The organism is Streptomyces sp. NPDC041108 (genome assembly GCF_055592645.1).
Genome location: NZ_JBVIYK010000017.1, coordinates 1 through 54,890 on the forward strand (window position 1 = coordinate 1; position 54,890 = coordinate 54,890).

The window sequence follows — 54,890 nt, forward strand, 5'->3', positions numbered from 1 at the left end:
AGGCCGTCGACGGCGGAGAACTGGCCGGTGACGCCGATCGCGGCGCGGGCCGCCTGCGGGTCCACCGCGAGGTCGTGTCCGCCGACCTGGGCCTGACCGCCGTCGGCGCCGATGAGGGTGGAGAGGATCTTCACGACGGTGGTCTTGCCGGCACCGTTCGGCCCGAGCAGGGCGAACACGGACCCGGCCGGGACACGCAGGTCGACGCCGTCGAGGACGGTCCTGTCGCCGAAGGACTTGCGCAGACCGATGGCCGAGATGGCGGTCGGCGACGGGAAGCTGTGATCCATGTTGGATGTGGACATGACAGACGTAGGCATGGTGCCCTCCTGTGCGAAGGCTGAGGTGATCGGGGGAGTGGGCGGGGTGGGGCCGGAGCCGGCGGGTCAGGCCTTGGCGCGGCGGATGTCGATGTTGCCGTACTTGGTGCGGGCGCGTACCTCGACGGTGTCCCCGGTCTTGTCCGGGGTCTCGGACGGGGTCAGGGTGTTGCGCACCTGGCCGGAGTTCGAGCTGACGTCGAGCCAGGCGGCAGTCCCCTCGCGGACCCCGACCTCGATGGCGCCGTAGGAGGTCTCCAACTGGACCGTGCCGCGGGCCACTTCTCCCACCCGCAGGGTGCCGTGGGCGGTGACGGCGGTGACCGAGTCCTCGGCGCGCGCGATGTCGATGTCACCGTTGGCGCCACGCACCCGCAGTTCGCCGGTCGCGGCTCCGATGGTCGTGGTGCCGTGCGAGTTCTTCAGGACGGCGGGGCCGTCGACGAGACCGACGCGCATGCTGCCGGAGCTGGTGGTGATGTCGGCCCTGCCCTCGACCCGGTCCACGGTGATCGAGCCGTGCGACGCGGTCAGGTGCAGCGGGCCGGTCGTGTCGAAGCGTGCGTCGCCGGACGACGTCTTCACCCGGACCTCGCCGAGTCGCCCTTCGCCGAGCACCTGGACCCAGGAGCCGGTCACCTCGAGGCGCGAGCCCGTGGGCAGTTCGACCGTCACGTCGACCGTTCCGGTACGGCCGATGCCGAGGCCGAGCAGGCTGGGCTTGGGTGTCCTGACCGTCAGCACACCGCTCGCGTACGTGGCCTCGGTCTGGTCGGCGGTGCGTACGTCCAGGTCCTTCTTCGGGTCGCGGGGCCGTACCTCCACGACCGTGTCGAGGCGGTCGCCCGCGGTGAACTGGATGGAACCGGCCTCCACATGAGCCGTGGCCGAGATCGGTTCGGGAGTGTCGAAAGAAGGCATGGCTGTCCCGTCCTCGTGGGTTCTTGACTCGTCCCTGCTGGTGGGACGTGGTGTGGGTGAGTGTGAGGTGGAAGTGGTGAGGGCGTGGGGCGCGGTCAGCGCACCCAGCCCGTGAAGCTCTGGCCGACGGTCTGGGCCCTCTCCGTCGTGCGCGGCCGAGTGCCGCCGTCGACGGCCGCGGACACGGTGCGCACCAGCCACGCGTTGACCGACAGGCCCTCGCGGTTCGCGGCCTCTTCGGCGCGGGCCTTGAGCTGGGTCGGCAGCCGGAGGTTGACGCGCGCGGTGCCGCCCTCGTCACCGTCGGCCGTGTACGGGGCGGTGAGCGGTTCGGCGGGGGCGACGGGTTGCGCGGGCGTCGCGCCGTAGACGGGGGGCGGAGTCACGACGAAGTCGGGGTCGAGCCCGCGCAACCGCACGTCGACCGAGCCGGGGGCCAGTTCACGGGTGATCTCGTCCATCGCGGCGGAGAGCACGTTGAGCATGGTCAGGCGTGTCGCCGACTCCAGGGGAGCGGTGAGCCGCTCGGCCAGTTCGCGGGCTTCTTCGCCGCCGGCTTGGGCGGCCACCGCGAGTTCGCGGCGGAGGGTGTCGACATACGGCGTGAGGTCCATGACGCCATCATGGCGCCAAAGTGGCTCCACGTGCAAGCTCTCCCGGGGCTTCTCTTCGGCGGCCGATGCGATGACTTCTCTGACCTGCGAAAACAATCTGGCGTCGCAAGGGTGTGTCGGCGGTCCGTGCGCGTGAAGGCGCCCGCATGCTCCCTCGTGTGCCCTCGGTGGTGCGATGTGGCGCAGCGTGGCGCAGCGTGGCGCGGTGTGGCGCCAAGTGGTGCCATCTGGCGTCGCACTCGGCGCCATGCCTGTCCCTCCCTCCCGCCCGTCCATCGAGGTCCGCCCGCCGGGTCGGCAATTCGTTCGCGCGCGTGGTCGGTCCACGGAAAGAATGCGCGGGCCACCCCGTCCGTCCAAGGAGTTGTCCGATGACCGGTCCGCAGTACGCCCACGCCAGCCTGGACGGCCTTGTGATGGGCGATGCCTTCGGTGACAGCTGGTTCACGCGTTCCGACGAGAACGCCGAGGAGCTGTGGGCCGCGCGGGAATCACGTCCGCAGCCGTGGCCGTGGACGGACGACTCCGCCATGGCGTTCGTCCTCTTCGCCCACCTGGCGGCCCATGGCGAGGTCCGGCCGGATGCCCTGGCGGGCGAGTTCGCCGCCGAGTACGCCAGGGACCCCGGCCGCAAGTACGGGCCGTCGATGCACGGCGTGCTCCGGAGCATCCGCGAGGACGGGGACTGGCAGGCCGTCACCACGGCGCAGTTCGCCGGACAGGGCTCCTACGGAAACGGTGCCGCGATGCGGGTCGCCCCGCTCGGGGCATGGTTCCGGGACGATCTGCCGACCGCGGTCGAGCAGGCCCGGTTGTCCGCGCTGACCACGCATGCCCACCCCGAGGCCGTCGCCGGCGCCGTGGCCGTAGCGGTCGCCGCGGCACTGGCGGCCGCCGGCGAGGGCTCGGACGCCCCCTCGCGCGCGGAGTTCCTGCGGGAGGTCGCCCACCACGTACCGGAGAGCGACGTCCGCTCCCGCCTGCTGGTCGCCGCGAACTTCTCCGCCCGTACGTCGGTTCGCCACGCGGCGTCCGTACTGGGTTCGGGGACGCTGATCTCGGCCCCGGACACGGTTCCGTTCGCCCTGTGGTCCGCCGCCGGCCATCTCGACGACCTGGGCGAAGCGCTGTGGCAGACCGTCGCGGGATGGGGTGACCGCGACACCACCTGCGCGATCGCGGGAGGCGTCGTCGCGTCCCGCACCGGCACCGGTGGACTTCCCCCGGCATGGCACGAGGCCCGCGAGGACATTCCCGGCTGGAGCGGCTGGGAGGCGCCCGGCGTGATCCGATACGGCACTGTCCGGAGCGGGACGAACCCGTCGGAGGCCGTCCGCCGCTGACAGTGCCGCCGGCGACCGCACGGCTGTCGCACGGGATGTACCCGGTGTCCGATAGCCGTGCGGCGCCCCGGCGGTCGTCGCCGTGACCGTGGCTGCTGTCGTCGTGCCCCGCGAGCCAGCCGTACCGAGTCATGCACCGGCGACTCCTGAGCCACCGGTCACCGAACCGTCCACCGAGCCGCCCACCGCGGCGACCGCCCCTCCGGCGAGCGGGGTCAGCGCACAGCGTCCGTCTTCGTCGCCGGTACCGGATGCCGCAGCAGGTAGGCGCCCGCGACCGACACCAGAAGGGCCATGCACCCGATGAACACCAGCCCGGCGCCCTCCAGCCCGAGGGGTTCCGCCAGGAGACCCACGCCGATGACCGGCACCGAGATGCCCGTGTAGGCCACCACGAACAGCGCCGAGATCACGGCCGCCCGCCGGTCCGCCTCGGACGTCGCGGCCACGGCGGAGAGCGCTCCGCGAAACGCCAGCCCCTGACCCACCCCGCCGACGACGGCACTCAGCACCACCAGGGCCAGCAGTTCCCACCACAGAGCACCGGCCAGCAGCACCAGCCCGGCGAGGAGCCCGGCGCACCCCAGCGGCAGCGACCGGCGCACGCCGACCCGGCCGACGGCCAGCTGCCCGGCGGTCGATGCGAAGAACGCCAGTGCGACGACGAGGCCGCTCACGGCGTGGTCGTGGACGCCCAGGGACTGGGCGAGGAAGGCCGGGCTGACCGAGGTGAAGACCCCGAACAGCGCGAACCCGACGAAGGAGGCCGCGGCCGCGGGCCCGAACACCGCCCGCACCCGAGGGGGCAGGCTGGGCCGTTGCGGCCGTACGGTCCTCAGCGGCCGGCGCTCCCTTACGGTCTCCGGAAGCTTCAGCAGGACGAGCGCCGAGCAGGCGACCAGGGTGAGGTGGACGGCGAAGGGCAGGTACAGCGGCCGGTCGGCGTACTGCGCGAGCACCCCGGCGAGCAGCGGGCCGCAGCCCAGCCCGCCCATGTTCGCGGCGGTGGCCACGAACGTGGCCCGAGAGGCACCGCCGGGCGGCGCCAGCTCCATCACGTACGCCGTGGCGGCCCCGGTGAACAGCCCGGCGGACAGCCCGGACAGCAGCCGGCCCGCGTACAACCAGCCCAGCGCGGTCGCGCAGAGGAAGCAGACGGCGCTGGCGGCGGCGAAGCCCAGGCCCCACCACAGCACCGGACGCCTGCCCACCGAGTCCGAGGCGTTCCCCGCCAGCAGCAGCACCCCGATGACACCGAAGGCGTAGACGGCGTAGACCACGGTGACCGTCAACTCGGAGAAGCCGAACTTCTCCTGGTAGAGGCCGTAGAGCGGGGTCGGCAGGGTCGTACCGGCCATGCACACGGCGAACACCGCCCCGCCGAGCAGGCACCGGCGCCAGCGTCCAAGATCACCGTCCATACCGCCGAAGGTAACCGTGCCCGCCCCCGCACGCGTCCCGGCGCATCCGGCGCGTTCTCCCATGAGGTCGGCGCGGACCGGTCGACGCGGGCCGGTCGCCGCGGGTCTCCAGGCCCGCGACCGTGAGCCGGCGCTGTTTTCCCGGCTCTCTTCCTGGTCGGAGTGCCCGCACGCGGCCATCAGAAGATTTCTGGCGAACCGGGGGCAACCATCCGTCCCGCCCGAGGGTCACATCAAGTGTGAGCAAAGCGCTCCCAAGGACCCAAGGGGGAAATATGCGAAAGATCCGCAATGTCGCGACGATCGGCGCCTTAGCGGCACTGGCGGTGGGCGCCGGTACGGCGTTCAGCACGACCGCCTCCGCCGCACCCAACGTCACCCCGCAGGGCGTCTGCGGCAGCGCCTACAAGACGGTCAACTCCGCGCCCATCGGAACGCTGGGCACCGTCTACCTGACGTACAACTCCAAGAACGGCAAGAACTGCGTCGCGACGATCCGCACCAACCCGGGCACCTACAAGAACATGTCCACGTACATCTACGTCCCCGCCACGGACGAGTACGACGAGGACTTCGGTAGCTACACGTCGTTCGCCGGACCGGCCTACGTCTACGGCAAGGGCTACTGCGTGAGCTGGGGCGGCAACATCGACAACGTCTACGTGACGGTGGACAACTCCAACTGCGCGTCCCTGAAGGAGCACCGGACCACCGAGGTCCGCTGATCCACCTGATCGACCGTCCGAGAGTTCCCGCACCGCCCCTTCCCGTGGTCCGACGTCGCCCGGGAAGGTGTGCAGAGCCGCAGGCGGTGCGGGTTCTCCCGGAGGGGCCGGACCCACCGAGGATCGTGTGGATCCTTCCAGGCCCGCGTCACACCACGGCCGGCCTCCGGTCCGTGGCCGAATATCGGGTGCGCGGGCGTCGGCGTACGAGGGAAACTCCTTGGCATGGTCGACATGGGCATGTTCAGGGACGAGGTCGCGGGCCGGGCGGCCGGTGGCTCCGGTCGGCAGGCGGAGGAGCTGGCGGAACTCCTGGGTGTCCACACGGTGATCCTGCTGGAAGGGCTGAGCGACCTCGCCGCCGTCGACGCACTGGCCGCCCGACGGGAGCGCGACCTGGCGGGCGAGGGGGTGTGCGTGCTGTCGATGGGCGGGGCGATGAGCGTCGGGCGCTACGCGGGGATCCTCGGAGCACCGGGCCTCGGTCTGCGCCTGATCGGGCTGTGCGACGAGCGGGAGAAACCCTACTTCGACCGGGGCCTCGACCCGGCCTGGACACCCCGCCCGAGCGTCCATGTCTGCGCGGCGGACCTGGAGGACGAGCTGATCCGCGCGCTGGGCACGGCGCGCGTCGAGCAGATCGTCCAGGACGCGGGCGAACTGCGTGCCTGGCAGACCTTCGTACGACAGCCCGCCCAGCTCGGCCGTCCCCGGCACCGGCAGCTACGCCGCTTCCTCGGCACGAAGAAGGGCCGCAAGATCCGCTACGGCCGCCTCCTGGTCGAGGCCCTCACCCCCGAGCAGGTGCCCGCACCACTGGACGATCTCTTCGCCGACCTGTGACTTCTCCCACCCGCTCTTGCCGGGGCCGGGAACGTTTCCCTACGTTCGGTCGCATGTCCCACCACGGCCACGCCCTTCCCGGCGAACCGGACGAACCCGCCACGGCGAGCGATCCCGCCGCGGAACGTCCCGACGCCTCCCCGACGACCGAACTGGTCCTCGACCTGAGTGCCCACGAACTGCTCCGGCGCGCGCATGTCCTGGACGCCCTCGGCGCCGACTGGGACCCCGTGACCGCGCTGCGCGGCGAGGAGGCGGCGTACGAGCTGCTGTACTCCGGTCTCGACGCGGAGCAGCAGCGTGTGTACGACGACCTGGTGGCGGCCGGTGTGCTGCCGCGGGGAGGCGGTGGCCGTGCTGCCGCTTGATCCGCAGGCCGACATCGGGCGGCGCGCCTGGGTGGCCTGCCCGAACTGCGACGACCGGCGCGGATGCGACACCTGCGAGCAGGGCCGCACCTGCTCCGAGCACTGGCGCTATCTGCTCTCCAACGTCGGCAGCCTGCTCCATCTGCAGTGCCGGTCGTGCACCCACATCTGGACACACGAGACCCATTTCGGTGCCACCCGCTCCCCGTGGGAGCGCATCACCAGCGGCCTGCGCCGACACTGACCGTGTGCGGGCGGCCGCCGACCCGGTGAGCCGGGCCGGCGTGGGCGTGGGCGTGGGCGGGTGAGGCCGGACGGCCGATGGGTGCTCGCTTTCGGATGACCTCACCGTCTGTCGCCGGGGGCGGCGGGCCGTCGGGGCCGAGGATCTCGGTCGGCGGACATCCCTGCCTGCCTCGTCCGCCCGGAGGCAGCCGTGCACATCCTGCTCCTAGCCAGCGCGTTCAACAGTCTCACCCAGCGCACCCACGCCGAACTGCGCGACCGCGGCCACACCGTGGCCGTCGAACTCGCCCTGCCCGACAGCCCGTTGCCGGATCTCGTGCGACGGCACGCACCGGGGCTCGTCGTCGCGCCGATGCTGAGGACGGCGATCCCCGAGGAGGTGTGGAGGGCCCGCACCTGTCTGATCGTCCATCCCGGGCCCGTGGGCGACCGGGGACCGTCCTCCCTGGACTGGGCGATCCACGACGGCGCCGGCGAGTGGGGTGTCACCGTCCTGCAGGCCGAGGAGGAGATGGACGCCGGCGCCGTGTGGGCCTCCGTCGCGTGCCGGATGCCGCAGGTGTCCAAGAGCGAGCTGTACCGGGGCGAGATCGCCGACGCGGCGATCGAGGCCGTCCTGCTCGCGGTGGAGCGCTTCGCCGGGGGCGCCTACACACCGCACGAGCAGGACACGACAGATGAGACCGCCGCCCGCTCCGGCGGGCCCGACGCCCGCCCACGACCCCGCACGCGTCCGTACCTCGACCAGAGCGTCCGGCGGATCGACTGGGCCGACGACTCCACCGAGGACGTCCTGCGCAAGCTGCGCGCGGCCGACTCGCAGCCCGGTGTGCTGGACGAACTGCTCGGCGGTGAGTGGTACCTGCACGGCGGCCACCCCGAGGGCGTGCTGCGCGGACGGCCGGGCGAGCTGCTCGCGACCAGGGCCGGGGCGGTCTGCCGGGCCACCGGGGACGGCGCGGTGTGGATCCCCGAACTGAGGCCCCGGCGCGGTCCGGGGCAGCCGCCGACCTTCAAACTGCCCGCCGTACGGGCCCTCGGCGACCGGCTGCCCCCGCTGCCCGAACACGCCCCGCCCCGGCTCCCCTGGGCAGGGGACCGGACCTGGTCGGACATCCGCTACCGGGAGGACGGGCGCGTCGGGTTCCTCTCGTTCTCCTTCCCCGGCGGCGCCATGAGCACGGAACAGTGCCGCCGGCTGCTGGACGCCTACCGGGAGGCGTGCGCGCGGCCCACGTCGGTGCTGGTGCTGGGCGCCGAACGGGACTTCTTCTCCAACGGGATCCACCTCAACGTCATCGAGGCCGCCCCCGACCCCGCCGCCGAGTCCTGGGCGAACATCAACGCCATCGACGATCTGGTCGAGGCGGTCCTGACGACGACGGACCGCCTGGTCGTCGCGGCGGTCGCGGGCAACGCGGCGGCAGGGGGCGTGCCGCTCGCCCTGGCGGCCGACGAGGTCTGGTGCCGGTCGGGAACCGTACTGAACCCGCACTACCGGCTGATGGGCCTGTACGGCTCGGAGTACTGGACGTACACGCTGCCGCGCCGGGCCGGTGCCGCCACCGCCCAGCGGCTCATGCACGAGGCCCTGCCCGTCAGCGCGGCGAGCGCGCTGCGCCTCGGCCTGGTCGACCGGGTCCTCGACCGCGCTCCCGACGCGTTCGCGCGGGAGGTGACGGCGCTGGCGGGGCGCCTGGCGTCGCTCCCGGCGACGGAGACCCGGATCGCCGCGAAGAAGACGGAGCTTGACCGGCTGGAGAGCACGACGCCGCTGGCCGGGTACCGCGCCGAGGAGCTGGCTCGCATGCGCCGTGCCTTCGACGACCCGGACGCCCCGTACCACGCGCTGCGCCGTGCCTTCGTCCACAAGGAGCGGCCGGCGTGCACTCCGCCGCACCTCGGTCCCGCCCCGGTTGTGTGAACCGTTCCGGTGGGCGGGGGCGCCGGCGTCACCGGAACGGCCCCCGTCGGCGTCCCATCGCGGCCGTACGGCTGCTACGAAGAGGAGTGAAGGCCGAAAAAGAGGCTTTCATCCGATACCTCCCCGGGAGGCGGTCCCATGACTGAGGCGACGCCGGCAACGGCCGAAGCCACGAACGCGGGCGGTGCGCCCGCCGACGAGGCGCCCACGATCCACATTCTCTGGATCAACGCCGGCCTGAGCTGCGACGGTGACTCGGTCGCGCTGACGGCGGCCATGCAGCCCAGCATCGAGGAGATCGTGCTCGGTGCCCTGCCAGGGCTTCCGAAGATCGCGGTCCACTGGCCGCTCATCGACTTCGAGTGCGGGCCGGTCGGCGGCTCGGACACGTTCATCGAGTGGTTCTTCAAGGGGGAACGGGGCGAGATCGACCCGTTCGTCCTGGTCGTCGAAGGCTCCATCCCCAACGAGGCGATCAAGCCCGAGGGCTACTGGTGCGGCTTCGGCGACAATCCGGAGACCGGTCAGCCGATCACCACCAGCGAGTGGATCGACCGGTTGGCCCCGAAGGCGCTGGCGGTCGTCGCCATCGGCACCTGCGCCACCTACGGCGGCATCCACGCCATGGCCGGCAACCCGACCGGTGCGATGGGCGTGCCGGACTACCTCGGCTGGGACTGGAAGTCCCACGCCGGCATCCCCATCGTGTGCGTCCCCGGCTGCCCCATCCAGCCGGACAACTTCTCCGAGACGCTCACCTATCTGCTCTACCAGGCCGCCGGCTCCGCGCCGATGATCCCGCTGGACGACAAGCTGCGTCCCACCTGGCTGTTCGGTGCCACCGTGCACGAGGGCTGCGACCGCGCGGGCTACTACGAACAGGGCCAGTTCGCCCTGTCGTACGACTCGCCCACCTGCCTGGTCAAGCTCGGCTGCTGGGGTCCGGTCGTCAAGTGCAACGTGCCCAAGCGCGGCTGGATGAACGGCATCGGCGGCTGCCCCAACGTCGGCGGCATCTGCATCGCCTGCACGATGCCCGGGTTCCCCGACAAGTTCATGCCGTTCATGGACGAACCCCCCGGCGCCAAGGTGTCGAGCGGCGCCAGCGGGGCGTACGGAGCCGTCGTCCGCAAACTGCGGTCCATCACCGCCAAGACCGTGGACAAGGAGCCCAAGTGGCGCCGTACCGGAGACAAGATCACCACCGGCTACCGGCCTCCGTGGTGAGCCGCGGCGCCTAGCCCGCACCCGCTTCTCGCACCCCCACCCCAACCTCCCGCGCAGTGACGCAACGAAGGGCACGCACACTGATGGCACCGAAGACGACGACGGCCGGCGACGGCAGTGGCCTGGTGGAGATGGCCTGGGACCCGATCACCCGGATCGTGGGCTCCCTGGGCATCCACACGAAGATCGACTTCAAGCAGAAGCGGGTCGCGGAGTGCTACAGCACGTCGTCGGTCTTCCGCGGCTACAGCGTCTTCATGCGCGGCAAGGACCCCCGCGACGCCCACTTCATCACCAGCCGCATCTGCGGCATCTGCGGCGACAACCACGCCACCTGCTCGGTGTACGCGCAGAACATGGCGTACGGCGTGAAGCCCCCGCACCTCGGCGAGTGGATCATCAACCTCGGTGAGTCGGCGGAGTACATGTTCGACCACAACATCTTCCAGGAGAACCTGGTCGGGGTCGACTACTGCGAGAAGATGGTCAAGGAGACCAACCCCGGCGTCCTCGAACTCGCCGAACGCACCGAGGCCCCGCACGCCGCCGAGCACGGCTACCGCACCATCGCCGACATCATGCGCTCGCTCAACCCCCTGGAGGGTGAGTTCTACCGCGAGGCCCTCCAGGTCAGCCGCTACACGCGCGAGATGTTCTGCCTGATGGAGGGCCGCCATGTGCACCCCTCCACGCTCTACCCGGGCGGCGTCGGCACCATCGCCTCCGTCCAGCTCTTCACGGACTACATGAGCCGTCTGATGCGGTACGTCGAGTTCATGAAGCGCGTCGTGCCCCTGCACGACGACCTGTTCGACTTCTTCTACGAGGCCCTGCCCGGGTACGAGGAAGTGGGCCGCCGCCGCGTCATGCTCGGCTGCTGGGGCGCGCTCAACGACCCCGAGTACTGCGACTTCACCTACGCCAACATGACCGACTGGGGACGGAAGATGTTCGTCACCCCGGGCGTGGTCGTGGACGGCAAGCTCGTCACCAACGACCTGACCGAGATCAACCTCGGCATCCGCATCCTGCTCGGCAGCTCCTACTACGAGGACTGGCAGGGCCAGGAGCAGTTCGTCACCCACGACCCGCTCGGCAACCCGGTGGACCCGCGTCACCCGTGGAACCAGCACACCATCCCGGCTCCGCAGAAGCGGAACTTCGACGACAAGTACAGCTGGGTCATGTCCCCGCGCTGGTTCGACGGCAAGGACCACCTCGCCCTGGACACCGGCGGCGGCCCCATCGCCCGACTGTGGTCCACCGCCCTGTCCGGGCTCGTCGACATCGGCTACATCAAGGCCACCGGCCACAGCGTGGTCATCAACCTGCCGCGCACCATGACCAAGCCGGAGACCACCTTCGAGTGGAAGATCCCGAAGTGGTCCAACGCCCTGGAACGCAACCGCGCCCGCACCTACTTCCAGGCCTACGCCGCCGCCGTCGCCCTGCACTGCGCGGAGAAGGGCCTCGCGGAGGTCCGCGCCGGACGCACCCAGACCTGGGAGAAGTTCGAGGTCCCGGACGAGGGCATCGGCGTCGGCTTCACCGAGGCGGTCCGCGGCGTCCTCTCCCACCACATGGTGATCCGCGACGGCAAGATCGCCAACTACCACCCGTACCCGCCGACCCCGTGGAACGCCAGCACCCGGGACACCTTCGGCACACCCGGCCCGTACGAGGACGCCGTGCAGAACACCCCCATCTTCGAGGAGAACACCCCGGAGAACTTCAAGGGCATCGACATCATGCGCGCCGTCCGCAGCTTCGACCCCTGTCTGCCCTGCGGCGTCCACATGTACGTCGGCGGCGGCAAGACGGTGAAGTCGATGCACGTGCCCACCGGCCTGAGCGGACTGGGCGGATGAGCGCGCCGACGACGGCCCGGCCCGTCGACGCCCAACAGACCGGACGCCGCGTCGAGGAGGTGCTCGACCGGCTCACCGCGAGCGGCGTCCCCGCCGCCGCCGAGGCGGCCGAGGAACTCGTGCGCTCCCTCATGGACTTCTACGGCGCCGGCCTGGCCCGCATCCTCCACCTGCTGTCCTCCGCGCCCGGTGAGCCGTCGGCGGGACTGCTCGGGGACGAGGTCGTCGCGAGCCTGCTCGTCCTGCACGACCTGCATCCCGAGGACCGCGACACCCGCATCGCCCGCGCCCTCGACAGCGTCCGCGAACACACCCTGGACGTCGTGGACTTCGACGAGGACAGCGGCACGCTGCGGGTGCGTGCCCGGGCGGGCGGCGGCTGCGGCTGCGGCTCCGGCGCGGACGCCCGGCAGGCGGCCGAGGCGGCCCTCGCCTGCTTCGCCCCCGAGGTGCGGGCCGTCGACATCGAGACCGCACCCGCCGGGCCCACACTCCTGCAGATCAGCACGGCACCCACGGGGACCCGATGACCGCGACCACCACCGGTCTGAAGAGGTTCCTGACAGAACGTCCGCCCCGGCCCGAGCGGTGCGAACTGTGCGCGGTGGCGGTACCCGACGACCACCGCCACCTCGTCGACACCGACAAACGCGCCCTCGTGTGCGCCTGCGCCCCCTGCGCGCTGCTGATGGAACAGCCGGGCGCCGCCGCGGGCCGCTTCCGCACGGTCCCGGACCGCTACCTCACCGACCCCGGCCACCACCTCGACGACCGTGCGTGGGACGCGCTGCAGATCCCCGTCGGCGTCGCCTTCCTCTTCCGCAACGCCGCGCTCGACCGGCTGGTCGCCCTCTACCCCAGCCCGGCGGGCGCCACCGAGAGCGAACTCGAACCGGACACCTGGGCAGCCGTCCTCGGCGACAGCCGGCTCGCCGCACTCCTCGAACCCGATGTGGAGGCCCTGCTGCTGCGCCGCACCGACGGCCGCTGCGAGACCCACCTCGTCCCGATCGACATCTGCTACGAACTCGTCGGCCGCATGCGCCTGTTGTGGCAGGGCTTCGACGGCGGAGCCGAGGCCCGCACCGCCCTGGACGCGTTCTTCGCCGACGTCACCCGCCGCGCCCGGCCCGTGGACGACACACGGGACGCGGCCCACGAGCCGTCACGTCCGGCACGGACGGCGGTGCGGCCGTGACCGAGTTCTCCTTCGCCTGTACCGGCGTCCGCGCCGACCGGTACGCGGCCGGACCCACCCTCGTCTTCCGGCTGCGCGTCACCGCCGCCGGCAACGCGCCGGTGCACGCGGTCGCCCTGCGCTGCCAGATCCGCATCGAACCCGCCCGCCGCGGCTACGAACCCGCCGAGGCCGCCGGCCTGACCGACCTCTTCGGCGACCGCTCCCGCTGGGGCAGCACCCTCCAGCCGGTGCAGTTCGCCCAGGTGTCCGTCATGGTCCCGAGCTTCACCGGCGAGATCGAGACCGACGTCGTCGTGCCCTGCACCTACGACATGGAGATCGCCGCCACCCGCTACCTCACCGCCCTCACCGACGGCGAGGTCCCCCTGCTGATGCTGTTCTCCGGCACGGCGTTCACCGGAGCCGGCGGCTTCCGCGTGGAACCGGTCCCCTGGGACAAGGAGGCTGCCTTCCGGATGCCGGTCACCGTCTGGCGCGAGATGGTCGAGCAGCACTTCCCCGGGTGCGGATGGATCCGGCTGCCCCGCGACACCATGGACGCTCTCCTCGCCTACCGCTCGCGGCACGCGCTGCCCTCCTGGGAGGCGACCCTCAAGGCTCTGCTCGACGACGACGACGACGGCGACGACGGCGACGGCGCCGCCGCCGAGCCGCCCGCGCACGACCCGCTGCGCGCCCTGACCGCCACCACCGGAAGGACCGACCCGTGACCTTGACCGCGTTCGCCGCCGAGACCGAGGAGCGGTTCGCCCTCGCGCGGCAGGTGGCCGACGCCGTCCTCTTCGAGGGCTATGTCCTCTACCCCTACCGCGCCTCGTCGGCCAAGAACCGGCTGCGCTGGCAGTTCGGGGTGCTCGTACCGCCCGGCTGGGGCGCCGAGTGCGAGGAACACGACTTCCAGCACACCGAGTGCCTGATGGAACCCAAGGCGGGCGCGACCCTCTCCGTCGAGGTGCGCTTCCTGCACGCCCGTCGGCGCACGGTGCAGCGCGCGCGGCCGGACGGCGGCTTCGACACCGTCACCGAACTCGACCTGGACGACCGGGTCCTGGTGCCCTGGGACGAGGGGTTCGAGGAACGCGTCGAAGTGATCGCGCCGGTGGACGCCCTCCTCGGCGACGGCGTCACCCATCCCTTCCGGCTCCCGGCGAGGGAGGACACCGCACCCGTCCTCGACGCGGCGGGCCGTACCGTCGGCCGCCTGCTGCGGCGGAGCGAGGCGGTCAGCGGGACGGTGCGGCTGTCCGCCCGCGAACTCGACGGTCCCTACCGGACCCTGCGGCTGACCGCCGTCGTCGAGAACACCAGCGACTGGACCCCGCCCGAGGGCCGCGCCGCCGACCGGGACGCGGCCCTGCCGTACTCCCTGGTGGCCACCCATCTGCTCATGGCCCTCAGCGCCGGATCGTTCCTGTCGATGACCGATCCCCCCGAGTGGGCCAAGGCCGCGGTCGCCGCCTGCCGCAACCTGCACACCTGGCCCGTGCTCGCCGGCGAACCCGGCCGGGCCGACCTGGTGCTGTCCTCGCCGATCATCCTGGAGGACCATCCGGCCATCGCCCCGGAGAGCCCCGGCGCGCTCTACGACGCCACCGAGATCGACGAGATCCTCGCGCTGCGCACCGCCGCCCTCACCGACGAGGAGAAGCGCGAGGCCCGGGGCACCGACGAACGGGCGGCGGCCGTGATCGAGCTGGCGGATTCGATGCCGGCCGAGGTGCTGGAGCGGCTGCACGGGGCGGTGCGCAGCCTCCGGGAGGTGACCGGCCCCGGCCTCGCCGATCCCGGCGTCGGCTTCCCCGACGAGTTCGGGGTGCAGCGGCCCGACACCCCCTGGTGGGACCCGGCGAGCGACGCGGGCTTCGACCCGGCGCGGGACCACGTGGTCGTCGACGGCCGCTCGGTGGGCCGGGGCACCCGGGTCGAACTGCACCCGGGCCTGCGGCGCACCGACGCACAGGACATCTTCCTGCGCGGCAGCACCGCCACCGTCGAGGCGGTGCTGCACGACGTCGACGGCGGCGTGCACCTGGCGGTCACGGTGGAGGGCGACCCCGGCGCCGACATCCGCCGCGAGCAGGGCCGCTTCCTGTACTTCCAGCCCGACGAGGTCACACCGCTGGAGGACGGCGTATGAACCCCTCCGCGCAGCCGGGCCCCAGAACCCTGGTCGCCGGCATCGGCAACATCTTCCTCGGCGACGACGGCTTCGGCGTGGAGACCGTGCGCCGGCTCGCCGGGCTCGGACTGCCCGCCCACGTGGAGATCGCGGACATCGGGGTGCGGGGCGTCCACCTCGCCTACCAGCTCCTCGACGGCTACGACACCCTCGTCCTCGTGGACGCCACGGCACGGGGCGAGGCCCCCGGCACGCTGTACGTCATCGAACACGAGGCCGCGGGCCCGGGTCCGGAGCCGCCGGCCCCCGCCCTGGACGGTCACCGGATGACCCCCGACACCGTACTGGCGCTGCTGGCGACCCTGTGCGCCGGTACCGGCGGCGACCCACCACGCCGTGTCCTGGTCGTGGGATGCGAACCGGCCTCGGTGGAGGAGGGCATCGGCCTCAGCGCGCCGGTGTCCGACGCCGTACCGCAGGCGGTCCGGCTGATCGAAGAGCTGCTGCGGGACGGTGAGCCGTCCGCGGCGCAGGCCTCAACCGCTGAGGCCTCGACATGAGGAGAGACGGGATGAAGAAGATCGTCATCGGCGGAGCGGCCCTGGCCGCCGTGGTCGTCCTCGCCGCCGAGGTGCTGCCGGACGTCAGGCGCTATCTGCGGATCCGGCGCATGTGAGAGGCGTGGGGAGCGCGGGCTCCCGTGCGGTTGGGTCGAACGGTGTACCTGCCGACCGGTCACGGCGTGCCGGGCCGTTCGACCCGGCTCCGCCCCCTCTAATGAACCCCGGTGCGAGGCAGGCAGCCGGCGGAAGGACGAGAACCCATGCACGAGATGTCCGTCGCGCTGGCCGTCGTCGACCAGGTCGTCGAGGCCGCCGACCGGGCCGGGGACGTCACGGCGGTGCGAGCGGTACGGCTCCGGGTGGGCGAACTCGCCGGTGTCGTACCCGACGCACTCGCCTTCAGTTTCGAACTGGCCTGCGCCGGGACCCTGTTGGAGGGCGCCGAACTGGTCACCGAAGCGGTACCGGGGCTGGCCCGCTGCACCCCCTGCGCACACGAATGGGCCGTCGGCATGCCGCCCCGTCTGATCTGCCCCGCGTGCGGCGGAACGCGGACCGACCTGCTCGCGGGCCGGGAACTGCAGATCGTCGACGTGCGCTGGGAGAACGACGGCACCGCGCACCCGCCCACCCGCGAACCGATCTCCGAGGAGCGCTGAACCATGTGTCGTGTCGCCGACCTGCGCCAGGCCGTACTGGCGAAGAACGACGCGAGCGCCCGAGAACTGCGCTCGTGTCTCGCCGCCCGGGGCACGGCGGTCGTCAACCTGCTGTCCAGCCCGGGCAGCGGAAAGACCGCGCTGCTGGAGCAGGAACTGCTGCGGGCACGTGAGCGGTCCGTTCCCGTCGCGGCGCTGAGCGCCGATCTCGCCACCGAGAACGACGCGGTCCGCCTGGCGCGTTCGGGCGTCCCGGTCAAACAGGTGCTCACCGACGGACTGTGCCATCTGGAGGCGGGCATGCTCGCCGGGCATCTGGACGGATGGCTGCCCGACGGCACGCGGCTGCTGTTCGTGGAGAACGTCGGCAACCTGGTCTGCCCCGCCACCTACGACCTGGGGGAGACCCTGAGGGTCGCCCTCGCCTCCGTGACGGAGGGCGAGGACAAGCCCCTGAAGTACCCCACCGCCTTCGGGCTCGCGCACCTGGTCGTGGTCACCAAGACCGACCTCGCGGAGGCGGTCGAGTTCGACGAGGTCGCGTTCCGCGCGAACGTGGAGCAGGTCAACCCGGGAGTCGAGGTCGTCATGACCTCGGCACGCCGGGGACGGGGGGTCGGCGCTCTGCTCGACCGGGCGATGGCGGCGGCGGACGGCGCCCCCGTCCATACGCCGGTCATGGCCGGACAGCCCCACCACCACGGGCACGTCCACACCCACGAACACACCCACGAAGACGGTCGCGCCCACGACGGTCACGCCCACGCGCGTCCGGAGGCCGACGGCGCCCTGGCCCGCACCCACCCGTGAGCGCTCCGCAGGCCCCGTCCGCCGTCGCCGGGTCCGCGCCCCTGCGCCGCCGGGTCGTCGTGCGGGGAGTGGTGCAGGGCGTGGGCTTCCGCCCCTATCTGTACGGCCTCGCCACCGAACTCGCCCTGGCCGGACACGTGACCAACACCGCGGAGGGCGTCGTCGTGGAGGTCGAGGGGGCCGCCTCGGCCGTGGCCCGGTTCTGCGACCGGATCGCCGCCCAGGCGCCGCCGCTGGCCCGTGTCGAGTCCGTCGAGCACCGCGAGCTGCCCGCCGTCGGCGACGGCACCGAGTTCACCATCCTGGCCTCCCGCGGCGGCGGCCCGGCCCGCACCCTGGTCTCCCCGGACTCCGCCACCTGCGCGGACTGCCTCACCGAACTCGCCGACCCGGCGGACCGGCGCCACCGCCACCCGTTCGTCAACTGCACCCACTGCGGCCCGCGCTTCACGATCGTCACCGGTGTGCCCTACGACCGGGCCGCCACCACCATGGCCGGCTTCCCGATGTGCCCCGACTGCGCCCGCGAGTACGCGGACCCGGCCGACCGGCGCTTCCACGCGCAGCCGGTCGCCTGCCCGGCCTGCGGACCGCGACTGCGGCTGATCGTCGGCCCTCGGCCGGGGCTCGCCGCGGCCGACGGGGCGGACCCGGTCGGCAACGCGCGCGCCCTGCTCGCGCGGGGGGCGATCCTCGCCGTGAAGGGCCTGGGCGGCTACCACCTGGCGTGCGACGCCACGAACCCGACGGCCGTCGCCCTGCTGCGGCGCCGGAAGGCGCGCGGCGACAAGCCGTTCGCCGTCATGGCGCGGACGACGGACGACGTCCGGCACCTCGTGCGGCCGAGTGCCGAGGAGCGGAGGCTGCTGGAGGACACGGCCAGGCCGGTCGTCCTGCTCAGACGCCGTCCGGACGCTCCCGGGGACCCCCGGCCGGCCGAGGCGGTCGCGCCCGGCAGCCCCGACCTCGGCCTGATGCTGCCGTACACCCCCCTGCACCATCTGCTGCTCGGCCTGCCCGGCGACCCGGACGGACCCCGCCTGCTCGTCATGACCAGCGGCAACGTCTCCGGCGAGCCGATCGTCACCGACGACACCGAGGCGTTGGAGCGGCTGGCGCACCTGGCCGACGCCTGGCTCACCCACGACCGGCCGATCCACATCCCGTGCGACGACTCCGTGGTCCGGATCTGCGACGGGCAGCCACTGGTGATCCGCCGCTCGCGCGGCTACGCCCCGCTCCCGCTCCCCCTCCCGCTGCCCGTGCGGCCCGCCCTCGCGGTCGGCGGGGACCTGAAGAACACGTTCTGTCTGGGCGCGGGCCGCCGCGCCTGGCTGTCGGCGCACATCGGTGACATGGACGACGTCACCACGCAGCGGGCGTTCGAGCGCGCGGCGGCGCAGTTGGAGTCCATCACCGGGGTGCGGCCCGAGACCCTGGTGTCCGACCGGCACCCCGGCTACCGCTCCGCACACTGGGCGGACCGGAACGCCGCACACCGGCCCGTCGTACGCGTCCAGCACCATCACGCGCACATCGCCGCCGCGATGGCCGAACACGGGCTGGACGGTACCCGGCCGGTGATCGGCGTCGCCTTCGACGGCACGGGACACGGCGACGACGGAGCCGTATGGGGCGGGGAGTTCCTGCTCGCCGACTACGACCGATTCACCCGGTTCGGGCACCTCGCCTACGTCCCGCTGCCCGGCGGCGACGCCGCGGTGCGCCGGCCGTACCGGATGGCGCTGGCCCATCTGAGGGCTGCCGGACTCGCCTGGTCCGGCGACCTTCCCTGTGCGAACGCCTGCCCGCCCGACGAACTCCGGCTCCTGGAAACGCAGTTGGAGCGGCATGTGAACTGTGTTCCCACCTCCAGCATGGGCCGGCTGTTCGACGCGGTGTCCTCGCTGGCCGGTGTGTGCCACCGCGCCGGATACGAGGCACAGGCCGCCGTCGAGCTGGAGGGCGCGGCCCTGCACGCACCGGCCGGGGACACCGAGGCGTACGTCTTCGCCGTCCACGCCGCGAAGGAGGGCGGGGCGGGGGCCGTACGGGCCGATCCGGCGCCCGTGCTCGCGGCGGTCGTCGACGACCTGCGCGCGGGCATCGCGCCGAGCATGATCGCGGCCCGCTTCCACCGGGCCGTGGCCGCCCTGGTGCGCGCGATGTGCGGGCGGGCGCGCGAGCGGCACGGGCTGGACACGGTCGCCCTGACGGGAGGGGTGTTCGCCAACACGCTGCTCTCCTCCGCCTGTGCCGCGGGCCTGCGCGAGGACGGCTTCACGGTCCTGCGGCACCACCTGGTGCCCCCCAACGACGGCGGCCTGGCGCTGGGGCAGTTGATGGTGGCCGCCAGGACCACGGCCGTCGCCCCCGCGTGCGCCGACTGAGCGACGCGCGACCCACAGCGAGGAGAGGCTCATGTGCCTGGCGGTACCCGGCAGAGTGCTGGACATCGAGGAACGGGAGGGCACCCGGATGGCCACCGTCGACTTCGGCGGTGTGGTCAAGGAGGTGTGCCTGGAGTACCTGCCCGACCTCCAGGTCGGCGAGTACGCCATCGTCCACGTCGGCTTCGCCCTGCAGCGGCTGGACGAGGAGTCGGCGCGGCAGACGCTCGAACTCTTCGCCGAACTCGGCATGCTGCAGGAGGAGTTCGGCGACCCCTGGGAGATGGCGGCGGCGGAGGCGGGCATGGACCCGGTGGAAGAGGTGCGCAACCCGTGAAGTACATCGACGAGTTCCAGGACCCGGAGCTGGCGCGTCGGCTGCTCGACGACATTCATGCGACGGTGACCAGGCCATGGGCGCTGATGGAGGTGTGCGGAGGGCAGACGCACAGCATCATCCGGCACGGCATCGACCAGCTCCTCCCGGAACAGGTCGAGTTGATCCACGGGCCGGGCTGTCCCGTGTGTGTGACCCCGCTGGAGGTCATCGACAAGGCGCTGGAGATCGCCTCACGGCCGGAGGTGATCTTCTGCTCCTTCGGAGACATGCTGCGGGTGCCCGGCACCGGCCGCGACCTGTTCCAGGTCCGCGGGGAGGGCGGCGACGTGCGGGTCGTCTACTCGCCGCTCGACGCGCTGCGGATCGCGCGGCAGAACCCGGACCGCGAGGTGGTGTTCTTCGGCATCGGCTTCGAGACGACGGCGCCCCCCAACGCGATGACGGTCCATCAGGCCCGGAAGCAGGGCATCGGGAACTTCAGCATGCTGGTGTCCCACGTCCGCGTCCCCCCGGCCATCGAGGCGATCATGTCCTCGCCGAGCTGCCGGGTGCAGGGCTTCCTCGCTGCCGGGCACGTCTGCAGCGTGATGGGCGTGGGGGAGTACCCGGAGCTGGCGGAGCGCTTCCGCGTACCGATCGTGGTGACGGGCTTCGAGCCGCTGGACATCCTCGAAGGCGTACGCCGGGCCGTCCACCGGCTGGAGCGCGGCGAGCACGGAGTCGACAACGCCTACGCCCGCGCCGTGCGGCCGGAGGGCAACGCGGCAGCCCGGGCGATGCTGGAGGACGTCTTCGAGGTCACCGACCGGGCCTGGCGCGGGATCGGTGTGATCCCCGACAGCGGCTGGCGGCTGGCGCCGAAGTACCGCGACCACGACGCCGAGCACCGCTTCGCCGTCGAGGGCATCCGCACGGCCGAACCCGAAGCGTGCCGCAGCGGAGAAGTCCTCCAGGGGCTCCTCAAGCCGCACGAGTGCGAGGCATTCGGCACCCTGTGCACCCCGCGCACCCCGCTGGGAGCCACCATGGTCTCCAGCGAGGGCGCCTGCGCCGCGTACTACCTCTACCGGCGCCTGGACATGCCCGCCGCGACCGAGGCCCGGGAGGCGAGCCCCGTTGTCTGACACCACCGATCTCCCCGCCCCCGCCGCCCTGGACATCGAGGCGTGGACCTGCCCCGCGCCCGTGCGGGACCGCCCCCGGGTCGTCATGGGCCACGGCGGCGGGGGAGTCCTCTCCGCCGAACTGGTCCAGCAGATCTTCGCACCCGCCTACGGGAGCGAGGCGCTGGCCCAGCTGGGCGACGCGGCCGTGGTCTCCCTGGGCGGCGCGCGGCTGGCGTTCTCCACCGACTCGTACGTCGTGCGGCCGCTGTTCTTCCCCGGCGGCAGCATCGGCGACCTGGCGGTCAACGGAACCGTCAACGACCTCGCCATGAGCGGTGCCCGTGCCGCCTACCTCTCCTGCGGATTCATCCTGGAGGAGGGCGTCGAGCTGGAGACGGTCACCCGCGTCTCCCGGGCGCTGGGCGCGGCCGCGCGCACCGCCGGTGTGGAGGTGGCCACCGGTGACACCAAGGTGGTGGAGGCCGGCCACGGCGACGGGATCTTCATCAACACGGCGGGCATCGGCCTCGTACCGGCGGGGGTCGACCTGCGGCCGCAGCGGGTCGTCCCCGGCGACGTGGTGATCGTCAGTGGTGCCATCGGGGTCCACGGGGTCGCGATCATGAGCGTGCGCGAGGGCCTGGAGTTCGGCGTGGAGGTCACGAGCGACTGCGCGGCTCTCGGCGGTCTCGTCGAGGCCATGCTCGCGGTCACCCCGGACCTGCACGTCCTGCGCGATCCCACCCGAGGGGGCCTCGCGGCCGCCCTCAACGAGATCGCGGCGGCCTCCGGCACCGGGGTCGTCGTCCGGGAACGCGAGGTCCCGGTCCCCGCGGCCGTCGCCAATGCCTGCGCCATCCTCGGGCTGGACCCGATGTACATCGCCAACGAGGGCAAGCTGGTGGCGTTCGTCCCGCGCGAGCACGCCGACGCCGTCCTGGAGGCGATGCGGGCCCATCCCCTCGGCGCCGATTCCGTGATCATCGGGGAGGCCGTCGAGGCGCACCCCGGCATGGTCGTCGCCCGTACCGGACTGGGCGGGACGCGGGTGGTCGATCAGCCGATCGGCGAGCAGCTGCCGCGGATCTGCTGACCTCGCCTCGACGGCCCCGCCCGTCGAGGCGGCCGTCGTCCGGACACCGGCGGGCCACGCCTACCGGTGGCTGGACGGCGGTGAGTCCTGGGGGTCCACGCCGGTCGAGGAGGAAGCGTCCCTGGTGCCGCTGGGGCGCTGGGAGCGGCCCTTGCGGCCGGTGTCCCGACGGCCCTTCTCGTCCGCGTCGCCGTACTCCTCGCCGCGTGTTCCGTGACTCTTCGCTGTGTCGCCCGGGACGGATTTCGTCTCCTGCGCCGACTTCGTGCGGCCCCGGCCCTTCTCCTCGGCGTGCTGGGCCGTGCGGAAGGAGCGGGACGCGCTCGGGTTGTCCTGCTGACGTGTCTCGTCCACGTCGGGCGACCAGCCGTGCTGCTCGGTGCCCTCGTGACGGCTCGGGCCCTTTCCGTGCGGTGGCTCGGACGATCGTGTGTGCTTCGACATGGGCCGACCTGCCTGTTCCTGGTGGATGGGACGCCGGTCGTGGCGTCGCCGCGCTGTTCGAAGTACCCCTTCTCGTAGGATTCAACTCATACCGGCACAAATCCGGCTGTGAGGTCGCACCGCGGCCCGGTGAGGCCGAGCGTCAGCCGTCAGCCGTCAGCCGTCAGCCGTCAGCCGTCAGCCGTCAGCCGTCAGCCGTCAGCCGTCAGCCGTCAGCCGTGACTCGTGACCCGTCACCCGTGCCGGTGGGCGTTGAGCCGCGCCGCCTGGCGGGTCAGGTGGTCGCGCTCGGCGAGGTTGGGCGCCTTGCGCGCCGCCTCGGCGTACAGCTGTGCCGCCCTCGCCAGGTCGCCGTCGCGCTCGTGGAGGTACGCCGCCACCGCGGTGTGCCGCGGAGTCGAGTCCGCCACGAGCGCGAGCGCCGCCAGCCCGGCACGGGGACCGTCGGCCTCGCCCACGGCCACCGCACGGTTGAGCCGCACGACCGGAGTGTCGGTCAGCCGCGCCAGTTCGTCGTACCACTCGACGATCTGCACCCAGTCGGTCTCCTCGGCCGTGGGCGCGTCGGCGTGCAGCGCGGCGATGGCGGCCTGGGCCTGGAACTCGCCCAGCCGGTCACGGGCGAGGGCCTTCTGCAGGATCCCGATGCCCTCGGCGATGGACGCGGTGTCCCACCGGCCGCGGTCCTGCTCGGCGAGCGGCACCAGGCTGCCGTCGGGTGCGGTACGGGCGGCCCGCCGGGCATGGTGCAGCAGCATGAGGGCGAGCAGCCCCGCCACCTCGGGATGATCGATCGCGGCCGCCAGCTGCCGGGTGAGCCGGACGGCCTCGGCGGCGAGGTCGACGTCCCCGGAGTAGCCCTCGTTGAAGACCAGGTAGAGGACGCGCAGCACGGTGGCGACGTCGCCGGGCCGGTCGAGGCGTACTCCCGAGACCGTGCGCTTGGCCCGGCTGATGCGCTGCGCCATGGTCGCCTCGGGCACCAGATACGCCTGCGCGATCTGGCGGGTGGTCAGCCCGCCGACGGCGCGCAGCGTGAGCGCGACCGCCGACGACGGCGTCAGCGAGGGATGGGCGCACAGGAAGTAGAGCTGGAGCGTGTCGTCCGTGCCGGGCGCGGGGCCGGGCGCCGGCTCCTCCTCGACGAGGTCCTCGCGCCGGCGCCGGGCGGCGTCCGCGCGGGTCGCGTCGAGGAACCGGCGCCAGGCCACGGTGACCAGCCAGCCCTTCGCGTCCCGCGGCGGGCCGGCCGGCCAGACGCGGAGCGCCTCCAGCAGCGCGTCCTGCACGGCGTCCTCGGCCGCCGCGAAGTCGGCTCCGCGGCGGACGAGAACGGCGAGCACACCGGGGGTGAGGCCGCGCAGCAGTGCCTCGTCCATCGATGGGGTCACTCCGTGATGGTGGGCGGCGCGGACAGGAAGGGGCGCAGCTCCAGCCACTCGTGGATCGGCTTCCCGCCGGCCCCGGGGGCGGCGGACAGCTCCCCGGCCAGCTCGACGGCACGTTCGTGGCTGTCGACGTCGATCACCATCCAGCCGGCGATGAGGTCCTTGGTCTCGGCGAACGGGCCGTCGGTGACCGGCGGGCGGCCCTCGCCGTCGTAGCGGACCCACGTCCCCTCGGGGGCGAGCGCCTGGCCGTCCACGAACTCGCCGGTCTTCTCCAGCCGGGCCGCGAAGTCGTTCATGTACTGGACGTGCGCCGAGATCTCCTCCGGTGTCCACTGGTCCATCTGTACGTCGTTCACCGCTGCCGGTGCGCCGCGGTAGTGCTTGAGCAGCAGGTACTTGGCCATCGTGGTTCTCCTCGGTACTGGTGCGGCCCATTGTGGTCGCGTTCGCACCGGGGACGGAGCCGGATGTGGGTTCTCGACATCACCGGCCACATTTTTTTCAGGAATCTTCCGAGGGGGTCCGTGGAGGGTTCGGCCGGCGCTCGGAGGGGGCTCGGAGGGGGCTCCGTCGAACCCCGACGAGTGCCCCACCCGCGGGCATGTATTCCACCCCGGGCGGTATCTTTCCGGGGTGGCCCGGGTCCCCGGATCAGGCTTTGGTTGTCGGACGACAACTGAGTTAACCTTCACCGAATTTTCTCATCGGGCGGATTCGTGAACTGCGGAAACGCGGGCGATGAGCGGGCCTGCCAGGGCCCGGCGCGGGTTCCGAGTCCTCGGCGCGAGGGCTCTTGGGGAGCGGAACGAGGGTGCGCATGAGCAGCAAGACGATCGAGGCCGCCGACCGGGCGCCCGGAGAGCAGGAGCTGCGGCAGCTTCTGGCCGGGCTGACCGCCGTGCGGGACGGCGACTTCGGTACCCGGCTGCCGTCCGACGGCGAGGGCCTGCTCGGCGACATCGCCACGGTCTTCAACGGCATGGTGGACCAGCTGTCCGTGTTCACGTCGGAAGTGACGCGGGTGGCGCGGGAGGTCGGCACCGAGGGCACGCTCGGCGGTCAGGCCGAGGTGCCGGGCGTCTCCGGCACCTGGGCCGACCTGACCGACTCGGTCAACGCCATGGCGGGCAACCTGACCACCCAGGTGCGTGACATCGCGCAGGTGGCGACCGCCGTCGCCAAGGGGGATCTGTCGCAGAAGATCGACGTGCCCGCGCGCGGCGAGATCCTGCAGCTCAAGGAGACCGTCAACACGATGGTCGACCAGCTCTCCGCGTTCGCCGACGAGGTCACGCGCGTCGCCCGCGAGGTCGGCAGCGAGGGGCGGCTCGGCGGGCAGGCCCAGGTGCCCGGCGTCGGCGGCGTCTGGCGCGACCTGACCGATTCGGTCAACTTCATGGCGGGCAACCTCACTTCGCAGGTCCGCAACGTCGCCCAGGTGACCACGGCGGTCGCGCAGGGCGATCTGTCGCAGAAGATCACCGTGGACGCGCGGGGTGAGATCCTGGAGCTGAAGAACACCATCAACACGATGGTGGATCAGCTGTCCGGTTTCGCCGACGAGGTCACGCGCGTCGCCCGCGAGGTCGGCACCGAGGGACGGCTCGGCGGGCAGGCGGACGTCCAGGGCGTGAAGGGCACCTGGCGCGACCTCACGGACTCCGTGAACTTCATGGCGGGCAACCTCACCGCACAGGTCCGCAACGTGGCCCAGGTGGCCACGGCGGTTGCGCAGGGCGATCTGTCGCAGAAGATCACCGTGGACGCGCGGGGTGAGATCCTGGAGCTGAAGAACACCATCAACACGATGGTGGATCAGTTGTCCGGTTTCGCCGACGAGGTCACGCGCGTCGCCCGCGAGGTCGGCACCGAGGGCAACCTCGGCGGCCAGGCCATCGTCCGGGGCGCGTCGGGGACCTGGAAGGACCTGACGGACAACGTCAACGTGATGGCGTCGAACCTGACCGGACAGGTCCGCTCGATCGCCCAGGTCGCCACCGCCGTCGCGCGCGGCGACCTCTCCCAGAAGATCACCGTCGAGGCCAAGGGCGAGGTCGCGGCCCTCGCGGACGTCATCAACACGATGGTCGACACGCTCTCCGCGTTCGCCGACGAGGTCACCCGCGTCGCCCGCGAGGTCGGCACCGAGGGACGCCTCGGCGGCCAGGCCCACGTACCGAACGTCGCGGGCACGTGGAAGGACCTCACCGACAACGTCAACTCCATGGCCAACAACCTCACCGGCCAGGTCCGCAACATCGCCCTGGTGACGACGGCGGTGGCCGGCGGCGACCTGTCGAAGAAGATCGACGTCGACGCCCGTGGCGAGATCCTGGAGCTGAAGACCACCATCAACACGATGGTCGACCAGCTGTCGTCGTTCGCCGCCGAGGTCACCCGCGTCGCCCGCGAGGTCGGCAGCGAGGGACGACTCGGCGGACAGGCCGAGGTCGAGGGCGTCGAGGGCACCTGGAAGCGCCTCACCGAGAACGTCAACGAACTCGCCGGGAACCTCACCCGGCAGGTCCGCGCGATCGCCGAGGTCACCAGCGCCGTCGCCGAGGGCGACCTGACCCGCTCCATCACCGTGGAGGCGTCGGGCGAGGTCGCCGACCTCAAGGACAACATCAACTCCATGGTGGAGTCCCTGCGGGAGACCACACGGGCCAACCAGGAACAGGACTGGCTCAAGACCAACCTCGCCCGGATCTCCGGCCTGATGCAGGGCCACCGCGAACTGCCCGTCGTCGCCGAACTCATCATGGACGAGCTCGCGCCGCTCGCCTCCGCCCAGTACGGCGCCTTCTACCTCGCCGAGGACACCGAGCGCGGTCCCGAACTGCGGCTGGTGGGATCCTACGGCTACCCCGACGACACCGACCGGCCCGAGCGCATCCCCGTCGGGCGCTCCCTGGTCGGGCAGGCCGCCCGCAACCGCCGCCCCATCAGCGTCGAGGAACTGCCGCCGAACTACGTGACGATCTCCTCCGGTCTCGGAGAGGCCGTGCCCAGCGCCCTGGTGGTGCTGCCCATCGTGGTCGAGGACCAGGTCCTCGGTGTCATCGAACTGGGCTCCGTCACCCCCTTCACCCAGATCCACCAGGACTTCCTCTCCCAGCTGATGCCGACCATCGGCGTCAACCTCAACACCATCGTGGCCAACGCGCGCACCGACGAGCTGCTGGGGGAGTCCCAGCGGCTGACCGCCGAACTCCAGGCACGCTCCGAGGAGTTGCAGGTCCAGCAGGACGAACTGCAGCGCTCCAACGCCGAACTGGAGGAGAAGGCATCCCTCCTGGCCTCGCAGAACAGCGACATCGAGGCCAAGAACCTGGAGATCGAACAGGCACGGCAGGAACTGGAGACCCGAGCGCAGCAGTTGGCGCTGGCGTCCAAGTACAAGTCCGAGTTCCTGGCGAACATGAGCCACGAACTGCGCACACCGCTCAACAGCCTGCTGATCCTCGCCCAGTTGCTGGCCCAGAACCCCTCCCGGAACCTGACGCCCAAGCAGGTCGAGTACGCGGGCATCATCCACTCGGCGGGCTCGGACCTGCTGCAGCTGATCAACGACATCCTCGACCTGTCCAAGGTCGAGGCGGGCAAGATGGACGTCACCCCCGAACGGGTGCCGCTGCGCAAGCTGCTGGAGTACGTCGAGGCGACGTTCCGCCCGATGACGACGCAGAAGAGCCTGGACTTCACGGTGGCCACCGCGCCGGGCACCCCCGCGGACCTGCTCACCGACGACTCCCGGCTGCGGCAGATCCTGCGCAACCTGCTGTCGAACGCCGTGAAGTTCACCGAACACGGCGGTGTCACCCTGCGCATCGAGCCCGCCGCCGACCGGGAGGTGCCCACCGGCGTCCTGCGCGGCGGCGCCGTCGTGGCCTTCCGGGTGAAGGACACCGGCATCGGCATCCCGCAGCAGCAGCTGGAGACGATCTTCGGAGCCTTCCAGCAGGCGGACGGCACCACCAGCCGCAAGTACGGCGGCACCGGCCTCGGCCTGTCCATCACCCGCGAGATCGCCCATCTGCTCGGCGGCGCCGTCACCGTCGACAGCACGCCCGGCCAGGGCAGCACCTTCACCCTCTACCTGCCCGTGGCCCGCGCGGACTTCGAGGAAGTGCTCGACGGCGGCGGCGCGCTGACGGACCACCCGCACACCGACGGCCGTGAACTGCCGCCGGCCGACCGCCCGGACACGGCCGCCCCCACGGCACCCGAACAGCGCCGCCGCCGTCTGCTGGTCGTGGAGGACCGCCCGCGCGGACTGCTGACCCTCGTCGCCGAACGAGCGGTCGCGGACCTCGCACCCGGCGACGACCCGCCCGGCGCGATCGACATCATCACCGCGATCGGCGCCCAGGAGGCGGCGAGCATGCTGGCCGCCGAACCCTGCCACTGCGTGGTCCTCGAACTCGGGATGCCCGACGGCGAGGGCGCCCGCCTGCTGGAGGCCATGGAGGGCGACTCGGCGCTCGCCAGTGTGCCCGTCCTCGTGCACACCGGTCACCGCGTGGACCTGGCGCACGAGCAGACGCTGCGGACCCGTGCCGAGGGCCGCCCGCTGGACTTCCTCTCCAGCCTGGACGAACTGCGCGAACGGATCACCCTGCACCTGTCCGCCGAGGAGCCGGGGGACGTGCTGTCACTGGTACGCGCCGACGAGGCCCAGCGTCCCGCCGCGCAGGTAGTCGACGGCGCCTTCCTCGGCCGTACGGTGCTCGTGGTCGACGACGACGCGCGCAACCTCTTCGCGCTCAGCGGGATGCTGGAACTCCACGGCTTCCAGGTCCTGCACGCCGACAACGGCCGCAGAGGGATCGAGATGCTGCTCGCCCACCCGGACATCTCGCTGGTGCTGATGGACGTGATGATGCCCGAGATGGACGGGTACTCGGCCACCTCGGAGATCCGCTCCATGCCCCAGTACGCCGAACTGCCCATCATCGCCGTCACCGCCAAAGCGATGCCCGGCGACCAGGAGAAGAGTCTCGCCTCGGGCGCGAACGACTACGTCACCAAGCCGGTCGACACCAACGACCTCATCGGCCGCGTCCGACGCTGGCTGTCCGTATGACGAGGACACCCGCCGCCCCGCGTACCAGCCGACCGCGTGGTGTCCACGGACACCCGAGCCGAGGAACAGGTCGAACGTGAGCAATCACCATCAGCCGGCCGAGCCGCAGGACACCGGCGCGGCGCCGGACGGGCCACCCGCCGCCGACCCGACGGCGGACGTCGGCCTGCTGTCCGACGACCCCTTCGGCATGCTGTCCGTCGCCCGCGACGACCTCCCGGCCGTGGCGCCCCGGAAGGAGAGCACGGCGCAAGAAGAGGGGAGCGCGGCGGACAGGACGGAGACGGACGGGGGCGCAGCGGACGGCACAGGGCCCTCCTCCCCTGTCGGCCGGCTCGCGGCGACCGTGGAGCGGCTGCGCCGCGAGGTGCAGGAGGCCCAGGCGGAGGCCGACGGACGGGCCCTGATCGAACTGGCCAAGGGCATCCTCGTCGAGCGGCTCGGCTGCGGGCCCTCGCAGGCGGCACGGCAGCTCACCGAGCTGACCGAACAGGCGGGTGTGACCCCCCTCGAATTCGCCGTCGACGTCATCAACCAGGCCGCGCGCGACCGGGTTTCCGAGGTCACGACCACCTTCCTCGCGATCACGGAGGGCCGCGACGACGCCCCCGACGCGCCGGGGGGCGACTCCCCGGCCGTACGGCTGCGGACCGCCGAGAGCGGCGCGCTGGCCGCCCACGACGCCCAGGCCGTGGCCGACTCCCTGCTGGAACACGCGCTGACCCCGCTCGGCGCGGAGGCGGTGGCCATCTGGGCGCTGGGCGCCGACGGCTCCCTCACCCTGGCGGGCAGCGCCGGCTTCCCGGCGGCGGAGGCGGCCCGCTGGCGGTACGTCCCGCCGGGAGTCGCCACGGTGGCCCGCCGCGGGCTCGGCGAGCGACGGGGCCACTGGATCGGCTGTCTGTCGGAGACCGGCCTGCCCTCCATCGGCAGGCACCACCACCCCGACGGCGGCCGTGCCGCCGTACCCGCGGGCGTCGGCGGCCGCATCCACGGCGTGCTGGAGATCGTCTGGCCCACACCGCTGCCGGCCCAGCCCCCGCAGATCGTCCGCCAGATCGAGGCGCTGGCCGAGTTGTGCGCGCACGCCCTGGAGACCTACGCCCCGGACCACTCCGACGGGGGAGTCCGGGCCGAGACCCAGCCGGACGTCGCCGAACTGATCCATCTGGCCGACGGTCTGCACGACCCCGCGCTGGTGCTCGTCCCGTACCTGGACGCCACCGGGGAACTCGTCGACTTCCGTATCCAGCACGTCAACAGCCGCTTCCTCGACCCGGCCGGCCGGCCGCGCGGGGTCGTCAACGGAGCCCTGCTCCTGGAGACGTATCCGATGGCCGCCGGCGACAGCGAGCTGTTCGAGCAGGTCGAGCGGGTCTACGCCACCGGTGAGCCGTTCCGGGCCCGCCGTATGCGTCTCACGTCCCTGGTGGACGAGGTCCCGCTGGCGGCGGTCGCCGACATCAACATCAGCCGGCACGGCGGCAGCGTGCTGCTCATCTGGCGTGTGGAGGACGAGACCGCCCGGCTGGCGAGCCTGCTGCAGCACGCCCAGCGCCTCGGCCGCATCGGCGGCTTCGAGGAGAACCTCCTCACCGGCGAGATCACCTGGAACGGCCAGCTCTACAGCCTCTACGGCAAGCCGTCCATCAGCGGCCCGGTCCCGCTGGAGGACCTGCCCGCCCACGCCCACCCCGACGACGCCGTCGCCATCGGCAGGTTCCTGCGCACCCTGCTGCACCGCCGCCGCCCCGCGTCCGCGGCCTTCCGCCTCCAGCGGCCCGACGGCGTCACCCGGCACATCCGTGTCGTGGCCGAACCGGTCCTCGACTCCGACGGCCGGCTGTCCGTGGTCCGCGGCGCCTACCAGGACATCTCCGCCCACCACTGGACGGAGGTCGCCCTCGCCGCCACCCGCGACCAGCTCGCCCACTCCGAGCAGCAGGCCAGCGAACGCGACCGCCTCACCCTCCAGCTCCAGCACGCGATCATGCCCCCGGCGCAGGCACCGCTGGAGGCCCCCGGGCTGCGCGTGGCCGTGCGCTACCGGCCCGCCGAGACCCAGAACCTGGTGGGCGGCGACTGGTACGACGCGGTGGTGCTGCCGTCCGGGCTGGTGCTGCTGTGCGTGGGAGACGTCGCCGGACACGGCATAGAGGCCGCCACCAGCATGGTCGTCCTGCGCAACGCGCTGCGCGGACTCGCCGTGACCGGCGCGGGGCCGGGCCAGCTGCTGTCGTGGCTCAACATGGTGGCCCACCATCTGACCGGAGCCGTCACCGCCACGGCCGTCTGCGGCCTGTACGACCCCGACCGCCACACCCTGCGCTGGGCCAGGGCGGGCCATCTGCCACCCGTCCTGGTGCGCGCCGGTGAAGCGACACCGCTGCCCTTGGTCAAGGGCCTGCTGCTCGGCGCGCTGCCCGAGGCCACCTACGAGGAGCATGAGGCTCAACTGGCCCTCGACGACACCCTGTTGATGTACACGGACGGTCTGATCGAACGCCGTGACCGGTCCGTCGAGGAATCCCTGGCCCAGCTGCTCACGGCCGCGCGCACGGTCCCCCCGACGCTCGACCAGCAACTGGACCGCCTGCTCACCCACAGCAGGTCCGACACGGACGACGACACCTGCCTCGTGGGCGTCCAGGTGGCCTAGCCGGACCCTTCTGCCGGCCGGCGCCCGCGCCTGGGCGCACCCACCCGTGCGACGGCCCGGATCGGGTCGTTCACGACCTCTCCGCCCGACGGGACGTCTGTGAACGCGAGAGGCGGGCACACGGTCTGTACGACGGTTTCGAGGACGGTTCCGAGGACAGAACGGGGACACCGGTGACGATCAAGGCGAAGGGCTGGGCACATTCGTTTCCCGTCTCCGGGGGAGTGCGGGCCGGCCGGCGGTGGACACGGAGGACGCTGGAATCCCTACCGTGGACCGCTGCCGAGCCGCAGACGGTGGACTCCATCGTTCTGGCGGTGTCGGAACTGCTCACCAACGCCCATGTGCACGCACACAGCGACGCGCGTCTGATCCTCACCTGGGACGGCGAGTGCCTCCAGGTGAGTGTCCATGACGAGGACCCCACACTGCCGCTCCAGCGCAGTCCGCGGGCCGGTGAGGTCTCCGGCCGCGGCGTGGGCATCGTACGGATGCTCGCCGACGAGCTGGAGATGAAGTGCCAGCGGCACGGCAAGACGGTGTCGGCATGCTTCCGTCCGGCCGGTACCGGCCGGACGGAGGACGACGGCTGAACGCGCGGGACGCCCGTTCAGTTCGTGGTCAGCATGCCCCGGCGCAGGCGGGTGAGGGTGCGTGAGAGCAGGCGGGAGACATGCATCTGCGAGCAGCCGAGGTGTTCGGCGATCTGGGCCTGGGTGAGTTCCTCGACGAACCGCATGTGGATGATCCTGCGGTCGCGTTCGCCCAGTTCGGCGAGGAGCGGGGCCAGGGCGTGGAAGTCCTCGACCAGCTCCATGGTGGCGTCCTCGCTGCCGATGAAGTCCGCGAGCGCCGCCTCCCCGGTCTCGTCACCGCCGATGGCGGCGTCGAGGGAGGAGGAGTTGTAGCCGTTGGCGGCCAGGCGCGCCTCGATGACCTCGTCCTGCGAGAGGTTCATCAGCTCGGCCAGCTCCTTGACCGTCGGGCTGCGGCCCAGGCGGCTGCTGAGTTCGTCGGTGGCGCGGGCGAGTTCGACGCGGGCCTCCTTCAGACGCCGGGGCACGTGCACGGCCCAGGAGGTGTCGCGGAAGAACCGCCGGATCTCCCCGACGATGTACGGGACGGCGAAAGTGGTGAACTCCACCTCACGCGAGAGTTCGAACCGGTCGATCGCCTTGATCAGACCGATCATGCCGACCTGGACGATGTCCTCCATCTCGTCCGCGCCCCGGCTGCGGAACCGGCCGGCCGCGTAGCGGACGAGGGAGATGTTCATCTCGATCAGGGTGTTGCGCGCGTACTGGTACTCGCGGGTTCCCTCTTCGAGGACGGTCAGCTGCTCGAAGAACAGCTTCGACAACGAGCGCGCGTCCCTGGGTGCCACCCTCAGGGGATCGGAGACTTCGGGCAGTCGAGCGGTGGTGCGACCGACACTCGTCCCCACAGTCGTTGTCGCCGTCATCCTTGCTTTCCTTCCTCGCTGGTCAGCCGGCCTCCGTCCGTGGACTCGGCCGCCGGCGTGGCGCCTACCCCGTCCGTCCGCGTTCATGCCTGCGTATTTCGCGAACGGTTCCGGGCACCCGACGGGCAACAGCACGGGTTATACGATGACGTGTCCATAGCCCGCGGGGGCGGCGTGAGGCAGGGGGAGAGAACGTGGACGTCTCTCATGGCGCGGACAGGGCGGTACCCGGGTCTTCGCGTGGCGGCGCGGTGCTGGAGATCCGCTCTCTGCCCGGTCGTCCTGGTATTCGTGCTGCTGGAGAAGTCAACGTGATCACCCGAGCGTTCTGGGAACAAGGACTGGAGGACCTGGCGAGCGTCCACACGGACGTCTCGTTCGTGGAACTGTCCGACCTGATGTCCATCGATGTGGGCGGCGCGGCGGCGCTGGCGGTCACCGCGCAGCGGCTGGACAGCGGCCGCATCGTCGTGGACCGCCCGCCGCCGGAGCTGGAGCGCATCCTGCACATCTTCTGGCCCGGCCATACGAGGATCGAGGTGGCAGCACGATGAGCACGGCCACCCCCGGTGAACGCTTCGTGCACCCCGCGCTGTTCTACCGGGGCCCGGAGCAGTACATGGCGGGCACGGTGCCGTTCCTGGCGGAGGGCCTGGCCGCCGGAGAAGCCGTCGCGGTCGCCGTTCCCGGCCCCAACCTCGACCGGATCAAGGCCGGGATGGGAGCGAACGCCGCCGAGATCGAGTTCCTCGACATGACCCGGGTGGGACGCAACCCGGGGCGGATCATCCCCGGTGTCCTGCGTGCCTTCGCCGACGCCCATCCGGCGCGCCGGGTACGGATCATCGGAGAGCCGATCTGGGCCGGTCGCTCGGCCGTGGAGTACCCGGCGTGCGCCCAGCACGAGGCACTCATCAACGCGGCCTTCCAGGGCCGTGAGGTGACGATCCTCTGCCCGTACGACGCGGACGCCCTGAAGCCGGAGGTGCTCGCCGACGCTCGTGCCACCCATCCCGTCGTCATCGACAGCGGAGTCGAACAGGCCAGCGACGCCTACGATCCCGACCGCGTCGTCGCCCGCTACAACCAGCCGCTCGCCCACCCGCCCGGGGCCGCGTCCCTGTCCTTCGACGCCGAGGCGCTCCCCGAGGCCCGCACCTTCGCGGTCCGCGAGGCCGGCCGACTGGGCCTCGCCGAGGACCGGCGGCAGGATCTGATGCTGGCGGTGGCGGAACTGACCACCAACAGCGTGGTGCACGGCGGTGGAACGGGGACCCTGCGGATCTGGGCGGACGGCCACCAGATCGTCTGCGAGGTCCACGACCGGGGCCGGTTGACCGATCCGCTGGCCGGCCGCCGGCCAGTGGCCCGTGACCAGGTGGGCGGGCGAGGACTGATGCTGGTCCACTACGTCACCGACCTCGTCCGCCTCCACACCGCGCAGGACGGCACCACCGTCCGCTTCTACCTCCACCGCTGACGACCCCGCCCCGTCGGCCGTGTCGTGGACCGCGTCCGCCCCGTCCGCCCGGCTCGCGCCGCACGAAGTAGGGTGCGCCGATGTCACCGATCAGGCAGTTCCAGGTCACCTTCGACTGCGCGGAGCCCGAGCGCCTCGCTCGCTTCTGGTGCGAGGTGCTCGGGTACGAAGTACCGTCGCCGCCGCAGGGATTCGGCACATGGGACGATTTCCACCGCTCCCGGTCACCGGAGGACCGGGGCTCCTGGTTCGCCTGCGGCGATCCCTCGGGTGTCGGCCCGCGACTGTATTTCCAGCGCGTTCCCGAGGGGAAGGCCGCCAAGAACCGGGTCCATCTCGACGTCCGGGTCGGCACCGGGCTGGTGGGTGAGGAACGCCTGGCCACGCTGGAGGCCGAATGCACGCGTCTGCTCGCGCTGGGGGCGATACGCGTGCGGCTCCTGTACGACGGCACCGATTCCTGCATCGTGATGCAGGACATCGAGGGCAACGAGTTCTGTCTCGACTGAGGCTTTCTCGCCTACCCGGTCGCCCCTTCCGCGAGGGGAACCTCCCAGGGGCGGGGGCCGGTGCCGTCCGTCCATGCCCGAAGGGCTTCCCCGTCCACGCAGACGATCCCGCACTGCTCGGCGTACTCCAGTGCCGGCGCGGTGAAGTCGCTGGTGGTGACCAGTACGGCCACATCGGCCTCGTGGACGGTGAAGCAGGTTCCGCCGAAGCGCTGGAGATCCTGGGAGCCGACCCGGTGCGATTCGCCGTACTGCTTGCACTGGATGACGACCCGGCTCCCGTCGGGCGCCGCGGCGATCACATCGGCGCCGAGGTCCCCGGCCCCTCCCACGACCTCGACGGCGGTGCAGCCGTCGTGGGCGCAGAGGGTGGCGATCGCCTCCTCGAACTCCTCGGGCGTCAGGGCGTCGTAGTCGACATCGACGGTGTCGTGGGCGGCCGGACGGGGGCGGGGAATCGCCAGAGTCTCGGTCTCGGCCTCCGTCTCGGACTCGGACTCGGACTCGGCTTCCAGGCAGGCGGCGGCTTCCCTCGCCGCCCGGTCGAGTGCCGCTGCCGCTCGGCGTGCCGCGCTCGCCACGTGCCACCGGCGCCGCAGGGAACCCACGTAGCCCACGAAACCCGCGACACCCACGAGGACCAGGACGAACACCCAGGCGGGGCGCCGCTCCAGAGCTCCGGCCACCGTGTGCACCGCGAAGCCCGCCATGCTCACGACCACGGCGAGAAGGACGAAGAACAAGGCGGTGGAGCGGAGGTCGAACCCTCGTCGACGATTCGCAGGCGGTGTACGTCGCGCGGGTGTGGTCACGGCATGCCCCCTCGTAGGACCGGTGGGAAGATCAACTCACCGTGTGCCCAAGATCGAGAAGTTCACCGTCCCGCTGTCGCACCGGGTGACGGTGTGCCGGCCGCTCGACGCGTACCGGGTCAGCTCAGGCTCCATATGCGGACGGTGTCGCCGGTCTCGGAGACGGTGTACCAAGTGCCGTCGCCGAGGGCCCTGGGCGGGCCGGACACCGGCTCGGGGTAGACGACCTGGTCGCCCAGGCGCATCCGGGTCAGGTCGACGAGCCAGTGCCGGCCCTCTCCGTACTCCTCGTCGCTCTCGACCGTGCCGGTGATGCCTGTCGTGCCGTCGAGGAAGCCTCCCTCGTAGTCCCAGAAGACCTCGGTACCGGCCTCGGCCTCGTCCTGGTCGTCGTCGCCGGTGTCCGTGTCGGGGTGTCCCGGAACGGCGTCGGCGCTCAGCGCGGACCGCACCGAACCGTCGGTCACCGCGTGCACGGCGAGGGTGTCCTGATCGTGGGACACCGTCAGGAGGCTGTCGCCGGAAGGGCTCACCGCCATGAGGATCCTGTCCTCGCCGTCGGTCTCGTCCTCGAAGTACGTGACCGAGAGCGTCCGGCCGTCCCAGCGCCCCCATCGCAGCCGGGCGCCGTCCTGGCCCTCTCCGATGGACAGGCCCATCTGGGCGGGATCCGGGTGCGGTACGTGGACCGATCCGGCGGCCGCCGCCCGTGCGTCCGCCCGTGCCAGCACACGCCCCTGGGCGGCGTCGACGACCAGCCACTCCTCCGCCGGCGGCTCGGTCGCTTCCCGCCGGTCCTCGGCGAGGGGGCCGAGGACATGGACCCAGACCACGGCCCCGTCCGACGAGAACCCGGCCGATCCGCTGTTCGCATAGCGATGGTCCCTGCTGTCGGCGTATTCGTCGTACGACTGGTGCGCCGCGTGCGGCTCACGGCCGGAGTCGGCCCAGCAGCGGTGCCGAATCTCCCACCGCACGGCACCTGTTCGGTCCACCGCCCGCACCGAGTCGACCCCGGTGAAGACGGCCACGTCGAGAGTCGGGGACACCGCGCACCCGCCGAACCGGCGGGGCCAGGGCGCCGGAAAGCGGAACGGAGCGGACTCACCCGACCCGTCCGCCGGCTGGTCCAGAACCCGCACCGCCAGCTCGGCGTCACCGCGCTGCACCAGCAGCCGCCTTCCCGGCCGGTGCTCCACATACGGAGCCCCGGCCTCGCCGGGGTCGAGCGGGGCGGCATGCGCGGCGACGGGACGAGCCGATGCGGTCACGGTTTCTCCGACGTACGAAGGGATCTTGCGGACACCCTACGAGGGGGTACTGACAACGCGTTCGCTCAGGCCGAACGCATCGGTCCAGGCGCGCTCGGCCGTGAGAACCTTGCCTTGCTCATGATCGGCGTCGAGGCCCCGGAGTGTGGGACATGACCGTGAACCGGCCGGGGCTGCCCGGGGATCTGCCGTCGCCGGAGGTGCTGTGGGCGCGCTGGGCGCTCATCGCCGTACTGGAGGCCCACACCGCTGACGAGCGGGCGGGACACCACCGCACGGGAACCTGGGTGGACGGCGAAGGGCTCCGTCTGGACGACTGCGGCTGCACCTGGTGGGGCTTCGCACAGCGGGGCGCGGGCCGGTACGTGCTCTTCGGCGAGGACGAGTCGAGTGGGGTCAAGTGGCACAGGCCGCCGGTCGACATGCTCGCCGGCGCTCCCGAATGGCTCCCGCACGAGCGGCTGCGGGACCTGCTGGAGGGCTACCGACTGGGCTGTGTCTACTGGTACGAGAACGGCGCCTGGGCCCGTGCCCCGTACCCGTCCACGCTGGACGACGACGGGCTCGACTGCGGTATGAGCCGCTTCGTCGACAGGAAGGACGTCCTGCGGGTGATCGGCGACGAGGACCACGGCGCCCTGCCGGCCCACGACGCCGAGACCCTGCTGGAGCACGCCGAGACCTATCGGCTGACTCCGGACGTCCTGCTCTCCCTCGTCCGCGAGCCCGGCCCCCCGGAACAGGACCGTCCCGCGATGCTCAGGGCGCTGGAGTCGGCGGGCCTGCACCGGCCGTAGATCTGCCGGCCCGAGGGCTGAGGCCGCCTGGGCGACGGGGGTCCGTCCACCGGGCCGTCAGTGGAGGTTACGGGCGAGCTGTTCGACCCGGTCGTGCAGGTCCTCGACGTGGTGCTCCGACTCCGGCTTCATCAGTACGCTGCGCAGGATGCGGGCGCCGTCGGTGTCCGCGGTGATCTTGGGGTGCCGTGCGGTGAAGGCTTCACGGTCCGCCCTGAACGTGCTCAGGAAGACGGGGTCGGGGTCGGTCATGCCGTCGCCGAGGATGCGGGCGGAAGCCCTGTCGACGGCGGTCAGGGTGGCCGGTTCCACGGTGGGGAAGTAGCTGACGATGTCCAGCTCGGGCCGTTGGTAGAGCGCCAGGTGCTCGGACTCGTCGATGAGCCGCGCCCAGTTCAGCGCCGCGCGTCGGCCGGCCGCCAGGACCTGTCCGAGGCCGGCGGGCGTGGGCGGGAGCAACTGGAAGGTGAGCCACAGGGCGGCGGCCGTGGCGCCGGCGCGTGAGCATTCCAGGCTGATCTCGCCGAGGTGGAGGTCGGCCGAGGTGAAGTAGGTGTAGGGCGAGTCGTGGAGGTAGAAGCGGCCGACGTCGGGATCGCGGAAGAGGACGGCGCCGCAGCCGTAGGGCTGGAGTCCGTGTTTGTGGGGGTCGACGACGAGAGAGTCGGCCCGGGCGATGGCCCGCCAGGGCTCGGGAGGCAGTCCCGCCGGGTCGTCGGCGCCGGCGAGGAGGGTGAAGAACCCGCCGTACGCGGCGTCGACGTGGACCCGGGCACCGTGGCGTCCGGCGAGGGGAAGGATCTCGTGGACGGGGTCGACGGCTCCCAGTCCGGTGGTGCCGGTGGTGACGACGACGGTGCCGGCCTGCCCGGTGCGCAGGACGTCCTCCAGCGCGCCGAGGTCCATACGGCCCCGCTCGTCGGTGGGCACGGGGTGCCCCTGTATGCCGAGGACGTGGCACATGCGGCTGTGGGTGTAGTGGGCGTCGGCGCTGTACGCGACACCCCGGCCGGGGTGGAGTTCGCGGGCCACGAACAGGGCTTCGAGATTGGCGATCGTGCCGCTGGTGGTGAGGTGGCCCAGATGCGTGTCGTAGCCGAACATCGCCGCCAGCTGCCCGACGACCTCCCGCTCCATCGCCGCGGTGGCCGGGCCGCCGTCCAGGGCGTGATTGTTGGGGTTGATCAGCATCGCCGTGAGGTAGCCGACCACGGCCGCGGGGTGCGGAGGCTTGAGCATCTGGCCCGCGTAGTGCGGGTGGAAGAAGGGGTAGTTGTCCTTCAGCCGTCCGGTGAACCGGGCGAAGGTCTCGGCGAAGCGCTCGTCGTCCACCTGGAGGGACGGGTGGGGCTGGTAGGGGCCGAAGGTGTCGGCCCAGTCCTGTATCGCCTGGGTGGCTCGGCCGAGCCAGTGCTGCAGATCCATCGACGTCCCTCTCGCGGTCGCTCTCGGGGTGTGCTCACAGAATTTAGTTGACTCCTCAGCGATTGACTAGTCAGCAATTGCTTCGGCAGTAGGTGACCCGGCAATAGGTGAGCAGTAGAATCGCGACGATGAACGACACACCCGAGCCGAACGCGGCGGCGGCCGCCCGCGCCGCCAACAGTGGGCTCGTCCGGGACTTCGGTCTGCTGATCAAGTCCGCGACCCGTATGGAACAGCGCATCGATGCCGCGCTGCGCCGCGAGTGCGGCATCAGCCACACCATGCTGGAGGTGCTCATCCTGCTGTGCCGCCGGCCCGGCGAGGAAGTGTCGCAGCGGCAGCTGGCCGACGATCTCACCCTCACCAGCAGCGGCACGACCCGCTTGATCGACCGGATGGAGGAGGCCGGCCTGGTCCGCCGTGTGCCCTCATCCGAGGACCGGCGGGTTGCCCTGGTGGAGCCGACCGCCGAGGGCCGTACGACCTTCCTCCGGGCCGTAGCCGTCCATGCCCGCGTGGTGGAGCAGTTCTTCGTCCGGCCGCTCGCCGCCGCGGACTACACCCGGCTGACCGGCGCCCTGGGCGAGATCGACAAGGCGTTGCGGGAGGGCACCGTCTGAGGCCGCAGAGGCGAGGACCGGTGGTGACGGGACGGCCTGGGGTCGTCGGGCACGGCGAGGCCCGCCCGGGACGACAGTGGTGGCCTCGGAGCGGTGTCCGGCAGCCGGAATACGCCGTTGATCCGCTCGTCGTCCGCCGCATAGGTTCGCTCGTATGACGAACGTACGGATCGGTGTGATGCACGACCGCGACTGGGCCCCGGAGGGGCTGCCCGAGTTCGCCCGGCGGGCCGAGGCGCTCGGTGTGGACGACCTGTGGGTGGTGGAGGACCTCGGCTGGAACGGCGGCGTGTCCGCGGCGGCCGTGGCCCTGGGCGCGACGCAGCGCCTGCGGGTGGGCATCGGCATCGCCCCGGCCCCGCTGCGCAGCCCGGCCCTGCTGGCGATGGAACTGGCCACGCTGGCGCGGGTCTTCCCCGGGCGACCGGTCGCCGGCATCGGGCACGGCGTGCGGGAGTGGATGGCCCAGGTGGGCGTCGCACCCCGCTCCCCGCTGGCCCTGCTGGAGGAGACGATCACCTCCGTGCGCGCGCTGCTGCGCGGTGAGCGGGTCGACCTGGCAGGACGTGAAGTGCGGCTGGACGGGGTGAAGTTGGTGCATCCGCCGGACGAGGTGCCGCCGGTCGTCGCGGGGGTCGTGCGCGCCCGCTCCCTCGAACTGTCCGGCCGGGTCGCCGACGGCACACTGATCGCCGAGGGCCACGGTCCGCGCGATCTCGAACGCATCCGTGAGCTGACGGGCAAGGGCGCCACGGGTGACCACACGCTGACGGTCTTCGCCTTCGCCTGCGTCGGTGACGACCCCGACGAGGTGGCCCGCACCCTCCACCCCCACACCGAGGGCCACGGTGCCTGGCTGGGCCGCCCCCAGGAGGAGGTCTTCACGGTCTCCGGCGACGCCGCCGGGGCCGCGGCCGGGATCCGCGCACTCGCGGAGGCCGGCGCGGACACGGTCGTCCTGCGCTTCGTGGGCGAGGACCCGCTCGGACAACTGGAGGCCGTACTGGCGGCCCGGTGACCGTCCTCGGCCGGCCTCGCTGAACCGGAGGGCCGGCCCGGCACATCGGGCCGGTCCTCCGGTGCAGCGCTAGGGGGCGGCCGGAGGGGAGTCCGGGCTGTCCCCGTCCGGGGCCTTGTCATGGCCCTGCTTCTCCCCGTCCTGGGGCTCGGCGGCGGGACGCGGAATCTTGGCGCCGCCCTTGAAACGCTCCAGTGTGCGCGTCAGCTGCTGGAACGCGGACATCACCGGTGCCCCGGACTGCCGCTGCGCGCCGGGAGTGGCGTCGGCGGCCTCCCGATAGGCGGCGAGCGCCTCGTGGGCACGCTCGGTCGCCTCCCGGTACAGGTCCCGGGACTCCGTCATGGCCTTCAGCGCCTCGGCGTACTGGGCCACCCGCTGCCGTTCTCGAACCAGCTCCTCCTCCAGGGTGAGGACGTGCCAGTCCTTGCGCAGCGCGGCGAGGGCGTCACCGGCACCGTCCGGCAGCGGCCGGAGCAGGGAGTCGAACCGCGTCACCGCCGCGACGAGGTCGGCCGGCTCGGAACCGTCCAGGAACACCGTCCGTACGGTGAAGTCGTCCGCGTCGTACCCGGACGGGGCCGGGGATCCGGGCAGCACCGCCGCGCCGCCGCGCGGCACCTCCACGCCGAACTCCCGCAGTGCCCAGTTCACGACCCGCAGCTGATGCGGGGCGGCCCGGTGCTCGACGATCCGGTGCCGCAGGCTCGGCGGCAGCCACCGTGACAGGGGCAGCCTGCCGCGCTCGTCCGTGGTCATGGCCTCGTGGACGACGACATGCACGCCCCAGCCGCTGCGACCGGAGTCCCTGAGCACCCGGCGTACGTCCTTGTCGTCCTCGGGCAGGGTGTTGATCCTGCTCAGGGACAGGCCCGTCGCGGCGTCGTGGTCCCAGTCGCCGTACTCCGGCCAGAACCGGGTGACAGGGGACGGCCATGCGGGAACCCACGGCTGTTCCGCCTCCGCGAGCAGCGTCCACTCCCGCCCGCCGCCCAGATCGGCCGCGAGCCCGAGGCGGGCCCGTACGGTCACCTCGTCGGCCACCCGCCATCGGGCCTCGAAGACCCGCTCCGGCGCGTCGCCGTCGGCGTCGGGCACCTCCATGAAGTCGTCGATGACTTCGCTGTCCTTGAGTTGTCGCAGGGTGCGGCGGAGTACGTCCTCCGCGTCGGGCCCGACATGGCGGCCGCGAGCCGGCCACACCGTCGGAGGAGTCGTGGGACGAGCTGGGGAAGTCGGCATGAGTCCATCGGGGAGCAGGGGCACATGTGCGTCCACCAGTATCGTCGCCGCGGCCCGTGGCAGATCACCCGGGGTCCGCCCGGCCGCCCACCCGCGCCGGGCGGCCATCCTCCGAGCCGGCCCCCGGCGCCCGCCCTCCCGGTCGGGACGCGTGCTCCTACCAGGAACCCGCGCCTCCGAGGCCCACCTCGCCCAGGGCCGTCTCGGCCGCCAGTTCGGCGTGTCCGACAGGGTGGGGCGAGCCCCTCGGGTTGACAGCGGCCTGTGCTGCCGGCCGGCCGCGGCCGGCGCCTGCCACGCCTACGCCGGGCCGCGAGATCTCCACACTCCCGCGTAGGGTGCGAGGGCACCGTCCTCGTCCCTGCCGGGCGAGGCTGACACCGATCGGAAGGCACGCCGTACATGACCGGGCAACGCGACCGTTGGGCGGAACTGACCGGCGGACAGGCCGGAGAGGAGTACGCCCGGCGTTTCGCCCGGCTCGCCGAGTCGGGCCACGACGTCCACGGCGAAGCGACCTTCTGCACCGCGCTGCTGGCACCCCCTGCCCGGGTACTCGACGCCGGCTGCGGCACCGGCAGGGTCGCGATCCGGCTCGCCGAGCTGGGCCACGAGTGCACCGGCGTGGACGTGGACCCTTCGATGCTCGCCGTGGCCCGCCGCACCGCCCCCGCACAGCAATGGCTCCTGGGCGACCTGGCCCACCTCGACACCCTCGGCCTGAAGCCGGTCTTCGACCTGGTCCTCGCCGCCGGGAACGTCATCCCTCTGCTGGCCCCCGGCACCGAACCGGCCGTGGTCCGGCAGTTGGCGGCCGCACTGCGGCCCGGTGGACTGCTGGTCACGGGCATGGGACTCGACGCGGCGCACCTGCCGCTGCCCGAACCACCCCTGACACTGCGGGACTTCGACGACTGGTGTGCCCAGGCCGGCCTGACCCTGGAACAGCGCTTCGCCACCTGGAGCGCCGAACCCTACGCCGACGGCTGCGGCTACGCGGTGAGCGTGCACGCCCGCCCCGCCACCTGATTCCGCGCCGGACCGCGACCGAGAGCCTGGCGCGTTCGCATCGTCGGCGGGGCCGCGGGCGGCAGTAGAGTGCGACGGTGACCACTGGGCCGCAGGACCGGACGCCACCCATCGGTGCCAAGGACCGCGACACCGCCGTACGGCGCGTGCAGGAGGCGTACGCCGAAGGGCACTTCTCGCACGACGAGCTGGACGAACGCCTCCACCGGGTTCTCACCGTCACCAGCCCCGGCGAACTCGATGCGGCCCTGGCCTCGCTCCCGGAAGAGAAAGCGGCAACCACGTCCACGATCGCCGCCGCGAGTGGACGGATTCGGCGGCGGGGCGGATGGCGGGTTCCCCGGTTCCTGAAGGTCGAGTCCGCATTCGGGAGGGTGCGGCTGAATCTGTCCCGGGCCGTCATCGAGCACGCGGTGGTCGACATCGAGCTGCAACTCGGCACCGGCGGGGCCAGGATCACGGTTCCTCGCGACGCGGTCGTCGACTTCGAGGATCTGCGCACCGGGTGGAAGGACACGCGCTACAGGCCCCCGCGGCGCTCCACCGCCGACGGTCCGCGGATCCGGATTTCCGGGACCATGGGGTTCGGACGGCTGAGAATCCGCCACGCACGACTCTGAGGCCCGGCAGCGGGTCGGCAGCTCGTCGATGCCGGGCTGCCGTCGGGCGGGCGTCGCCGATGTCGCCCTGGATCGGCACCGGCACTGGCACCGGCACCGGCGCTGGTGTCCGTGTCGGCGGCTGACAGCCGTCGGGATGGGTCACAGCTTCGTCCCATACCCTCATGCGTGAGGATGGCGACGTCGGATGCCACCAGGGACGTACATCGAGGAGGCGGCGGTGTTCGGAAGGGGCACGTGGTTGTTCGCGGGTGCCGTGGCCGTGGCCTGTGTGGCGCTCGTCGGTCCCAGCACACCTGGTGACGACGTCTTTGCCAGGTCTCTTCCCGCGGACGCCGTCAAGAAGGTCGACCCCGACCGCGTCATGACGTGGAACATCTGCAACCCCTGCGACGAGAGCAACGTCGACCGGGCCGCGGAGATCGCCGCGGTGGCGCCCCAGGTCATCGGACTGCAGGAGGCGTGTGTGCGTGACGTGGAGAGGATCCGGGAGTATCTGGAGACCCTTCACGGGCTCGTGTACCACGTCGAGTACGGCTCGGTTCTCGGGAGTTGGAGCCGGTGCGGGGGAGCGCCGTGGAGTCCGGGAGGCTTCGGGCAGGCCATTCTGTCGGCGGCGCCGTTGACGGACCGCGTCGGCGTGGAGTACCCGGAGGGCGGCTCGGAGGACCGTGGGTACATGGCGGTCACCACGATGGTGGATGGTCAGCCGGTGCGGATCTTCAACACGCACCTCGCCCAGCGGCGCCAGGAGGCGATCCGGGCGGACCAGATCGATGTGCTCGCCGCGGAGGTCGCCCGGTACGACCGCGCGATCGTACTGGGGGACTTCAATGCCGTGCCGGACGCGGCCGAGCTGGCCCCGATGTGGAAGGTGGCCACGGACGCGGACACCGCATGCCGTCCCCCGTCCGACGGCGCCTGCGGGCTGACCACCGACTGGCAGAGCAAGTTCGACTACGTTTTCCTGCGCGGCATCTCCCCACTGGCCCAGCGGGTGCGGCTCTCCGAGTCCTCGGACCACAATCTGGTGGACGCCGACGTGGACCCGACCTGAGCCGTGTGTGTGGGGGGCGTGGGGCTTTCGAGGGAAGCGAGGACAGTCGACTGCCCGCCCCAACGTCGGCATCAGGCCGCGGCCGGCCCGCAGATGATCACCCGCGCCGAGTCCGCTACTACCTCAACTCCGTTTCTGCATAGGCGACTTGACGTGGCCTTGCGGTACGCGGAATCGGGTGGGTGACCGCGCGGAGCAGCCGAACGGTGCTGAAGTGTCAGGAGGGGCCGGCCGCTGGGCCTCTCCCGGGGCTGGTTCCGGCGTTCTGTCGACCGAACAAGCCCGGCCCCCGGTACAACCGTCACTCCCATCAGTGGCATGGACCCGCCAAATATGCCCCGTACGGTTCTCCCGGCGCGTCCTCTCGCCCGGCCTGTTCGCGACGGCCGAGCGGGCGACGGGAGGCTTGTCCGTCGACAGCGGCCGGCCTCGGAACGAAGCCGTTACGCATTCCCGGCCCCGCCTGAACGAGGTATCCGCGGCAACCGCCGAGGCGACGCACATGACGTGTCGTCAGGGAGACAAGCGGTATTCCGGACCGGCCGAAAAGAAGGCCCCCGCACACGGGAGAACAGAGCGGCCGATCTGAGGCTGTTTCGCACGTTCCTGCCCCGCCTAGGTTCGCTGTGCTCCGCACACTGACCGGTCATTCCGTCAGAAACACGCACTCCGACGACAGTCGAGGGAGAAATTCGTGCGCAGTCTCAGACACTCCATACTTCCGCTGGCCGCGGCCACCGTCCTGGCCCTGATCGGTGCCGGGACGGCAGAGGCGGCACCCGCCCCGGCCGAAGCCCGAAGCGGGGTCGGCGCCCGCGCCCTCACCGCCGCCTCGAACGACACGACCAGCGTCGACCGGACCGCACGAATGTCCAACGGGGCCGCGGTCGATTCGGCGAAGGACGCCGCGGCGCTGGCGCGTTACTGGACACCGGAACGAATGGCGAAGGCCGTCTCGCTCGACAAGGTGGCCACCACTGCGCGCAAGGGCCTCTCCAAGCCGGCCGGGCCGACCGGGGCACCCGGAACCGTACCGTCCGCCCCCGCCCGCTCCCACACCGCGTCCCTGCGCATCAACGAATCCGCCGCCGTGGGCAAGGTGTTCTTCACCAATCCCAGCAACGGCGGCACCTACGCGTGTTCGGCGAGCGCTCTCAACAGCGGTTCGAAACAGATGGTCGTCACCGCCGGGCACTGCGTCCACGGCGGCAGCGGCGGCACATGGATGACCAACTGGGTCTATGTGCCGCGCTACCGTTCCGGAGCCCGCCCGTTCGGCACCTTCGCCGCCAAGCAGATGCGCACGTTCAACGCCTGGATCAACAGCAGCGACCTCAGGCGGGACGTGGCCATGGTGACCACCTGGCCGCTCAACGGCAACAAGGTCGTCAATGTCACCGGCGGACACGGGATGAGCTGGAACTTCTCGCGCACGCAGCCCATCACCATTCTGGGCTATCCCGGGAACTTCGACAGCGGGGAACTCCAGTGGGCGTGTACGGGCACGACACGCGCGGCCAGTGACGGAGGCATCGAGCTGCAGTGCAACTTCGGCGGCGGCTCCAGCGGTGGACCATGGCTTCGGGAGTTCAACGACTCCAACGGTCTCGGATCCGTCAACGGAGTGATGAGCACCGTCACTTCGACCGGCTGGAACGAGGCCGCCTACTTCGATGACGCGGTCAAGGCCATGTACGACGCCCAGGGCGGCGTCACCTGACAGACCCGTACCACCGGACCCCGCACACCGGACAAGGAGCCCCTTCCATGCGTCGCAGCAACCTGAGCCGCTGGGCAGCGGCCGCCGCCCTCGTCGCCGCCGTCGTGGTGGTGGCGGCCTGGCGAACCGCGGCCGCCGCCACGGAGTCCGAGCCACAGCCGGAACCGGGTACCACGGTCAACGACGTACGGCAGGACCCGGAGCGGCTCCGGGACTACTGGACGCCTGAGCGCATGCGCGAAGCAGAGGACGCGCCCATGCCGAAACGCGACTGAAGGCGGGCGGGTCCGCGACGAGCACGGCACCGAATCCGCGGGGAGGCGAGGGCAACCTCACCTCCCCGCGATCCCGGCTACCGTTGCCCCTCATGACAGTCACCGAGTCGGACATCACCGAGGACCTGATCCGGGAACTGCTGCGCGAGCAGTGCCCCGACCTGGCGGAACTCCCCCTGAAGCTCGGAGCGCTCGGCTGGGACAACCAGGTGTGGCGGCTCGGCGACGACCTCGCCGTCCGGCTTCCCTGGGCGACACAGACCGCGGACGCGCTGCTCCACAAGGAACACGCGTGGCTGCCCGGCCTCGCCCCGCACCTTCCCCTGCCCATACCCGTACCACAGCGTCTCGGTGAGCCGTCCGAACGGTTTCCGCGCCCCTGGCTCGTCACCACCTGGGTTCCCGGTGATCCCGCCGACCGCGCCCCGGCCACGCGCATCCCGGACGCTGCCGTCGCCCTGGCCACCTTCCTCACCGCCCTCCACCGCCCCGCCCCCGACGGAGCGCCCGCCGGCCGGGACCGCGGTGGCCCGCTGGCCGACACCGCCGAGCACCTCACCCGGGCACTCGCCTCGGCCACCGAACTGGGGCTGATTCCGAACCCGGACGCCGTGCGCGCAGTCTGGGAGGACGCCGCGGCCGCACCCGAATGGACGGGCCCGAGGCTCTGGCTCCACGGCGACCTGCACGCTGCCAACATCCTCACCAGGAACGGCACCTTCTGCGGAGTGATCGACTTCGGCGACCTCTTCGCCGGCGACCCCGCCTGCGACCTCGCCGCCGCCTGGACCCTGCTGCCGGACGGCGCGGTCGACCTCTTCCACACGACCTACCGGCCGACCCCGGACGCCGCGACCCTGCGCCGCGCCCGCGGCTGGGCGGTGCTGCGCGCCCTCGGCGGCATCCACATCGGACACGCCGGCGTCCACGGCCGCCCCGGGGGCAAGGCCACCTGGGGCCCACCCGCCCATGCCGCGCTGCGACGCCTCACCGCGTCGGCCTGAGCAGCGGAACACGGGCCGACGTCCCGGAGTCCGTCGAGCGGCACGGCAGATGACGGTTGCGCGCCGCCGACGGTCGGAGGTCTGTCACGGCGATACGGGGGCACACGGACGTCACCCGTACGAAAGGAACCGCTCCATGCTGGGTATAGCCGCGGCAGTACTGTTCTTCATCGCCTTCCTGATCAACGCAGCCGAGATCTCGACGAACGACGTGTTCTCCTCCACGAACGTCATGCTCCTCGGCCTGATGCTCCTGGCCCTGCATGTCGCGGGCATCGGGACTGGCTGGTCCGGCCGCAGACGCTGACGGAGTGTGAGCCCCGGGGTGGGTGCGGACGTGACGGCGTCTCGCACCCACCCCGACGCCTGTCCTGCCAGGTGGTGCGGGCGTCCATGGCCAGGGCTGAGGGCGCCGAGCTTTCACGGGTGCCGGCCGGTGATTCCGTGAGCGATGGGGGTACACGGGCGGCATGCCACCGACAAACGATCACCTCCTGCCCTCGCGGGCCGTGCGACAGCTGCGCCGGATCCGCGCGTTCTACGCGATGGCCGCATCCGTGTGGGCGGCCTTGGCCGCCTGGGAGGGATGGCAGCATCCCGGCAGTCGGCAAATGTGGGTGTCGGCGCTCCTTCTCGTGGTCTTCACCGGGCTGTTGTCCGTGACGTCCCTGTGGTTGTGGCGTCATCAGGCCGCTGTCACCGCCGTCGCGGGCGGGCCCACGCGCCGTGGCGCCCCGGGGAGGATCGCTCCCGCGCGGGGAGCCGCCTGAGTCCCGGTACGCCCCTGCCGGGGTGGGGGAGTGGCACGTTCGCTCCGTGCCGCCTCCCGTCAGCCGACGAAGGCGCGATCAAGGAGCCGTGACCCCCTTCCACGGCTCGCCGGTGCGCTCGGCCCATGCCTCGGCCGCCTCCGGACGACCGGTGAGCAACAGGGGATGGGCCGCGATCGGTTGGGAGGAGCACCTCGGCAAGCGGCGGACGAGGCAACTGCGCGAAGCCCTGCTGCTGAGGGAGATCACGGACCCGTGGAGTCAGGGTCCGCCGTCGTGCGGGCCTCAGAATGGTGCGATGGATCATCGCTTCGTCGGCATCCCGGAATTGACCGGCGTTCCCCGCGTCGCGGTCGTCATCGACGTCATGCGCGCCTTCACCGTGGCCGCCTGGGCCTTCTCGCGCGGCGTCGAGAAGATCGTCCTGGCATCGACCGAGAGCGAGGCGCTCGCGCTGAAGCAACGCCACCCGGGCTGGCTGGCGTTGAAGGACGGGGCGCCGGCTGCGGGCTTCGATGCGGTGAACTCGCCCGGCCTGCTCAGGACCTGCGACTTCGCCGGCCGGACGCTGGTGCAGAAGACGACGGCGGGAACCGTGGGCGCGCTGGCCGTCGCGGACGCACCGCTGGTCCTGTGCGCGAGCTTCGTCGTGGCGGGCCCGACCGCGCGGTTCCTGAGGGACAGGGACGCGGGTCCGGTGACGTTCGTCGTCACCGGCGAGGACGGTCGGGCCGACGAGGACCTGGCCTGTGCCGAATACATCGGCCGGCGGACGGCCGGAGGCGACGTCGTACCGGATCCCTATCTCCGCCGCGCGAGGAACTCCCGTGCGGCGGCCGACCTCGCCGCCGGTCTGCGCAGCGGCTGGCACCCGGACGATGTCGATCTCTGCCTGGACATCGACCGGTTCTCCTTCGCGATGGTGGCCGGCCGGGAGGAGCGCCTCACGGTGATCCGACCCGTCGAGGTGCCGCCCCTCCCGTAACACCCGCTGAATCGAGGGGACTTGGCACTCCCCAGGCAGACAGGATCGGGCCTGGCGATGCGCACCGTCACGGTCACGGCAGCCGGTACACGGCCTCGCCCGGGTCCGGCCTGACGACGACCCCGTCCTCGGCCAGGGCGCGCAGATGCGTGCGGGCCGCCTTCTCCGCCGCCTCCCGGTCCTTCGGCTCATGTCCGGCGACCCGCAGAGCCAGCACGGCGCGCCGTGTGTCCCACACGCCCCCCAGCGCCTGAATCACCGCGGCGAGTGCCTGCTTGTGCGTCAGCGGCGTATCGGTCATCGCATCCTCCCCATTCGGAATCGGCCACAGCATGGCACGGCGAAGGGGCCGCGGTGGACGCCCGGTCGCCCGGACCGGTCCGCGTCTCGGTAACAGCTGTTACCATGCTGCCATGGCGAAGAAACAACTGGGCGCGCGCGTGGACGAGGATGTGGCGGACCTCGCGAAGCGGCGTGCCGCCGACCTGGGGCTGAGCATCGGCGACTATCTGGCCCGGCTGGTGCAGGAGGACGCCAGTGGCCTGCGCGCCCGTGGGGTGGAGGCCGCTGCCCGCTTCCTGGCCGAACACCAGGCCGTCTTCGACGAGGCCGAGGAAGCGGAACGGACACCTCGGGGAGCGCGCGCCGCCTGATGGACCTGCACATCGACGTTCCCTGGATCCTGCAGGTGGCCGAGGCCGCCGGGGCGAACGATCCGGCGCCCGACGACTACGGCGTCCCCATCTCGGCGGTCGCCCGCCACCGTGCCGAGCTGTTCGAGCAGCCCGTCTACGACGGCCGCTACGCCAAGGCCGCCGCCCTGGTCCACACCCTCGGCCGGTGCCGCTGGCTGGAGCGGTCCAACATGGCGGTCGCCGCCGCCACCGGCGTCATGTACCTCGAAGCGTCAGGGATATCCGTCAAGCCCGCGCGCGAGGACGCCGTCGCCCTCAAGGACCTGCTCCTCGACCCCACCTGTACGGCCGGCAAGATCGCCGCCCTGCTGCGGACCTGGCCCACGGCCACCTGAGACGGCGCGGTCGTCGTGCCGCCGGCTGACGGCACGGGGGCTGCCGCTGACGCCTGAGCGTCCGCGTGGTCGTACGGCCGGGAACAGCCGACGGACCCCCGCGGTTCGGCGGGGGTCCGTCGAGGGGGCGTGGTTCGTCAGTGCCGGAAGACGTCCTTCGTCTTCTCCTTGGCCTGGCGGGCGTCGCCCTTCGCCTGGCCGCCGCGCCCCTCGGTCTCCATCTGCTCGTTGCCCAGGGCGCGGCCCGCCGCCTCCTTGGCCTTGCCCTTGATCGTTTCCTTCTTCGCCTTGGCCTTCTGCTCTCGTGCCACCGTTCATCACTCCCTGACAGGTCTGACCTCGGTGTCACTACGGCAAGTAGCCCTCAGCCCGGCAGTCAAACGCCCCGGGGGGGACCCTTCGGCTCGACGCGGCCTGTCCTGTGCCCGCCCCCGCCGACGTAGCTCCCGCCCGCCAGGCCCGGCGGCCCACGCCATGGGCCCCCCATGGCGGCGCTCCTGATCCGCCGCGCCCACGACCGGCGGGCGCCGGGCGAGCGCCCTGCCCGGCCGTGCCCGCCGCCGGCGCGCGTCCGGAATCCGCAAGGGTTCAGGCCCGCCGGAGGAAAGGCGGCACCGGTCCTGTCGCAGTTCACACCATCGCCGACATCGCACACCGGTGGGGGTTCTCCCAGCCGGGCCCATGTCGCCCGGATCTTCCGCTCCCGGTTCGCTCTCACCCCGAGCGAGGCCGCGCGGAGGCGACGATGCCGACGACCGCCGGCAGCCCGCGGCGCCCTCCGGCGTCCCGGCCGCCCTCTCGCGCTCGGCGTCTGGTGTCTCGCTCGGCACCTCGCGCCCGTACGGTCCGTGTCACTCGCCCGCGGTGTCCTCGGCCTCCCAGCGCAGCAGGTCGCCCGGCTGGCAGTCGAGCACCTCGCACAGCGCGGCGAGCGTCGCGAAGCGGACCGCCTTGGCGCGGCCGTTCTTGAGCACCGCCAGGTTGGCCGGTGTGATCCCCACGCGATCCGCCAGTTCTCCCACGGACATCTTCCGCCTGGCCAGCATCACGTCGATGTCGACGGTGATGGGCATCAGATCACCTCGTCCAACTCGGCCTGCATCCGCGTCGCCGCGACATCGCGCGCGACGGCCTGGGTGAGCAGCATCCGCAGGACGAGCACGAGCAGCGCGACCCCGAGGATGGCCACGCCGATACCGGCCATGATGACGGTGACGCCGGGGTCCTCCCGCTGCCCCGGTGCGTTGAGGGCCGTGACCGCGAACCACAGGAGCGAGGCGGCCACGATCGCGCCGATCACGGCGTCCACGTACCGGAAGGCGGCGTGGGAGAACACGGTTCCGCGCCGCACCATCGTCACCAGCCGCCAGACGCAGACCAGGACGACCTGGGCGGCCACCATGCCCAGGATCGTGATCACGCGCAGCGGGGTCAGCGGGAGCGATCCGTCCTCCGGGTCGTTGCCGCTGACCAGCGTCCACACCATCGACATCTGTACGAAGACGGTGCCGACGAGCACCACCCCGAGCACGGCGCGCAGCGCACCCACGGTCAGCTTTCCCATGACCTGTCCCTCCATCGAGTTGCGATGGGAATCTATCGAATCTCGATAGGTTGGGCAAGGGTGGGAAGGGAGGATCCGGGGGATGCCACCACCGTCAGGGCGCGGTGACGCGGGCGTCGACCCGTCGCATCCGGTCCCGCTCGCAGACACACGACCTCGACGGCGTTCCCGGCGGCGTTCGTCGTGGAGGGCGCGGCCCGGCCCGACTCGCCCTCTCGACGTTCCCGCCCGCGGCCCTGGCGCGGTGCTCAGCGTCCCCGCACCGGTCACGGGAACGGCGACCTGCCGACGGGCCGGCTAGCGGAGGGTGTCGAGCGTGCGGATGACGTCCTCGGCGTCGGTGTCCGGATTGACGAAGGCCAGGCGCAGCACCGTGGCGCCGTTCCACAGTGTCGGCACGCACAGGATGGTGCCCGCTTCGGCGGCGCGGGCGGACCAGGTCGCGTAGTCGCTCGGAGTCCAGCCCGGCCGGTCGAAGAGAACGACGGACAGCTCGGGCTCGATGAGCAGCCGCAGGTGGTCGGCGGCGCGTATCGCGTCGGCGACCAGGCGGCTGGTGGTGAGCGTCCGTTCCACGGCGTGCGTGTACCGGTCGGTTCCGTGGACGGCCAGGCTGAACCAGAACGGCAGACCACGGGCACGGCGACTCAGATGCAGGGCCAGGTCCGCCGGGTTGTGGACGTCGCGGTCGATGGCGTCCAGGTAGCTCGCCGACTGCCGGTGCGCGGCGCGTGCCGGGGCCGGGTCCCGGTAGAGCAGTGCGCAGCAGTCGTAGGGCGCGAAGAGCCACTTGTGCGGATCGACGATGAAGCTGTCGGCCCGCTCGATGCCGGCGTAGAGATGCCGCACGCTGGGCGCCGCCAGGCCGGCTCCTCCGTAGGCGCCGTCCACATGTAGCCACACCTGGTGGCGTTCGCAGGCGTCGGCGATGCCGTCGAGGTCGTCGATCAGGCCGGCGTTGGTGGTTCCGGCGGTCGCCACGACGGCGAAGACGCCGGTGGTGGACTCCAGGACCGCGTTCACGGCGGACCCGGTGAGACGGCCCCGCCGGTCCACGGGCGCGGTGACGAGGTCCACGTCCATCGCGCGGGCGGCGGAGGCGACGGAGGAGTGGGCGCTGTCGGCGCACACGATCTTCCAGCCGTCGGCCGGCCGGCCCCGCGAGGCGTCGGCGGCGGCGCGGGCCGTGATGAGGGCGGAGAGATTGCCCAGGGTGCCGCCGCTGACGAAGCATCCTGCCGCGGTGCCGGGCCATCCGAGGAGCTGGGTGAGCCAGTGCAACGCCTCGTTCTCGGCGTGGATGGCGCCGGCTCCGGACTCCCAGGTTCCCGCGAAGATGTTCGCCGCTCCGGTGACCGCCTCGAAGGCGAGCGCGGCCCGCGTGGGTGCCGCCGGGATGTACGCGAGGTTCGTCGGCCCGTTCTGGGCGCGGGTGGCGGGCGACAGGACCTGGTCGAACAGTCTGAGCACCGCGGATCCGCCCATGCCCCGGGAGGTGATGGCCGGGCCGGCCGCGACGGCGAGGTCCCTGGCGGGGCGGGCGCTCGCCACCTGATCGGGAGCCTGCATGATGCGCCGCCAGGCGTAGCCCATGGCGGTCGCCACGACCTCGTCCTCATCGCCCCACAGCCGGTGGCCGGCCAGGGACGCCGCATGGGTCGGGCTGCTTTCACTCTGAGCTTTTTGCATGGCGAGAACCTAGGAAGGGCACTCGAAATGCGCAATATGCGAGATGAAGATTGAGCAGAATGCTCAATGTGATGCGAAGGCGACATGCGAACATGGGCATCATGCGACATGTCGACACCCTCGATGCCCTGGACGCCCGGATCCTCCTGGCGCTCGACGCGGATCCCCGGGCCACGACGCTGGCCCTGGCCGACCGGCTCGGTCTGGCCCGTAACACCGTGCACGCCCGTCTGAAACGGCTGGAGGAGAGCGGCCTGCTCAAGGAGCCCAGCCGCCGCGTGGATCCCGCGGCTCTCGGCTATCCGTTGCTGGCGCTGATCACGATGTCGATCAGTCAGCGCGTGGGGGCGCCCACCAGCGAGGCGATCCTGCGCATCCCCGAGGTGGTCGAGCTGCTCGTCACCACCGGTGACGGCGACCTCCTCGCCCGGGTCGTCGCGCGCGACACCGAGGATCTGCACCGCATCACGAACCTGCTGCTCGAAGCGCCCGGAGTCGTCCGCTCGAACACCACCATCGTCCTGCTGGAGGTACAGCCGTTCGGCGTCCGTTCCCTGTTGCAGCGACACGCCGGTCACTGACCCCGCACGAGGCGACCTCGACTCCGCCGTGCGGCCACGCCGGGCCGTGGACGACCGGGAGGGCGATGCTCCCGCGCCCCGGGGCGGCAGCAGCCCACCCGTGGCCGCTGTGGTCCCCTCCATGGCCGCAGCGGTCAGTTCCCGGCCGCCCGGCGCTGCGTAGGTTCCCACTCCAGAAGCAACGGAGAAGGGAGCGGACCGGTGAGTGACCACCAGGACGACACATGCGTGATCGGTGCGGGACCCGCG

General features: G+C 71.8%; 59 protein-coding genes (1 of these 59 running past the window's edge). 42 read left to right on the forward strand and 17 right to left on the reverse strand.

Translation table 11 applies throughout. From position 1 onward, the window contains the following. The 3 genes from ACZ6BB_RS34045 to ACZ6BB_RS34055 form a co-directional block, all read right to left on the reverse strand. The coding region (locus ACZ6BB_RS34045) for an ATP-binding cassette domain-containing protein (protein ID WP_471618977.1) at positions 1-320 on the reverse strand (320 nt) is incomplete at its 3' end. A gap of 66 nt (positions 321-386) precedes the next feature. Then, positions 387-1,241, reverse strand: coding sequence for a DUF4097 family beta strand repeat-containing protein (locus ACZ6BB_RS34050; protein WP_471618978.1), 855 nt, complete (start codon positions 1,239-1,241; stop codon positions 387-389). 95 nt (positions 1,242-1,336) lie between these two features. Beyond that, on the reverse strand, positions 1,337-1,855 hold the full coding sequence (locus ACZ6BB_RS34055) for a toxin-antitoxin system HicB family antitoxin (RefSeq protein WP_471618979.1): 519 nt from the start codon (positions 1,853-1,855) through the stop codon (positions 1,337-1,339). 371 nt (positions 1,856-2,226) lie between these two features. Here ACZ6BB_RS34055 and ACZ6BB_RS34060 point away from each other — a divergent pair, with 371 nt between their 5' ends. Continuing rightward, entirely contained in the window at positions 2,227-3,198 is a 972-nt protein-coding gene (locus ACZ6BB_RS34060; protein ID WP_471618980.1) for an ADP-ribosylglycohydrolase family protein, read from the forward strand. A gap of 215 nt (positions 3,199-3,413) precedes the next feature. On the opposite strand, the gene ACZ6BB_RS34065 is transcribed toward ACZ6BB_RS34060, so the two are convergent. Continuing rightward, a complete protein-coding gene (locus tag ACZ6BB_RS34065) occupies positions 3,414-4,619 on the reverse strand; it encodes an MFS transporter (protein WP_471618981.1) in 1,206 nt (401 codons plus the stop codon). Between the two features lie 275 nt (positions 4,620-4,894). Between ACZ6BB_RS34065 and ACZ6BB_RS34070 the strand changes: the two genes are divergently transcribed. The 19 genes from ACZ6BB_RS34070 (at position 4,895) to hypE (ending at position 22,101) form a co-directional block, all read left to right on the forward strand. Continuing rightward, complete coding sequence (locus tag ACZ6BB_RS34070; protein WP_471618982.1) at positions 4,895-5,344, forward strand: spore-associated protein; 450 nt, start codon at positions 4,895-4,897, stop codon at positions 5,342-5,344. A gap of 225 nt (positions 5,345-5,569) precedes the next feature. Further along, complete coding sequence (locus ACZ6BB_RS34075; protein WP_471618983.1) at positions 5,570-6,187, forward strand: TOPRIM nucleotidyl transferase/hydrolase domain-containing protein; 618 nt, start codon at positions 5,570-5,572, stop codon at positions 6,185-6,187. A 53-nt stretch (positions 6,188-6,240) separates the two neighbouring features. Beyond that, positions 6,241-6,555 (forward strand): DUF6400 family protein, encoded by a 315-nt coding sequence (locus tag ACZ6BB_RS34080; RefSeq protein WP_471618984.1) that lies wholly within the window; start codon positions 6,241-6,243, stop codon positions 6,553-6,555. Then, positions 6,542-6,799 carry a hypothetical protein gene (locus ACZ6BB_RS34085; protein WP_046915656.1) on the forward strand — a complete coding sequence of 86 codons (258 nt, stop codon included), beginning with the start codon at positions 6,542-6,544 and terminating at the stop codon, positions 6,797-6,799. The genes ACZ6BB_RS34080 and ACZ6BB_RS34085 overlap by 14 nt, the downstream gene beginning before the upstream one ends. A 192-nt stretch (positions 6,800-6,991) precedes the next feature. After that, positions 6,992-8,725 (forward strand): enoyl-CoA hydratase-related protein, encoded by a 1,734-nt coding sequence (locus tag ACZ6BB_RS34090; RefSeq protein ID WP_471618985.1) that lies wholly within the window; start codon positions 6,992-6,994, stop codon positions 8,723-8,725. Between the two features lie 138 nt (positions 8,726-8,863). After that, positions 8,864-9,952 carry an NADH-quinone oxidoreductase subunit B family protein gene (locus tag ACZ6BB_RS34095; protein WP_471618986.1) on the forward strand — a complete coding sequence of 363 codons (1,089 nt, stop codon included), beginning with the start codon at positions 8,864-8,866 and terminating at the stop codon, positions 9,950-9,952. Between the two features lie 83 nt (positions 9,953-10,035). After that, entirely contained in the window at positions 10,036-11,820 is a 1,785-nt protein-coding gene (locus tag ACZ6BB_RS34100) for a nickel-dependent hydrogenase large subunit (RefSeq protein ID WP_013006069.1), read from the forward strand. Beyond that, complete coding sequence (locus tag ACZ6BB_RS34105) at positions 11,817-12,350, forward strand: hypothetical protein (protein WP_471618987.1); 534 nt, start codon at positions 11,817-11,819, stop codon at positions 12,348-12,350. The genes ACZ6BB_RS34100 and ACZ6BB_RS34105 overlap by 4 nt, the downstream gene beginning before the upstream one ends. Then, on the forward strand, positions 12,347-13,018 hold the full coding sequence (locus ACZ6BB_RS34110) for a DUF5947 family protein (RefSeq protein ID WP_471618988.1): 672 nt from the start codon (positions 12,347-12,349) through the stop codon (positions 13,016-13,018). The genes ACZ6BB_RS34105 and ACZ6BB_RS34110 overlap by 4 nt, the downstream gene beginning before the upstream one ends. Next, positions 13,015-13,731, forward strand: coding sequence for a DUF6084 family protein (locus tag ACZ6BB_RS34115; RefSeq protein ID WP_471618989.1), 717 nt, complete (start codon positions 13,015-13,017; stop codon positions 13,729-13,731). The genes ACZ6BB_RS34110 and ACZ6BB_RS34115 overlap by 4 nt, the downstream gene beginning before the upstream one ends. Then, entirely contained in the window at positions 13,728-15,158 is a 1,431-nt protein-coding gene (locus ACZ6BB_RS34120; RefSeq protein ID WP_471618990.1) for a hypothetical protein, read from the forward strand. Before ACZ6BB_RS34115 ends, ACZ6BB_RS34120 begins: the two co-directional genes overlap by 4 nt. After that, on the forward strand, positions 15,155-15,700 hold the full coding sequence (locus ACZ6BB_RS34125; RefSeq protein WP_471618991.1) for a hydrogenase maturation protease: 546 nt from the start codon (positions 15,155-15,157) through the stop codon (positions 15,698-15,700). The genes ACZ6BB_RS34120 and ACZ6BB_RS34125 overlap by 4 nt, the downstream gene beginning before the upstream one ends. Positions 15,701-15,711: 11 nt before the next feature. Further along, positions 15,712-15,816, forward strand: coding sequence for a DUF6893 family small protein (locus tag ACZ6BB_RS34130; RefSeq protein WP_020114735.1), 105 nt, complete (start codon positions 15,712-15,714; stop codon positions 15,814-15,816). A 147-nt stretch (positions 15,817-15,963) separates the two neighbouring features. Next, entirely contained in the window at positions 15,964-16,362 is a 399-nt protein-coding gene (locus ACZ6BB_RS34135) for a hydrogenase maturation nickel metallochaperone HypA/HybF (RefSeq protein WP_471618992.1), read from the forward strand. Between the two features lie 3 nt (positions 16,363-16,365). After that, positions 16,366-17,172 carry a hydrogenase nickel incorporation protein HypB gene (gene hypB / locus ACZ6BB_RS34140; protein ID WP_471618993.1) on the forward strand — a complete coding sequence of 269 codons (807 nt, stop codon included), beginning with the start codon at positions 16,366-16,368 and terminating at the stop codon, positions 17,170-17,172. Next, complete coding sequence (hypF, locus tag ACZ6BB_RS34145) at positions 17,169-19,562, forward strand: carbamoyltransferase HypF (RefSeq protein ID WP_471618994.1); 2,394 nt, start codon at positions 17,169-17,171, stop codon at positions 19,560-19,562. The genes hypB and hypF overlap by 4 nt, the downstream gene beginning before the upstream one ends. Before the next feature lie 31 nt (positions 19,563-19,593). Further along, on the forward strand, positions 19,594-19,899 hold the full coding sequence (locus tag ACZ6BB_RS34150) for a HypC/HybG/HupF family hydrogenase formation chaperone (protein WP_078580274.1): 306 nt from the start codon (positions 19,594-19,596) through the stop codon (positions 19,897-19,899). Then, a complete protein-coding gene (hypD, locus tag ACZ6BB_RS34155; RefSeq protein WP_471618995.1) occupies positions 19,896-21,026 on the forward strand; it encodes a hydrogenase formation protein HypD in 1,131 nt (376 codons plus the stop codon). The genes ACZ6BB_RS34150 and hypD overlap by 4 nt, the downstream gene beginning before the upstream one ends. Next, on the forward strand, positions 21,019-22,101 hold the full coding sequence (gene hypE, locus ACZ6BB_RS34160) for a hydrogenase expression/formation protein HypE (protein WP_471618996.1): 1,083 nt from the start codon (positions 21,019-21,021) through the stop codon (positions 22,099-22,101). The genes hypD and hypE overlap by 8 nt, the downstream gene beginning before the upstream one ends. A 60-nt stretch (positions 22,102-22,161) precedes the next feature. On the opposite strand, the gene ACZ6BB_RS34165 is transcribed toward hypE, so the two are convergent. From ACZ6BB_RS34165 to ACZ6BB_RS34175, 3 genes are all read right to left on the reverse strand, one after another. Beyond that, positions 22,162-22,545, reverse strand: coding sequence for a hypothetical protein (locus tag ACZ6BB_RS34165; protein WP_471618997.1), 384 nt, complete (start codon positions 22,543-22,545; stop codon positions 22,162-22,164). Positions 22,546-22,778: 233 nt separating this feature from the next. Further along, positions 22,779-23,924, reverse strand: coding sequence for an RNA polymerase sigma factor (locus ACZ6BB_RS34170; RefSeq protein ID WP_471619130.1), 1,146 nt, complete (start codon positions 23,922-23,924; stop codon positions 22,779-22,781). Positions 23,925-23,932: 8 nt separating this feature from the next. Continuing rightward, the gene (locus ACZ6BB_RS34175) at positions 23,933-24,340 is read right to left on the reverse strand and encodes a YciI family protein (RefSeq protein WP_471618998.1); all 408 of its coding nucleotides are present in this window, start codon (positions 24,338-24,340) and stop codon (positions 23,933-23,935) included. A gap of 413 nt (positions 24,341-24,753) precedes the next feature. Between ACZ6BB_RS34175 and ACZ6BB_RS34180 the strand changes: the two genes are divergently transcribed. From ACZ6BB_RS34180 to ACZ6BB_RS34190, 3 genes are all read left to right on the forward strand, one after another. Beyond that, positions 24,754-29,022 (forward strand): HAMP domain-containing protein, encoded by a 4,269-nt coding sequence (locus ACZ6BB_RS34180; RefSeq protein ID WP_471618999.1) that lies wholly within the window; start codon positions 24,754-24,756, stop codon positions 29,020-29,022. A gap of 76 nt (positions 29,023-29,098) precedes the next feature. Further along, complete coding sequence (locus ACZ6BB_RS34185; protein WP_471619000.1) at positions 29,099-31,681, forward strand: SpoIIE family protein phosphatase; 2,583 nt, start codon at positions 29,099-29,101, stop codon at positions 31,679-31,681. 173 nt (positions 31,682-31,854) lie between these two features. Next, a complete protein-coding gene (locus ACZ6BB_RS34190) occupies positions 31,855-32,274 on the forward strand; it encodes an ATP-binding protein (protein ID WP_471619001.1) in 420 nt (139 codons plus the stop codon). A 17-nt stretch (positions 32,275-32,291) separates the two neighbouring features. On the opposite strand, the gene ACZ6BB_RS34195 is transcribed toward ACZ6BB_RS34190, so the two are convergent. After that, entirely contained in the window at positions 32,292-33,143 is an 852-nt protein-coding gene (locus ACZ6BB_RS34195; RefSeq protein WP_471619002.1) for an RNA polymerase sigma factor SigF, read from the reverse strand. Between the two features lie 311 nt (positions 33,144-33,454). Here ACZ6BB_RS34195 and ACZ6BB_RS34200 point away from each other — a divergent pair, with 311 nt between their 5' ends. The 3 genes from ACZ6BB_RS34200 to ACZ6BB_RS34210 all read left to right on the forward strand — a co-directional run bounded on the left by ACZ6BB_RS34200 (position 33,455) and on the right by ACZ6BB_RS34210 (position 35,132). Continuing rightward, positions 33,455-33,697, forward strand: coding sequence for a hypothetical protein (locus ACZ6BB_RS34200; RefSeq protein WP_471619003.1), 243 nt, complete (start codon positions 33,455-33,457; stop codon positions 33,695-33,697). Then, entirely contained in the window at positions 33,694-34,623 is a 930-nt protein-coding gene (locus ACZ6BB_RS34205; protein WP_471619004.1) for an anti-sigma factor RsbA family regulatory protein, read from the forward strand. The genes ACZ6BB_RS34200 and ACZ6BB_RS34205 overlap by 4 nt, the downstream gene beginning before the upstream one ends. A gap of 80 nt (positions 34,624-34,703) precedes the next feature. Continuing rightward, positions 34,704-35,132 carry a VOC family protein gene (locus ACZ6BB_RS34210; RefSeq protein ID WP_471619005.1) on the forward strand — a complete coding sequence of 143 codons (429 nt, stop codon included), beginning with the start codon at positions 34,704-34,706 and terminating at the stop codon, positions 35,130-35,132. An 11-nt stretch (positions 35,133-35,143) separates the two neighbouring features. Here ACZ6BB_RS34210 and ACZ6BB_RS34215 read toward each other — a convergent pair whose 3' ends face one another. Both ACZ6BB_RS34215 and ACZ6BB_RS34220 read right to left on the reverse strand, forming a co-directional pair. Next, positions 35,144-35,944 carry a restriction endonuclease gene (locus ACZ6BB_RS34215; protein WP_471619006.1) on the reverse strand — a complete coding sequence of 267 codons (801 nt, stop codon included), beginning with the start codon at positions 35,942-35,944 and terminating at the stop codon, positions 35,144-35,146. A gap of 119 nt (positions 35,945-36,063) precedes the next feature. Next, positions 36,064-37,215 carry a hypothetical protein gene (locus ACZ6BB_RS34220; RefSeq protein ID WP_471619007.1) on the reverse strand — a complete coding sequence of 384 codons (1,152 nt, stop codon included), beginning with the start codon at positions 37,213-37,215 and terminating at the stop codon, positions 36,064-36,066. A gap of 152 nt (positions 37,216-37,367) precedes the next feature. Here ACZ6BB_RS34220 and ACZ6BB_RS34225 point away from each other — a divergent pair, with 152 nt between their 5' ends. Then, entirely contained in the window at positions 37,368-38,012 is a 645-nt protein-coding gene (locus ACZ6BB_RS34225) for a hypothetical protein (protein WP_471619008.1), read from the forward strand. 57 nt (positions 38,013-38,069) lie between these two features. On the opposite strand, the gene ACZ6BB_RS34230 is transcribed toward ACZ6BB_RS34225, so the two are convergent. Next, complete coding sequence (locus ACZ6BB_RS34230; RefSeq protein WP_471619009.1) at positions 38,070-39,437, reverse strand: pyridoxal phosphate-dependent decarboxylase family protein; 1,368 nt, start codon at positions 39,435-39,437, stop codon at positions 38,070-38,072. A 128-nt stretch (positions 39,438-39,565) separates the two neighbouring features. On the opposite strand from ACZ6BB_RS34230, the gene ACZ6BB_RS34235 reads away from it, so the two are divergent. Together ACZ6BB_RS34235 and ACZ6BB_RS34240 are read left to right on the forward strand one after the other, a co-directional pair. Continuing rightward, on the forward strand, positions 39,566-40,057 hold the full coding sequence (locus ACZ6BB_RS34235) for a MarR family winged helix-turn-helix transcriptional regulator (protein WP_471619010.1): 492 nt from the start codon (positions 39,566-39,568) through the stop codon (positions 40,055-40,057). A 154-nt stretch (positions 40,058-40,211) separates the two neighbouring features. Then, positions 40,212-41,075 (forward strand): LLM class flavin-dependent oxidoreductase, encoded by an 864-nt coding sequence (locus ACZ6BB_RS34240; RefSeq protein ID WP_471619011.1) that lies wholly within the window; start codon positions 40,212-40,214, stop codon positions 41,073-41,075. A gap of 69 nt (positions 41,076-41,144) precedes the next feature. On the opposite strand, the gene ACZ6BB_RS34245 is transcribed toward ACZ6BB_RS34240, so the two are convergent. Continuing rightward, positions 41,145-42,317, reverse strand: a complete 1,173-nt coding sequence (locus tag ACZ6BB_RS34245) for a hypothetical protein (protein WP_471619012.1) — start codon at positions 42,315-42,317, stop codon at positions 41,145-41,147. Between the two features lie 402 nt (positions 42,318-42,719). On the opposite strand from ACZ6BB_RS34245, the gene ACZ6BB_RS34250 reads away from it, so the two are divergent. The 9 genes from ACZ6BB_RS34250 (at position 42,720) to ACZ6BB_RS34290 (ending at position 49,777) form a co-directional block, all read left to right on the forward strand. Further along, complete coding sequence (locus tag ACZ6BB_RS34250; protein WP_471619013.1) at positions 42,720-43,346, forward strand: class I SAM-dependent methyltransferase; 627 nt, start codon at positions 42,720-42,722, stop codon at positions 43,344-43,346. A gap of 77 nt (positions 43,347-43,423) precedes the next feature. Further along, positions 43,424-43,966 carry a DUF1707 SHOCT-like domain-containing protein gene (locus ACZ6BB_RS34255; protein WP_471619014.1) on the forward strand — a complete coding sequence of 181 codons (543 nt, stop codon included), beginning with the start codon at positions 43,424-43,426 and terminating at the stop codon, positions 43,964-43,966. A 187-nt stretch (positions 43,967-44,153) separates the two neighbouring features. Continuing rightward, the gene (locus tag ACZ6BB_RS34260) at positions 44,154-45,023 is read left to right on the forward strand and encodes an endonuclease/exonuclease/phosphatase family protein (RefSeq protein WP_471619015.1); all 870 of its coding nucleotides are present in this window, start codon (positions 44,154-44,156) and stop codon (positions 45,021-45,023) included. 694 nt (positions 45,024-45,717) lie between these two features. Then, positions 45,718-46,743, forward strand: a complete 1,026-nt coding sequence (locus ACZ6BB_RS34265) for a trypsin-like serine peptidase (protein ID WP_471619016.1) — start codon at positions 45,718-45,720, stop codon at positions 46,741-46,743. Between the two features lie 47 nt (positions 46,744-46,790). Continuing rightward, positions 46,791-47,018, forward strand: a complete 228-nt coding sequence (locus ACZ6BB_RS34270; RefSeq protein WP_471619017.1) for a hypothetical protein — start codon at positions 46,791-46,793, stop codon at positions 47,016-47,018. 92 nt (positions 47,019-47,110) lie between these two features. Then, on the forward strand, positions 47,111-48,022 hold the full coding sequence (locus ACZ6BB_RS34275) for an aminoglycoside phosphotransferase family protein (protein WP_471619018.1): 912 nt from the start codon (positions 47,111-47,113) through the stop codon (positions 48,020-48,022). A 136-nt stretch (positions 48,023-48,158) separates the two neighbouring features. Then, positions 48,159-48,329 carry a hypothetical protein gene (locus tag ACZ6BB_RS34280; RefSeq protein WP_471619019.1) on the forward strand — a complete coding sequence of 57 codons (171 nt, stop codon included), beginning with the start codon at positions 48,159-48,161 and terminating at the stop codon, positions 48,327-48,329. 163 nt (positions 48,330-48,492) lie between these two features. Next, positions 48,493-48,792, forward strand: coding sequence for a hypothetical protein (locus ACZ6BB_RS34285; RefSeq protein WP_471619020.1), 300 nt, complete (start codon positions 48,493-48,495; stop codon positions 48,790-48,792). 298 nt (positions 48,793-49,090) lie between these two features. Further along, a complete protein-coding gene (locus tag ACZ6BB_RS34290) occupies positions 49,091-49,777 on the forward strand; it encodes a 2-phosphosulfolactate phosphatase (RefSeq protein WP_471619021.1) in 687 nt (228 codons plus the stop codon). Positions 49,778-49,850: 73 nt separating this feature from the next. Here ACZ6BB_RS34290 and ACZ6BB_RS34295 read toward each other — a convergent pair whose 3' ends face one another. Further along, on the reverse strand, positions 49,851-50,078 hold the full coding sequence (locus ACZ6BB_RS34295; RefSeq protein ID WP_471619022.1) for a hypothetical protein: 228 nt from the start codon (positions 50,076-50,078) through the stop codon (positions 49,851-49,853). A gap of 112 nt (positions 50,079-50,190) precedes the next feature. Between ACZ6BB_RS34295 and ACZ6BB_RS34300 the strand changes: the two genes are divergently transcribed. Both ACZ6BB_RS34300 and ACZ6BB_RS34305 read left to right on the forward strand, forming a co-directional pair. Beyond that, entirely contained in the window at positions 50,191-50,430 is a 240-nt protein-coding gene (locus ACZ6BB_RS34300) for a hypothetical protein (protein ID WP_319363624.1), read from the forward strand. Further along, positions 50,430-50,807: a fic family toxin-antitoxin system, toxin component gene (locus tag ACZ6BB_RS34305; RefSeq protein ID WP_471619023.1), complete on the forward strand. Its 378-nt coding sequence runs from the start codon at positions 50,430-50,432 to the stop codon at positions 50,805-50,807. Before ACZ6BB_RS34300 ends, ACZ6BB_RS34305 begins: the two co-directional genes overlap by 1 nt. 137 nt (positions 50,808-50,944) lie before the next feature. Here ACZ6BB_RS34305 and ACZ6BB_RS34310 read toward each other — a convergent pair whose 3' ends face one another. The 4 genes from ACZ6BB_RS34310 to ACZ6BB_RS34325 form a co-directional block, all read right to left on the reverse strand. Continuing rightward, positions 50,945-51,118 (reverse strand): CsbD family protein, encoded by a 174-nt coding sequence (locus ACZ6BB_RS34310; protein ID WP_383881431.1) that lies wholly within the window; start codon positions 51,116-51,118, stop codon positions 50,945-50,947. A 540-nt stretch (positions 51,119-51,658) separates the two neighbouring features. After that, positions 51,659-51,880, reverse strand: a complete 222-nt coding sequence (locus ACZ6BB_RS34315) for a helix-turn-helix domain-containing protein (protein ID WP_471619024.1) — start codon at positions 51,878-51,880, stop codon at positions 51,659-51,661. After that, complete coding sequence (locus tag ACZ6BB_RS34320) at positions 51,880-52,371, reverse strand: DUF2975 domain-containing protein (protein WP_471619025.1); 492 nt, start codon at positions 52,369-52,371, stop codon at positions 51,880-51,882. The genes ACZ6BB_RS34315 and ACZ6BB_RS34320 overlap by 1 nt, the downstream gene beginning before the upstream one ends. 297 nt (positions 52,372-52,668) lie before the next feature. Beyond that, on the reverse strand, positions 52,669-54,060 hold the full coding sequence (locus ACZ6BB_RS34325) for a pyridoxal phosphate-dependent decarboxylase family protein (protein ID WP_471619026.1): 1,392 nt from the start codon (positions 54,058-54,060) through the stop codon (positions 52,669-52,671). Between the two features lie 101 nt (positions 54,061-54,161). On the opposite strand from ACZ6BB_RS34325, the gene ACZ6BB_RS34330 reads away from it, so the two are divergent. Both ACZ6BB_RS34330 and ACZ6BB_RS34335 read left to right on the forward strand, forming a co-directional pair. Continuing rightward, on the forward strand, positions 54,162-54,641 hold the full coding sequence (locus ACZ6BB_RS34330; protein WP_471619027.1) for an Lrp/AsnC family transcriptional regulator: 480 nt from the start codon (positions 54,162-54,164) through the stop codon (positions 54,639-54,641). A 201-nt stretch (positions 54,642-54,842) separates the two neighbouring features. After that, a protein-coding gene (locus ACZ6BB_RS34335) for a flavin-containing monooxygenase (RefSeq protein WP_471619028.1) crosses the window boundary here: on the forward strand, positions 54,843-54,890 show its beginning. The gene runs 1,299 nt beyond the window's last position; the window shows 48 of its 1,347 coding nt (coding positions 1-48); the start codon lies at positions 54,843-54,845; the stop codon falls past the right edge of the window.

What these genes read in the sequence shown, in the direction of transcription:
- ACZ6BB_RS34210 (WP_471619005.1), top strand. Translation starts at nt 34,704, where the DNA reads ATGTCACCGATCAGGCAGTTCCAGGTCACCTTCGACTGCGCGGAGCCC.
- ACZ6BB_RS34195 (WP_471619002.1), bottom strand. Translation starts at nt 33,143, where the DNA reads ATGACGGCGACAACGACTGTGGGGACGAGTGTCGGTCGCACCACCGCT.
- ACZ6BB_RS34305 (WP_471619023.1), top strand. Translation starts at nt 50,430, where the DNA reads ATGGACCTGCACATCGACGTTCCCTGGATCCTGCAGGTGGCCGAGGCC.
- ACZ6BB_RS34100 (WP_013006069.1), top strand. Translation starts at nt 10,036, where the DNA reads ATGGCACCGAAGACGACGACGGCCGGCGACGGCAGTGGCCTGGTGGAG.
- ACZ6BB_RS34325 (WP_471619026.1), bottom strand. Translation starts at nt 54,060, where the DNA reads ATGCAAAAAGCTCAGAGTGAAAGCAGCCCGACCCATGCGGCGTCCCTG.
- ACZ6BB_RS34320 (WP_471619025.1), bottom strand. Translation starts at nt 52,371, where the DNA reads ATGGGAAAGCTGACCGTGGGTGCGCTGCGCGCCGTGCTCGGGGTGGTG.
- ACZ6BB_RS34315 (WP_471619024.1), bottom strand. Translation starts at nt 51,880, where the DNA reads ATGCCCATCACCGTCGACATCGACGTGATGCTGGCCAGGCGGAAGATG.
- ACZ6BB_RS34125 (WP_471618991.1), top strand. Translation starts at nt 15,155, where the DNA reads ATGAACCCCTCCGCGCAGCCGGGCCCCAGAACCCTGGTCGCCGGCATC.
- ACZ6BB_RS34240 (WP_471619011.1), top strand. Translation starts at nt 40,212, where the DNA reads ATGACGAACGTACGGATCGGTGTGATGCACGACCGCGACTGGGCCCCG.
- ACZ6BB_RS34105 (WP_471618987.1), top strand. Translation starts at nt 11,817, where the DNA reads ATGAGCGCGCCGACGACGGCCCGGCCCGTCGACGCCCAACAGACCGGA.
- ACZ6BB_RS34055 (WP_471618979.1), bottom strand. Translation starts at nt 1,855, where the DNA reads ATGGACCTCACGCCGTATGTCGACACCCTCCGCCGCGAACTCGCGGTG.
- ACZ6BB_RS34050 (WP_471618978.1), bottom strand. Translation starts at nt 1,241, where the DNA reads ATGCCTTCTTTCGACACTCCCGAACCGATCTCGGCCACGGCTCATGTG.
- ACZ6BB_RS34110 (WP_471618988.1), top strand. Translation starts at nt 12,347, where the DNA reads ATGACCGCGACCACCACCGGTCTGAAGAGGTTCCTGACAGAACGTCCG.
- ACZ6BB_RS34095 (WP_471618986.1), top strand. Translation starts at nt 8,864, where the DNA reads ATGACTGAGGCGACGCCGGCAACGGCCGAAGCCACGAACGCGGGCGGT.
- ACZ6BB_RS34280 (WP_471619019.1), top strand. Translation starts at nt 48,159, where the DNA reads ATGCTGGGTATAGCCGCGGCAGTACTGTTCTTCATCGCCTTCCTGATC.
- ACZ6BB_RS34150 (WP_078580274.1), top strand. Translation starts at nt 19,594, where the DNA reads ATGTGCCTGGCGGTACCCGGCAGAGTGCTGGACATCGAGGAACGGGAG.
- ACZ6BB_RS34135 (WP_471618992.1), top strand. Translation starts at nt 15,964, where the DNA reads ATGCACGAGATGTCCGTCGCGCTGGCCGTCGTCGACCAGGTCGTCGAG.
- ACZ6BB_RS34225 (WP_471619008.1), top strand. Translation starts at nt 37,368, where the DNA reads ATGACCGTGAACCGGCCGGGGCTGCCCGGGGATCTGCCGTCGCCGGAG.
- ACZ6BB_RS34275 (WP_471619018.1), top strand. Translation starts at nt 47,111, where the DNA reads ATGACAGTCACCGAGTCGGACATCACCGAGGACCTGATCCGGGAACTG.
- ACZ6BB_RS34260 (WP_471619015.1), top strand. Translation starts at nt 44,154, where the DNA reads ATGCCACCAGGGACGTACATCGAGGAGGCGGCGGTGTTCGGAAGGGGC.
- ACZ6BB_RS34245 (WP_471619012.1), bottom strand. Translation starts at nt 42,317, where the DNA reads ATGCCGACTTCCCCAGCTCGTCCCACGACTCCTCCGACGGTGTGGCCG.
- ACZ6BB_RS34230 (WP_471619009.1), bottom strand. Translation starts at nt 39,437, where the DNA reads ATGGATCTGCAGCACTGGCTCGGCCGAGCCACCCAGGCGATACAGGAC.
- ACZ6BB_RS34175 (WP_471618998.1), bottom strand. Translation starts at nt 24,340, where the DNA reads ATGGCCAAGTACCTGCTGCTCAAGCACTACCGCGGCGCACCGGCAGCG.
- ACZ6BB_RS34295 (WP_471619022.1), bottom strand. Translation starts at nt 50,078, where the DNA reads ATGACCGATACGCCGCTGACGCACAAGCAGGCACTCGCCGCGGTGATT.
- ACZ6BB_RS34285 (WP_471619020.1), top strand. Translation starts at nt 48,493, where the DNA reads ATGCCACCGACAAACGATCACCTCCTGCCCTCGCGGGCCGTGCGACAG.
- ACZ6BB_RS34300 (WP_319363624.1), top strand. Translation starts at nt 50,191, where the DNA reads ATGGCGAAGAAACAACTGGGCGCGCGCGTGGACGAGGATGTGGCGGAC.
- ACZ6BB_RS34065 (WP_471618981.1), bottom strand. Translation starts at nt 4,619, where the DNA reads ATGGACGGTGATCTTGGACGCTGGCGCCGGTGCCTGCTCGGCGGGGCG.
- ACZ6BB_RS34250 (WP_471619013.1), top strand. Translation starts at nt 42,720, where the DNA reads ATGACCGGGCAACGCGACCGTTGGGCGGAACTGACCGGCGGACAGGCC.
- hypB (WP_471618993.1), top strand. Translation starts at nt 16,366, where the DNA reads ATGTGTCGTGTCGCCGACCTGCGCCAGGCCGTACTGGCGAAGAACGAC.
- ACZ6BB_RS34180 (WP_471618999.1), top strand. Translation starts at nt 24,754, where the DNA reads ATGAGCAGCAAGACGATCGAGGCCGCCGACCGGGCGCCCGGAGAGCAG.
- ACZ6BB_RS34070 (WP_471618982.1), top strand. Translation starts at nt 4,895, where the DNA reads ATGCGAAAGATCCGCAATGTCGCGACGATCGGCGCCTTAGCGGCACTG.
- ACZ6BB_RS34170 (WP_471619130.1), bottom strand. Translation starts at nt 23,924, where the DNA reads ATGGACGAGGCACTGCTGCGCGGCCTCACCCCCGGTGTGCTCGCCGTT.
- ACZ6BB_RS34165 (WP_471618997.1), bottom strand. Translation starts at nt 22,545, where the DNA reads ATGTCGAAGCACACACGATCGTCCGAGCCACCGCACGGAAAGGGCCCG.
- ACZ6BB_RS34270 (WP_471619017.1), top strand. Translation starts at nt 46,791, where the DNA reads ATGCGTCGCAGCAACCTGAGCCGCTGGGCAGCGGCCGCCGCCCTCGTC.
- ACZ6BB_RS34330 (WP_471619027.1), top strand. Translation starts at nt 54,162, where the DNA reads ATGCGACATGTCGACACCCTCGATGCCCTGGACGCCCGGATCCTCCTG.
- ACZ6BB_RS34060 (WP_471618980.1), top strand. Translation starts at nt 2,227, where the DNA reads ATGACCGGTCCGCAGTACGCCCACGCCAGCCTGGACGGCCTTGTGATG.
- ACZ6BB_RS34080 (WP_471618984.1), top strand. Translation starts at nt 6,241, where the DNA reads ATGTCCCACCACGGCCACGCCCTTCCCGGCGAACCGGACGAACCCGCC.
- ACZ6BB_RS34235 (WP_471619010.1), top strand. Translation starts at nt 39,566, where the DNA reads ATGAACGACACACCCGAGCCGAACGCGGCGGCGGCCGCCCGCGCCGCC.
- ACZ6BB_RS34205 (WP_471619004.1), top strand. Translation starts at nt 33,694, where the DNA reads ATGAGCACGGCCACCCCCGGTGAACGCTTCGTGCACCCCGCGCTGTTC.
- ACZ6BB_RS34075 (WP_471618983.1), top strand. Translation starts at nt 5,570, where the DNA reads ATGGTCGACATGGGCATGTTCAGGGACGAGGTCGCGGGCCGGGCGGCC.
- ACZ6BB_RS34290 (WP_471619021.1), top strand. Translation starts at nt 49,091, where the DNA reads ATGGATCATCGCTTCGTCGGCATCCCGGAATTGACCGGCGTTCCCCGC.
- ACZ6BB_RS34130 (WP_020114735.1), top strand. Translation starts at nt 15,712, where the DNA reads ATGAAGAAGATCGTCATCGGCGGAGCGGCCCTGGCCGCCGTGGTCGTC.